This window comes from Mesorhizobium sp. M0060, from assembly GCF_040323155.1.
Classification (GTDB): Bacteria; Pseudomonadota; Alphaproteobacteria; order Rhizobiales; family Rhizobiaceae; genus Mesorhizobium.
The window spans coordinates 56273-113943 of sequence record NZ_JAMYUP010000017.1 but is presented as its reverse complement, the minus strand read 5'-3'; the positions used below and the strand labels follow the sequence as shown (position 1 = coordinate 113943).

The following is a 57671-nucleotide window of genomic DNA, read 5'->3' as shown; positions in this document are numbered from 1 at the left end:
CCGAGTTCGACCGCACTCATGGGCCTCAGCCTCCAGGCCGAACAACGCGATCGGCCGTCGACATCGGCGCGCCCCAGCCTCCGGTCGCGGATTTGCAAGGCCGGATTGACTTACTGGCTGCCATAGGTCGAAATCCTTGCGTTTGAGCGTGGAGCATCGCGCTCAGACCATGAAATGTCTTTCGAAAACGCCGCCCTAGTTCAAGCTTCGCCCGCTGCGCATATTGGTTTGCCATGTGGCGCGTCGCCGGTGACCCGCGTGCCGTGACCTGGCCGGGCGAAGGAGGAGGGCGCTGGCGGCGATGAGCCATTGTCTTCGTCGAGGATGATACCTCGTTTCGCGCGGCGCTGAGGAGGTTTTTCGCACGGTCGACTGACGCACCGAGGGGCGTGGCTGGCGGCGTTCTCAGAGTTGTGAGTGCGTCTACAACCTGCTAACCGGGGCACGGCGCCGAACAGTCTCATCGCACGCTCGCGCGCTCATCGCGTATTGCTGCGACGCGATCCAGCGCAGCATCCAGGCGCAAGAGCAAGTGAACGGCGTGAGAGATGGGATCGTCGGCCCCTGCCGGAACCACATTGTTGGCGGTATCGGCGCCTGCTACCGCTCCCGCCGTTTTGGACCCTGCGCCTGTCAGGTAACCCAGCGTGGCGTCTGTGCGCGCGAGCGCATCTGCGGCTATTTTCGTAAGCCCGGCGTCCTCGATGCGACCGCTTCTTAGGCAGATTGTTCCGAGTTCTCGCCCCCAATTCTCGCATGCGCCTAGCACCATGACGCGCCTGCGCAGCCTTTCGCGGCGTACCATCCCGAAGCTCGACTGCTCAGATGCAGCGACTGCTTCGAGTTCGCGGAAACGTTGCCCGGTCCCGAGGATGTGGCTGGCGAGGTTGCGCGTCGGCTTGCCTTCCAGCAGCACGGCGGCGGCGCCCCTCACCAAATTGCGCAAGGCATTCAAGAACGCGGTGTCCGCCTCTTCCGTCACATCCCGTTCGCGCCGCACCAGCACGAGGCACGCGACCAGCACGCCCGACGCGACGCCGATAGCCGACTCCTCCAGACGCGTCAGCAGGACATCGAAGGTGAAATACCCCATCATCCCGAACATCAGGCCGAGGATCACCGTAATCCAGAAGACCATGACGCTGTAGGCGATGACATTGGCCTGAAAGGCGAGAAACACGGCGATGACGATGGCAACGATGCTCGGCAGCTCGTGACCGGACAGCAGTGTCGCCAGCAACTGGCCCGCCACCAGTCCGGCCGTGGTGCCGATGACGAACGCGGTGCCTTTTGCCACGGACTCGCCACGCGAACGCGTTTCCCGGAACATGACGAAGGCTGCAAACGCCGCCCAGTACCAGCGATTGGGAAGGATCAATTCGCTGCACGCGATAGCGAGGGTCGAGGCGGTCGCCGTCTGCAGCGCCGGACGCCATCCAGGTGGAGATGCCGCCGGCGGAACGAAGGCCGGATAATCGGGCTCGCCCACCGGCATCTCGGATAGGACGTGGCCGAGCATATCGAGCGCTCCGCCGAGACGGCCTGGCGCAGGGGCAGCGGCGCTTGCTGGCCTGCAGCCCCGATCACCTCAATCCGCGACAGCAGGGCTACGCGCTCCTCCGGACCGCCGAGATCCTGCAGGGCAATCTGCTCGACACGTCGCGTCGCCAGCTGTATTTCGAACAGCTGCAGCCAGCCCCAGCCCGGGTAGGCCGGCTGCTGAGCCGACGACACGAGCCGTGCCTGGGCAAGCATGATGATTTCATCAAGGCGAGAGGCCTGGCGTCGGAGGCGGCGGCGGCTCGCAGCCGTCCACGAGCCCTTGCCTACCGCGGCTGCGACGAGCGCAAGCACCTTGCTGATGCAACTACGGACTTCGTGGCGCAGGCGCTCGATCTCGGACTCCGGCCGCTCCGGAATCAGGACGCAACGCACCAGCGCGGCAACGGTCGCGGCGACGACTATGACCAGTAGTCGCAGCGGCAGAGTTTCGGCCGGCTGCTTCGAGACGAGCGCGATCAGGTAGGCGATCAGCGAAACCAGCCCGATCGATCCATGACGTGGACTGCGAACCGAGAAGAATGCGATCACGAACATCATGGCAGGCAGCAACACTGCGTCCGCCATCGGCTGATCGATCAGCAGCGCGGCGACGATCGTGGATGCGCATGCCCCAACCCCGCCAATCGCAATGGTCGTGAGTTTCTGGTGGATGGTGCTGTCGCGAACCGTGGCGGCGATGAAGAGGGCGATGGCAAATCCAAGGACGCGGTCGATGACCGGCACACCGGCGATGGTACCCATCAGCGCGACGATGACGAAGGTTGTCAGTCCAGCGAGGGTTGCGCTGACGGCGGCGATCAGGCGCAGCCAGCCTGGGTCGGGCGGGAACAGCCGGTCGAGTGCCGCTCGCACCAGACTCATGCCGGGCGACCGGCGGCAGCAAACTCGTTGAGTTTCTCGTGACATATATTGTTTTTCGTCGGGCAATATCCCGAAGCATTGGAACGCACGGGTCATAGGGGACGAAAATCGAGGTTTTCATTTTCGTATGGCACAATCGGTAGTGCGGCGGCCCTCTAGCCCTCAAAGCCACCAATCTCATCGGTAACGTTCTTCATTCCCACGTGCTGCAAATTTGCCGCGCCGAGTTCGACTGGTTGCCCTGATTACGCAGAACGATGACGCGCTGGTCACAATCGCCAGGAACGATGCGTACGTTGTGCAGTGCGCACTCGGGTCGCACCGCAGCAGAAGCGCGGACTAGTGCTCGCCATAAGCCGAATGCTCGACCTTGCCGCGGAACACCCAGTAGGCATGGGCTTGGTAGGCCAGCACGATCGGAATGATAATGACGATCCCGACGCCCGCGAAGGCAAGCGCTTGAGGATCGGCGGCGCCGTCCCAGATCGAAATGTGCCTCGGTACGATATAAGGCCAGAGGCTGACCGCCAAACCTGCAAAGCCAAGAAGGAACAGCACAGCGGAGAGGATGAAAGGTAATGTCTCGCGCTTGCCCCAGAGGCTGCGCCAGATGAAGCAGGCGATGATGGCGGCCGACAACGGCAACGGCGCGAGATAGGCTATGTTGGGCCAGACAAACCATCGGCTTGCGACATTGGGGTCGGCCAACGCGGTCCAGCCACTGACGATAGCCATCATCGCGGCGGTCACAATAAGTGCTGCATGCGCAACCTCGCGGGCAAATATCTGGGTCGAGCCCTCCGTCTTCCAGATGAGCCAACCCGCGCCCAGAAGCGCGTAGCCGCCCAGGAGGCCGAGCCCGCAGAGCAGTCCCAGAATCGTGAAGCAACCGAAGGGCCCGCCGGAAAACATGCCGGCCTCCATCGGTATGCCGCCGATGAAACCGCCGAGGACGAACCCCTGACAGAGGCCAGCCAATATCGATCCACCCGCAAATGCGATATCCCATACCCAGCGATATGACGCAGCCCGCAGCCGGAAGCCGAACGCGATGCCTCGGAATATCAGTGCGAACAGCATGAACATGATGGGCAAATAGAAGGCCGGCAGCAGTACGTAGTAGCCGGCCGGAAACGCGGCAAAGAGCAGCGTGCCGCCCATGACGAGCCAGGTCTCGTTGCCGTCCCAGACGGGTTCTATACTGGCCATCATGACATCACGGTCCGCATCGCGGGGCGCGGCAAGGAAGAGGATCCCGACGCCGAGATCGAAGCCGTCCGCCAGCACATAGACGGCGACGGAAAAGGCGGCCACCGCAGCGAACAGCAGCGGAAGATCGAAAGGGAGCAAACTGTCCATCGCGTCATTCTCCCGGCGCGTGGGCGAGGCCGGCCACGGGCGGCGTGGCGGCATTTGCCCCGGCCAGGGTGGAGCCGGATCGGTCCAGTCCCGGCCTCGTCGATCCCGGGTCGGTGATCGAGGCGGAGGGTCCCTTGAGGGCGACACGCGCGGCAAACCAGAAGAAAGCAATCAGCAGCATGTTGTAGACGGCGAAAAAGATCAGCAGTGTTGTTGTGACAGCGCCCGCGCTCACCGGCGCGACGGCGTCTGCCGTGCGCAGATGCCCGTAGATGACGAACGGCTGACGGCCGGCTTCTGTCGTGGTCCAGCCGGCAAGCACGGCGAGAAAGCCGAGCGGTGTTACCGCCATCGCCAGGAGTTGGAACCAGCGTGTCTCAAAGAGGCGTCCGCGCCAGCGCAGCACCGCGCCGATGGTCGCGGTTGTGACCAGGACGATGCCGATGCCGACCATGATGCGGAAGGCGAAGAATACAATGGGGACATAGGGGCGGTCGTCACGCGGCACGGCCTTCAGCCCCGGGACCTCGCCGTTCCAGGAGTGCGTTAGATAAAGGCTGGCTATGTGCGGGATGTCGATCGCGAAGCGGTTCTCCTCGGCCTGCATGTCCGGCCATGCGAGCACCGTCATCGGCGCACCGCGCGTGGTGTCCCACAGGCCTTCCATCGCGGCGACCTTGGTCGGCTGATAGACGAGGGTGTTGCGGCCGTGGATGTCGCCCAACACGATCTGGAGCGGCGCCAGAACCAGAGCCATCCACATGGCCATGGAGAAGGCGATGGTCGAGGTTGTGCGATGCTGGCGGCGCCAAAGGTGGAAGGCTGAGACGCCGGCGACCACGAAAGAGCCGGTTAGGATGCTCGCGCAGACCATGTGCGCCAAGCGGTAGGGGAACGACGGGTTGAAGATCACCGTCCACCAGTCCACCACGTGATAGATACCATGTGCATCCGCGACCGCACCTGCCGGCGTCTGCATCCAGCTATTGGCGGCAATAATCCAAGTGGCGCTGAGCAGCGTGCCGACCGCGACCATGCAGCAGGAAAAAAAATGCATGCCCTTGCTGACACGGCCCTCGCCAAACAGAACGATGCCGATGAAGCCGGACTCGAGGAAGAAGGCCGTCAACGCCTCGTACATGAACAACGGTCCGAGCACATTGGCGACCGAGCGCGAGAAACCGGCCCAGTTGGTGCCGATCTCGTAGCTGAGCACTATGCCAGTGACCACACCCATGCCGAAGCCGAGGGCGAAGATGCGGCTCCAGAACCGCATCAGGTCGCGGTAGACGAGCTTGCCTGTCCACCACCACAGGCCGCTGAGCCAGGCAACGAAGCATGCGATGCCAATAGTGAAGGTTGGCCAGAGAATGTGGAATCCGATGGTGAAGGCGAATTGCAGGCGCGCGAGTCCGACGGCGTCCATCGGCATCATATTCCTAGCCGAACCACGTGCTCGGCCGTCATCTCATGACCGTGCGATCGGACCAAGCGGATCTGGATGGCCTTTGAAGATGGCGTGAAGCTGCTCGGATCACGCAAATACAGTGGCACCAGTGGATTCGTCTCAGGATAATAGGCCGCGCAGCAGCCGTCCGGAAATGCGTAGGGGACGATCCTGAACTCTCGCACGGCACGCTTGATGCCGTCGGTCGACTGTGTCACGAGATCGACGCGATCATCAGCTTTCAGTCCGCGTTTATCCATCTCCCTTTGGTTGATAAACAGCACGTCGCGCTGTCCAAAAACGCCGCGATACCGATCGGACAGCGAGTATATCGTGGTGTTGTACTGGTCATGGCTGCGGACCGTAGTCAGCCACAGCCCATCCGCGTCGCCCGGGTCCGGATCTTCCCCAAGACCTTCAAACACCAGAAAATTGGCCCGGCCCGACGGCGTCATCCAGATGCGCTCGCGCGCTGTCGAGGCAAGATGAAATCCTCCGGGAACTCTCACGCGAGCGTTGTAGGCCTGGAAAATCGGCAACACGTCCTCGATCGCGTCACGAATAAGATCATAGTCAGCGACTAACCCGTCCCAGTCCACGACCGACCGTGCCCCAAGTGTCGCTTTTGCCATTGCGGCGACAATGGCCGGTTCGCTCAACAGACGTTCGGATGCTGGCCGATTCTGGCCCGCCGACGCGTGCACCATCGACATGGAATCCTCGACGGTGATGGACTGGGGGCCTGTCGCCTGGTTGTCGACCTCGGTACGTCCCAGACAAGGAAGGATCAGCGCCTCGCGGCCGATAATCAAATGGCTGCGGTTGAGTTTGGTCGATATCTGGACCGTCAGATCAAGGCTGCGAATCGCGTTTTGTGTTTGCTGCCAATCCGGAACCGCGGCCGCGAAATTGCCTCCCATGGCGATGAAGACCTTCACTTCGCCGCGGACCATGGCTTCAAGGGCGGTGACGACATTGTGGCCGTGGGCACGGGGTGGTTTGAAGCCGAACCTGCGCTCCAATCGGTCAAGGAATTCATCCGAGGGAGTTTCCGTGATGCCAACCGTGCGGTCGCCCTGCACATTGGAGTGACCCCGCACGGGGCAGACGCCAGCGCCAGGCTTGCCGACATTGCCGCGCATGAGCGCCAGGTTGGCGATCTGCTGCACGTTCTGCGTGCCTCTGGAATGCTGGACAATGCCCATTCCATAGACGAGGATCGCCCTGTCGGCACGCATATAGACCTCGGCCGCCGCCGTAATATCGGCTTGGCTCAGTCCGGACATGCGTTCGATCGCGTCCCATGGCGTGGCACGAAGATCGGCAACAACTGCGTCAAGACCCTGGGTGTGGCCGTGGATGAAATCCCAGTCGAGCACGTGCGGCTTATCGGCGGCAACAGCGGATTCGTCCGCCTCGACAAGCACCTTCATCATTCCCTTCAGAACAGCGACATCTCCACCAACGCGGACCTGATAGAGCTTGGAGCTGATCGGTGTCGACGTCATTGTCACCATTTCGATCGGGTTTTGCGGTGCCTGAAAGCGCTCGAGAGCACGCTCGCGGAACGGGTTGAACGAGATGATCGCCGCACCGCGCCGTGATGCGTTATGAAGGCTGGTCATCATACGTGGACTATTGGTGCCTGGGTTCTGGCCAAATATGAAGATTGCATCCGCAAGGTCGAAATCCTCCAACAGGCACGTGCCTTTCCCAACGCCCAGAGATTTCGGCAAGCCTACGCTTGTCGATTCATGGCACATGTTGGAGCAGTCCGGAAAATTGTTGGTGCCAAACTCGCGCACAAAGAGCTGGTACAGGAATGCCGCCTCATTCGATGTCCTGCCCGATGTATAGAACTCGGCGGCGTTCGGGTCGGCAAGGCCGTTCAGATGGCGCCCAATCAAGGCAAAGGCATCATCCCAGTCGATCGGCAGGTAGCGATCGGAAGCGCGGTCATAAACCATCGGGTCGGTGATGCGGCCCTGCATTTCCAGGTCATAGTCGCTCCAGCCTTCGAGTTCGCTCACGGTGTGCGCTGCAAAGAATTCCGGCATGCAACGCCTCGCCGTAGCCTCCCAGGCGACTGCCTTCGCACCGTTTTCACAGAATTCAAAAGATGATGTGTGTTTGGGGTCGGGCCATGCGCAGCCTGGACAATCAAAGCCGGTCGGCTGGTTCATGCGCAGGAGCGTCGTCGAGCCACTGAGGGCGATGCCTTGCTCTGTCAGGGCTGTTCCGGTCGCTCGCAACGCGCCCCAGCCTCCGGCCGCGGATTTGTAGGGCCGAATCGACTTCCTGGGTGCCATGCGTTGAAATCCTCGAGATTGGGTGCGGAGTGTTGCGCTCGAGCGAAGAAATGTCTTTCGAAAACGCCGCCCCAATTCGAGTTTCGCCCGTTTCGCCGATGGCTTTGCTATTGGCTTCTCGGCGAAGTCAGTCACCAGCGTGTTAATCCTGGTCTCGCGAGCGGCGCCAGTTCGGTTAGCTGTTCTCGCCAAATCAAATAATGCGCCCAGCGGATAGCCTCCGGCAAAAATCCTCAACTATGGCTCTGCCCAAATAGGTTACCCAGCCATACCTACGGATGATTCATGCCAATAGAAAAATCTATGTATGCTTTTGTGAATTTCAGTGCGGCGGGTTTTGCTGGGGCGCTGATTTGTACAGCACTTAAGCTCAATACATGCCGAAAACCTCTGGTCGCGAAATTCGCAAGGCCTATCGAGAAAATCATGAAGAAATCGTCAAATTACTGTTACTGTTGCGGAGGCCTAAACCCTCCGAAAACACATTACTATCTCGACAACTTCAAAAAACGCTTTTCTGCGATGCGTTGCAGGGATGGAGCAAGAGAATGGAATGCCTGAACTGCGCTTGTGAGGTGAAGATACCTCGCCAGTACTACTTCTGCTCCCTGGAATGTTTCGGCGAGACGACCCGCAATACCGACTGGAGGATGTTGAGCGATGGACTTCCGCCTAGTGGCCGTCCTGTTGGCAGCCAGTCCCGCACTGGCCGAGGTCCAAACGTCCCACGTCCCAGTTCGCCCTTCCGAGGGAACTACGGACAGGGGCACGAGAAGTGGCACAACATCTAGCTGGGCTTGCATAAAGAGTGCCGGAACACCCCTGCTCGCCGAACGAAGCCGCCCCACATTTGCGCGGCTGGGAACAACGTCCACGGTTCATACTTCCTGACAACGGAACTGATCTCGCTGTCGGAAGGATGGAAAGGGATGACGCAATGTTGCGTTGTAAACAGGAGCTACGACATGGATACACTTCAACGGTCGACATCAGTCGCAAAGGCCCTCGCAACCCGCCGCTTGGGCCGCACCGACATGCAGATCACGCGTGTCGGGTTCGGCGCCTGGGCGATCGGCGGAGCCGATTGGGCCGTTGGTTGGGGTGCACAGGACGATGGCGACTCGATCACTGCAATACGGCATGCGGTGGAACGCGGTATCAATTGGATCGACACGGCGGCTATTTACGGCCTCGGCCACTCGGAAGAGGTCGTGCGTCAAGCGCTCGCTGAGATCCCGGCCAATGAGCGGCCTTACGTTTTCACCAAGTGCGGCCTCATCTGGGACGAAAACGATCGCCAAGCGCTCCCCAGCAAAGTCGGCGCGCCCGCAAGCATCCGCCGCGAGGTGGAAGCCTCGTTGAAGCGCCTCGGCGTTGAGCGCATCGATCTCTACCAAATGCACTGGCCGGCCGAGGATGGCACGCCGCTCGAAGTGTACTGGCAAACGCTCCTCGACCTGAAGAAGGAGGGCAAGGTATGTGCCGTCGGCCTTTCCAATCATAGTACCGCGCAGTTGGAAACGGCCGAAAGCCTGGGCCATGTCGACACGCTGCAGCCGCCGTTCTCCGCGATCCGCCGCGATGTCGCCAAGGCCGAACTGCCCTGGTGCCACGCTCATGAGACCGGCGTCATTGTCTATAGCCCCATGCAATCCGGCCTCCTCACCGGCCGCTTCACGACCGCACGCGCCCGGGCCCTGCCGAAAGACGACTGGCGATCCCGCAATGCGGAATTCTCCGGCGAAAAGCTCACCCGCAACCTGGAGTTCGCCGATGCCTTAAAACCGATCGCGGAGCGTCACAGCGCCAGCGTTGCCGCGGTTGCGATCGCCTGGACGCTGGCCTGGCCGGGGGTGACGGGTGCGATCGTCGGCGCCCGCAGCCCGGCTCAGGTGGACGGCTGGCTCGACGCCGCAAGCCTCGAATTGACCGGGCGGGATTTGGCCGAGATCGCTGCCGCCATCGAAGCGACCGGCGCCGGTTCGGGCCCGTTGCAGCCCGGAAAGTGATCGCACCGATGACGATCATCGAGGCACGTAGTCAGGCGCGGCTCCTCGGCTTGCCGGGGAGCCTGCGCCGAGGCTCTTACTCCCTTGCCGTCCTGCGAGGCCTCCAGCTCGCGTTGGGTCCGGCGGTTGATCTCCAGATCGGCGACCTGCGGCTGCCTCTTTACGACCAGGACGAAGATGGAGCATCGACACCGCAGACGGTGCAGGCGTTCAGGCAAGCTGTCGCGGAAAGCGACGGGGTCGTGATCGCGACGCCGGAGTACAATCACGGCATTCCCGGCGTCCTCAAGAACGCGCTTGACTGGGCGTCGAGGCCTCTCGGTCGATCGGCGTTGACCGGCAAAGCGGTGCTCGTCATCTCCGTGTCGCCGGCCTTTACCGGCGGCGTTCGTGCTCAGGCACAGGCCAACGAGACGCTGCTCGCCATCCAGTCACGTCCCGTTCTCGGTCCGCAGGTCGTCATCGGTAACGTTGCCGACAAGATCAGAGATGGACGATTGGTCGATGAGCCCAGCCTGCGCTTCGCCTTGTCGGCGATTGATCGCCTGATCGCCCTTTGTCCAGCTGTTCGTCAGGCCGAGTATGCGCACCCGTCGTCGAGCTGAGGTCGGGATATTATCCAAAGACACTGCGGTCAAAGGAGCCGTAGACTAACGCGCCGGATGGCGGCGACCTTATCAGGGCTCGTTTCGGCCATTGTCCGGATGCCGTAGGCAAGCACGTGATCTGCGTCCTCATAGAGGCGCGCATCGCAGCGGCGAAGGGGCTCCTTGTCCTCACCCGGCGACTCGTTCTGCACGTAGAACGTCATGCGGCCTGCTCCAGACGCGAGGGCAAGGCAAACTGAAACGTGGCGCCCGGCCCCTCATTGGGCGACGCCCAGATCGTTCCGCCGTGGCTCTCGACTATAGAGCGGCAGATCGACAGCCCCATGCCCATGCCGCTAGGCTTGGTGCTGTAGAACGCCTCGAAGATCCCCCTGACGCTTTGCGGATCAATGCCGACGCCCGTGTCCCGGATGGCTATCAGCACCTGCCCGGGGCCATGCCTTTGCGACCGTATGGCCAGCTCGCGCGGCCGGCTGTCGACCGAGGCCATGGCGTCCACTCCATTGACCAGCAGGTTGATGATCACCTGCTGCAGCTGGACCCTGTCACCGAGCACGGCTGGCAGCGTCGGAGCCAGTTCCAGGCGCAGCGACACCTGGTGTTTGAGCACCTCGTGCTGCACCAGCGGGATCACCTCGCTGATCGCGTCGTTGATGTTCAGCGCCGCCTTCTGTGTCTCGGTCTTCCTCGAAAGCGCGCGAAGTCGCTGGATGATCTCGCTTGCCCGCCTGCCATTGTTGATCATGGCATCAAGAGCCTCACGCACCTCGGCGAGGTCCGGCACCTCGCGGTCGAGCCACTGCAGGCAAACCTCACCGTTGGTGACGATGGCGGCGAGCGGCTGGTTGACTTCATGGGCGATCGAGGCGGTCAGCTCGCCCAGCGTTGTCACGCGCGCGACATGCACGAGATTTGCCTGCGTCTGACGCAGCGCTTCTTCGGCGCGCTTCTGCTCTGACAGAGAGGCGATCAACGCGCAGGCCAGAACAACGAACGTAACGCTGGCAACCGCCAGCGCTAGATTGGTTTGATCGAGATTTGCGTTTCCTTGGGCGTCGTGAACGGAGCCGTGAGCGGTAAAAATGGCCGCTTCCATAGCCGTGTAGTGCATGCCGGAAATGGCCAGGCCCATGACGATGGCGGCAACGAGTTTTTGTTCAGGAGCCGTGGTTCGGAATGCCAGCCATAGTGACACCGTCGCCGCGCCAATCGCTATGGCCAGGGAGAGCGCAACGAATAAGCGGTCGTAGCTGAGCTGGGCGGGCCCCCGCATCGCCGCCATGCCGACGTAATGCATAGCCGCAATGCCAAGTCCCATGCAGATGCCGCTGAGCATGAGGCGAAACGGCGATGCCCTTCGGCGACTGATGACGTAAAAACCGCCGCCGGTTACGCAGATCGCAACCGCGAGCGAAAGGGTGGTCAATCCGATGTCGTAGGACATCGGAGACGGCATGATGAAGGCGAGCATGGCGACGAAGTGCATCGACCATATTCCGCCCCCCATTGTGATCGCGGCCGCCACCAGCCACAGGTGACGCGCAAGTCCTCGCGTGGCCACCACGTGCCCACCGAGATCGAGGGCAGTGTAAGACGCGAAGACGGCGACCAGAATCGAAAAAGCGACGAGATACGGATTGTGTGTTCCGGTAACGATCATCGGGATCAGCCCAATTTTCAGATCCGAGTCCGGTGGGCGACCTATCCGCCAATGTGCCGGTTGGGCCTACCACAATCCGATCCCAGAAGCCATCGGCTCGACCCAGGATACGAGCTGCGGTACGCACCGAGGTCAGCTGCGATTCCACGAAGGCTCGTATGCAGTGATGCCGATCCTGTGGAAGTATTTCCAGTATCTGTTTACGGAAATCTATCTCGACCACTAGGCGCGTTTGGCAGGCCGGGTTGTGGCGGGGCTATGCGGCGATACACGAAGCTTTCAGCGGCTTTGTCGCTTTGGCTTCCCACCGAAACCGCAGTTGTGAGGGCATCGTCGATAAACTTTCCCATGCGAGCGTGGATCGGCGACTTGATGCAGGCCGGGTCTGTCGCGGCGGGATCGCCGGCAATCGCCATCGCCTGACATCGGCAACCACCCCAGTCGATCTCGCGCCGTTCGCAGCCACGACACGGCTCCTGCATCCAATCCGTTCCACGGAAAGCGTTGAACGACGGTGAATCGGCCCAGATCTCGGCCAGCGTGCGTGGCCCGAAACGCTCGAAGCGTAATGAGGGGATCGTCTGCGCGGCGTGGCAAGGCAACACAGTGCCGTCGGGTGCGACCATGAAAGCGTCATGCGCCCAACCGCCCATGCAGGGCTTGGGATAGATCGCGAAATAATCCGGCGTGACGAAATCGATGTTCATGATCCCACGCAGCCGCTCCTGGGCGGCTTCGACAATTTCCACTTGCCGCTCGACGGAAGCGCGTCTCGGCATCAACGCATCGCGATTGACGAGCGCCCAGCCTGCATACTGTACGTTGGCTATCTCCAGCCGCTCGGCGCCAAGCGAGAGCGCAAGCTCGATGAATTCCGGCACTTCCTCGATATTGTGGCGGTGGATCGGCGCGTTAATGGTGAGCGGCAAGCCAGCCGCCCGCACGCGCCTCGCCGTCTCCCGCTTCTTCTCAAAGCCGCCGCGATAGTGTCCGATCAGCTCGGCCGTCGCCGATCGTGCGCCCTGGAAACTCACCTGGATATGATCGAGACCGGCCTCGGCCAAGGCTTCGATGCGGCCTTCGGCGATGCCGACGCCGGCGGTGATGAGATTGGTATAGACGCCGCGTTCGGAAAGGCCGGCAACCAATTGCTCGAGGTCGCGGCGGAGCGTCGGCTCGCCGCCCGAAAGATGGACCTGGAGAACGCCGAGGTCCGCGGCTTGCCGGAACAGATCGAGCCAGGTTTGCATATCGAGTTCGCGATTGGCCTTTAGGAGTTCGGTTGGATTGGAACAATAAGGACATTGCAGCGGGCAGCGGTGGGTCAGTTCCGCCAGCATGGCGATAGGTGGGATATGGGACCCGTTCATAGCGACACCAACAATTTGTCGCTCCACTCCTGGAGGAAAGCGGTGACGTCGCCGGCCACTTCTCCCTCCGGTGCGTCATATGCCACTGCGAGATCGGCGATGATCTGGCCAACGGGGGAGCGTCCGTCGCAACGGCGCAGGATGTCGAGGCTGATGTCGTTCGGCCAGAAAATTTGCTCCGGTGAAAGTACGGCAATAGCCTGTCGGACGGGATCGAGCCGGATGCGCACATGTTTTGGCAGCGACGGCACCGACCGCAGCGAGACCATTGCTCTTTCGCGCGGCGCCGTCATTATGCTTCCTGCGGCCGGAAAGCGCCGGGCGGGATGTTCTTCTCCTCGCCATAGGCATGCTGAAGCGCCGGTACGCGCTCGCCTATAATCGCTGGTGAGATCAGTTCCGTCAGGGACGAGGCGACCGCCAGCCTCCCGCTTTCCACGGCATCCGCATCAAGACCGAGCGAGGCTGCGAGATGCAGCCAGCGTGCCACGCCGCCGCTCCGGCCATCCTCGCCGTCATGGTCCTCTATGCGCTTGCGCCACGCCGCCCGAAAGGTCGGATCCTTGGCGCGCGCGAGGATCGTGGCGTCCTTGCGGGGAATGACCGCCTGGTAGCAGTAACGGTTCAACGCCCAGGCCTGCATCTCGATCTTCGATAGGGAGCCCGCGGTCATCCTGTGGTGGAAGAGGTGGCGATTGTGACAGCGCTCGGCGCCTACCTGCCGGAGCACCGCTTCCAGTCCCGTTGCGGACAATCCGCTTCTGGCCGCGTCATCGAAACCGCTCACAATTCTATCTCCATGCCGTCATCTGCGACTTCCCAGCCCGACGCCCTGACTACCGCATGTTCGGACGAGTTTTCGTCGAGAACCGGATTGGTGTTGTTGATGTGGACAAAGATGCGGCGTCCGATCTCCGCGCCGGCCAGCCTGGCGATCGACCCTGTCTCTCCCGACATTGCGAGATGTCCCATGCGCGCGCCGGTCTTCTCTCCGACGCCGGCTGCGATCATCTCGTCGTCGGTGTAGACCGTGCCATCGAACAACAGGCAGGCCGCGCCGTCCAGACGCGAGCGCAAAACCGCATCGATGCGCGCGCAGCCGGGAATATAGAAGACCGAGCCGCCGCCATTGTCGCTGGTGATGCGCACCCCGATCGTATCGCCCTTGTCGGAACTGAAATCGGCTTCGGGCAGGGCGGAATCCTCCAGATAGAGCGCCACCTTTCCAGGAACTGCGAAGCTCTCGATCGTCACGCCAGTTTTCCGGCCGTTCGCATCGCAAATCTTCAGTTCACCTTCCGGCGGGAGCACGCGCCGCGGCACGATTGCCGGATCGAGCACGTTGAAAATTGAATTCGCCTCGAGTACTGCCAGAACCTGCGTCGCTGCATAGATGGCGAAAGGCTGGCGCTCGCGCAGGGTGAGCAGGCCGGCGACGTGATCGACATCGCCATTGGTAAGCACCACCGCTCGGATCGGCGTCGAGCGCGGCGGCGCGGCGGCGCTGGGCTCCAATTCGGACGTTTGCGCGATCTGTTGGCGGATGTCGGGGGAGGCGTTGAAGAGAACCCAGTCGCGACCGTCGGCGGATGCAGCGAGGCTCGATTGCGTCCGCTGGGAGATGCCCGCTGCCCCGGCACGGGCCGCACGGCTCAGCCGGTAATTGCAGTTCCACTGCGGAAAACCGCCGCCTGCGGCCGATCCGACGATCTTCAGGCCCACGGTGGTTTCCACTTCGCGGCGTTCTCCATCGCCCCCAGAAATCGCAACCGTGGAAGCGTCACGGCCGACATCGTACGCGTCCAGGCTTGTCATGGGTTTACCCGATGGGAAGGTGCGTGCCCCTGACCCGGGGACACGCACCTCTGCTGCCTATTTCTTGGGAGTCATTCTTGCAGGCAGATACCGCGATATTTCCAGGCTTGCGGGGACCTGGCACATGCTCGGTTTGGTCCAGCTCTTCTTCATTTGTTTTCTCCTGTTGCGCCGGTCCGAAAGGACCGATCCGGTCGCTGATCAGCCATTGCGAGGCATCGGTGTGCAATGGCTCGTCCATCACTTTGAAAATGGACAAATGAAACAAAACGTCCTGAAAAACTCGAAACCGAATCCGGCAGCATCGTCCGATGCTGCTATTGCGGATCGTTGCAGCCGGATTCTTGTTCGATCGCCTGTTGCGTCAGTTGTTGGACGCGGTCGGGGAACCGTTCGACGACACCCGCCATACGGTGTCTCCCAGGTCGTCTGCTACCAACAGTGCGCCGGATCGATCGACCGCCAAACCAACAGGCCGTCCGCGCGCCTGATTGCTCGCATCGAGGAAGCCGGTGACGACGTCCTGCGCCGGGCCGCTGGGCCGTCCGCCGCTAAACGGCACGAAAACCACCTTGTAGCCATTGAGGGGGGTTCGATCCCAGCTTCCATGTTCGCTTACGAAGGCACCGCCGTGGTAGCTTGGGGGAAGGTTGGTGCCTGCATACATCGCCACACCCAATGGCGCCACGTGAGAGCTCAAGGCGTAGTCCGGCGGGATCGCCGTGGCCACCAGGTCCGGTCGCTGCGGTTGGACCCGCGGGTCGAGGTGCTGGCCGTAATAGCTATAGGGCCAGCCGTAGAAAGCTCCGTCCCGAACCGAGGTCAGATAATCCGGAACCAGGTCGGGACCGATCTCGTCGCGCTCGTTGACGACGGCCCAGAGCTTGCCGGTCACAGGCTCCCAGGCAAGCCCTGTCGGATTGCGCAGGCCGCTGGCGAAGATACGATGGGCGCCCGATGCCCGGTCGACCTCCCAGATCGCAGCTCGTTCATATTCGGCCCCAATTCCGTTCTCGGTGATGTTGCTGTTTGATCCGACCCCCACATAGAGCTTGGAGCCATCCGGGCTGGCCACCATACTTTTTGTCCAATGATGATCGATGGGTCCACCTGGCAGGTCGGTTAGCTTGGTGCCGGGGGCACTGATGCTGGTTTGCCCGTCCTGATAGGGATAGCGGACGATTCCATCGGTGTTGGCAACGTAGAGATCATGGCCAACCAATGCGACGCCAAAGGGTGAATTGAGGCGGTCTAGGAAAACGGTTCGCAGCTCGGGAACGCCGTCGCCATTGGTATCGCGGAGCAGCGTGATGCGATTTCCGCCCTCGGCGGTTGCGCCAGCGTACCAGGTGACCCAGCTTTGAACTATGTCCTTGGGGCGGTAGATCGGCGCTTTCGGACCATTGCTTTCAACCACCAACACGTCCCCGTTGGGAAGGGTGTAGAGGGATCTTGGATGCTCAAAGCCGGTGGCGAAAGCATGGACCTGCAATCCCGCCGGCACCGTCGGAGTTTCCTGTCCCCATGCGACGACTTTCGCGACCTTTATCGGCGGTACCAAAAACTGCTGCAGCGCGGGCAGCGGGGGATTGGCACCGACCTGTTTGCTGGGGTCGCCGCCACCATTGTCACAGCCGGCGAGACCCAGCCCGGCAACAGCGACAACGAGAGAGGCCAGACGAGGCCGCTTCATCGAATGTGCAATTTTGACAGCGTGCATTATATGCTTGCTCCAATGCGATAGCGATATACCGAGCCGACCCAGGCACCGATCAACAGGATGATTATGGTGAGGGCGGAAAGCGTCAGGCCCGTTGGCACAACTGCCGTGTAGCCGTCGCGGCTGTGGACGAAGGCATTTATCAGCGAGAGCAGAACGGCGAGCGCGTAGCCAACCGCGTAAGGCAAGGCAAGCGTACGGCCTCGCTTGCCGCGGACAAAGTCGATTACGAAAGCTATGACCGCAAAGCCTGCCAGGATGAGGCCGGCCGTTATCAGCCAGATGGAGAACGTCTCCCACGTCACGGCTACGGTCTGCCAATAGACGATATCGGTGACCAAAGCGCCCGCGAAGCAAGCGATGGAAAACGCCACCAATAGCGGAAGAATTGCTTGTCTTCCGACGGTCAAGTCCATCCGGTCGGGTGAAGTGCTGGTGCTATCGGTTGTCATTGTAGTGCCATCCGGTTACCCAAGTTACACCCCGAACGTAACCGCAGGTCGATGAGCCGGACTATTAAACGAAGGCTTATCTATCTGTTACGTCCGGTTGAGAAGGGAATACTTAGGTTTAGGGTCGGTCGCCTAACGGCAAGAATGACGCAAGAGCAGCAATCCTCGGCAAGCGGTGCCTTGCCTTGATGAATTACAATTCATCGACGCGCGGTCGCCATAGCTCCACACAATAACGGCTGGTCAACGTCTTGCTGACCGATGATGTCCCGTTCCGATGTCCCGTTTGCGGTGCTTTATCGTCGCTGTGTTCGAATGGAGGAGACGCGATGACCGTGCCAACCGACGTCGACAATGATCTTGGCCTGACATCACGCCGGCGGTTTCTGCGCGAAGGTGGTGCGTTGCTGGGCGGAGCCGTCGTCGCGGGCAGCCTCGCGGGCAACGAAGCGCTGGCCGCAAGCGATAGTGCTGACAATCTGCCGCCCAACATTCCGGAATGGATGAAGACGCCCGGCGACCCGATGGGAAGCCAGCCCTATGGAACGCCTTCGCCGTTCGAGAAGGGCGTTATCAAGAATATCCCGAAGAATCTGCCGCAATATCTGTCCGCATCGGGACGGACGCCGCTGCAGGATCTCGATGGCATCATCACGCCAAACGGACTGTTCTACGAACGCCATCATAGCGGGGTGCCCACGATTGATCCGGCGCAGCATCGACTGATGCTGCATGGCTTGGTGGACAAGCCTCTGATCTTCACCATGGATGACATCCGGCGCTTCCCTTCGGAATCGCATATCTATTTTCTCGAATGCTCCGGCAATCCCTCCTACAAGAAACCCTACGGCAAGACGGCATCCGACCTTGTCGGTCTCGTGAGTTGCGCCGAATGGACCGGAGTCAGCCTGAAGGTCGTTCTGCAGGAAGCAGGACTGCAGCCAGGCGCGAAATGGGTCGTTGCTGAAGGCGCGGATGCAGCAGCGATGACACGCAGCATTCCGATCGAAAAATGTCTCGGCGACGCGATGCTGATCTACAGCCAGAACGGCGAGCGCCTACGCCCGCAGCAAGGCTATCCGCTGCGGCTTCTGCTGCCGGGTTTTGAGGGCAACATGAGCATAAAGTGGCTGCGCCGTCTGCACGTCACTGCGGAACCGACTTACTCACGCGAAGAAACATCCAAATACACCGACCTGATGCCAGACGGATCGGCACGTGACTTCACGTTCTACATGGAAGCCAAGTCCATCATCACGCGGCCCTCGGGTGGCCAACGGCTGAGCGCACCGGGTTTTCACGAGATCAGCGGTATCGCCTGGAGCGGACATGGCAAGGTCAAGCGGGTAGAGGTTTCGGTCGATGACGGCAAGAGCTGGCAAGACGCCCAGCTGCAGGAGCCGGTGCTGACGCGGGCGCTGACGCGCTTCAGGCTTCCCTGGCAATGGGGCGGTGGACCGGCCGTGATTCAAAGCCGAGCAACAGACGAGACGGGTTACGTCCAGCCGACATTGGCCGAGCTTCTCGCCGTGCGTGGCGACAATTATTATTACCACAACAACGCCATTTGGCCGTGGCGCATCGCAGCGGATGGCGAGGTGTCCAATGGCAACGCGTGAGTTTTGTATCGCGGTGCTCGCCGTGCTTGGGCTGGCATTCGTTGTGCGCGCTCAGGCGCAAGGCCCCTACGGCATCGGTCGATCAGCAACGTCGGCTGAGATTGCGGGCTGGAACATCGATATCGATCGCGACGGCAAAAACCTTCCGCCGGGAAGTGGCAGTGTCAGTCAAGGCCGTATGGTGTTCGATCAGCAATGCGCGTCCTGTCATGGCGCGAAGGGCGAGGGCGGGCTTGGCGACAAATTGGTCGGCGGGAAAGGCACGCTGGCGACGCCAAATCCGGTCAAAACCGTTGGCAGCTATTGGCCGTACGCCCCGACATTGTTCGACTACATCCGCCGCGCGATGCCGCTGACGGCGCCGCAATCGCTGAGCGACGAGGATGTCTACGCGGTCTCCGCCTACATCCTCAATCTGAACGGACTGCTTCCGGCGGATGCAACGCTCGACGCCAAGACACTGAGCGCGATCGAGATGCCGAACCGGAGCATGTTCGTCGGCGATCCCCGTCCCGACGTGCCGTGACGTGTCTCGCACGAAGCGTAACCGTCATGGCCACGTATGATTAGGGAGGTTCACCACGATTGGCGTTGGGGTGCTCCTGACGACCACCCAGTGAAAAGGCTCCGAATCCGATGGATTGATCTCCATGTGTGGCAGGAATGCAGGCACATGAATGAAATCGCCGGCTTTCGCGCTCGCGGCGTATTCTCCCCTCACGCCCCAGCGGACTTTGCAGGTGCCCGATAAGACATAGGCAATCGTCTGCTGCTCTCCATGATGGTGGATGCCTGTACTGGCTCCAGGCATGACCTCGAACAGCCCGCCCCATATCGCCGATTCGATGCCGAGCTGCGGCGCGACCGCGGCCAGGCGAACGGAGCCAGGCGTCTGTGCCGTGCCCGCGTCGAAAGTGGTCGGGCTGATAATACGAATTGAGGGATATTCCGTCACCATGTCTATGGATGGCTCCTTGTCGGTGGTGAAAGGCGGCCTCAGTTCGAGGCATGGTTGCCGCTGGATTCAGCAGCGGGCCTCGCGGCGCGCTGCCATCCATCAATCGCGTTGAGCGCAGGCATACAGCTTTGCTCGCAGCCATCTTCCTGTGATCCTATCAAAGCTGTTTTGCTTGTCCGAAATTGCTGGCTCTGCTTTTCGCTTGCGCCTTTTGCGATAGCAGCGTGCAGCGGCGCGTTCGAAGCGATATCGCAGCGCGGCTGCGGTACCTTCCTCGGCGCTTGTGAAGAGCGCGCTCTCATCGTTCCTCAAAGGCCTCACCGACGGATACGCAAAGCTCCAGTCCGACGAAAGTTTCCTGAAATCAACGCAAGACCGGGCCATATCGCGCAAAAATGCGCGATTTCATTTTCGGTCAAACGGGTACGTCCTCATCCGCATCCAGTCGGAGACACTGCCATGGAAAGAGAACTCACTCCTCGCTCATCCATATCCCGGCGGCGGTTTCTTGGGACAGCCGGGGTTACGACCATGGTGCTGGCTTCGCCGCCAGCATTTGCCGAGGCGACCGCAGAACCCTCATCGTTGCCGAAAGAGAATGTCAGATTGAGCGTCAACGGGCGGCAGCACGCCCTCGATCTCGACCCCCGCACGACGTTGCTCGATACGCTGCGCGAGCACCTCGCCTTGACCGGCACGAAGAAAGGCTGCGACCAAGGACAGTGCGGCGCCTGCACGATAATCGTCAACGGACAGCGCATCAACAGCTGCCTGACGCTTGCGGTTATGCACGACGGCGATGAGATCACCACCATCGAGGGTCTGGTAGAGGACGGCGATCTCCATCCGATGCAGGCCGCCTTTGTGCGCCATGATGGATTGCAATGCGGATACTGTACGCCCGGTCAGATTTGCTCGGCCGTCGCGTTGCTGGCCGAACACAGGGCGGGCTGGCCAAGCCATGTGACAGCGGATGTCGCGACCCGGCCAGCGCTGTCGGATGCCGAGATCGCCGAGCGGATGAGCGGCAATATCTGCCGGTGCTCAGCCTATCCCAACATTGTTGCAGCAATCCGCGACGTGAACGAGGGAGGCCGCGGATGAAGCCGTTCCGCTACGAACGGGCAAGCGGGGTCGCTTCCGCCTGTGCCACTGCAGCCGCACCGGGAGCCAAGTTTATCGCCGGTGGCACCAACCTCATCGATCTCATGAAGCTGCAGATTGAGACGCCTGAACTGCTGGTCGACATCGGTCTGCTGCCGCTCGCCGACATCATCGAAAGCACGGGGGAGGGTGGCCTGCGCATCGGCGCGGGGGTCACGAACAGCGCGCTTGCCGCCGACATGCGCGTCCGCCGCCTCTATCCGCTGCTGTCGCAGGCGATCCTGGCGGGCGCCTCGACGCAGCTTCGCAACAAGGCCACGACCGGTGGGAATCTGCTCCAGCGTACGCGATGCCCCTACTTCTATGACACCACTAAACCGTGCAACAAACGTGTGCCGGGGTCCGGATGTGCGGCGCTGCACGGCATCAACCGGATGAACGCCGTGATGGGCGTGAGCGACGACTGCATCGCCGCGCATCCGTCAGATATGGCGGTCGCCATGACGGCACTCGATGCGCGGGTGGAGACCGTCGCTGCTGATTGCGCAATTCGGACCATCCCGATCGACGCGCTCTATCGAGCGCCCGGCAGCACGCCCCATATTGAAACGGTTCTGGCACCGGGTGAGATGATCCGGTCGGTGCTCCTGCCGCCGCCGCCGAAGGGTCGTCAAGTCTATCGCAAGGTCCGCGATCGCGCCTCCTTCGCGTTCGCGCTCGTTTCGGTCGCTGTCGTCGTAGAGCGCGAGGGTGACAGGGTGCGCGCCGCGCGCGTCGCGTTCGGCGGCCTGTCCTACAAGCCATGGCGATCGGCGGAAGCCGAAGCCTCGCTGGACGGCGCCTCGGCGACTCGAGCGTCTTTTGATGCCGCCGGCATAGCCGCGCTCAAAAATGCGCGTGGCTATGGCCACAACGACTTCAAGATCCCGCTCGCACGCCGAACGCTGCGGGCCACACTGGCCGACGCTGTCGGCGCCTGAGGAGAAGCGAGCATGGCCGAAAGCAAGCACGCCGACGTAATCGGGCTTCCTCTCGATCGCATCGATGGGCGACTGAAGGTAACTGGCCGGGCCACCTATGCCTTTGAGTACGCGGCGCAAGGAAGCGCCGCCCACGGCGTGATCGTGAGCGCATCGATCGGCAAGGGCCGCATCGCGGGAATCGATGCGCGCGATGCACAACGCTTGCCGGGCGTGCTGCTCGTGCTCACCAAGGACAATGCGCCGGCCCAGGCGCCCTGGGGTCCGGTCGATCTGCCGGACCGCTTTGCGCGGGCAGAGCCCGCGCTCAACACCGACGAGGTGCTCTATTTCGGCTTTCCTGTCGCCTTCGTGGTCGCCGAAACGTTCGAGCAGGCCAGCGCGGCCGCCGCGATGGTCCGCATCCGGTACAATCCAATACCGGGTGACTATGACCTGCATGCCGCGGGTCCTGCCGCCGAAAACCCCGGCCGGATCGACGGCAATGCTCCCGCCGACAGTGCCACGGGTGATTTCGAATCCGCCTTTGCCAACGCACAGGTGCGGATCGACGCAAAGTACACAACGCCCTATCAGCATCAGGCTCCGATGGAGCCACATGCGACAATGGCGGCATGGGAGGGCGAGATGTTGACGGTGCACACCTCCGCGCAGTTGACGGCGAGTCCGCAGGAAGGTCTCGCCCGAACGTTCAAAATCCCCAAGGAGGATGTCCGTATCATCACCCGTTATGTCGGCGGCGGTTTCGGCAGCAAGTTACCGTACTATGTGGACGCGACCCTCGCCGCGATCGGCGCCCGCACGCTTGGTCGACCGGTGAAGGTGGCAATGACACGCCCGCAGCTCTTCCATACCACGACACACCGCACGGCATCCGAGCAGCACATACGACTGGGCGCGGACCGCGATGGCCGGCTGACCGCGTACGGCCAGGAAGCACTGGTACATTGCGCGCGCTTCGACCAGTTCACCGAGCCGGTCGTCGACGCGGCCCGCAGGCTTTATGCCGCGCCCAACCGGCTGACCCGGCATCGCCGCGCAAAGCTCGATCTGCCGCGTTCGGATTCGATGCGCGCCCCGGGCGAGGCGATCGGCCTGCTGGGGCTCGAATGCGCGATGGACGAGCTGGCGGACGCCCTCGGCCTCGATCCGGTCGAGTTGCGCTTGCGCAATGACACACAGAGCGATCCTGAGCAGGATCGGCCGTTCGCCTCGCGTCATCTCGCAGAGGCGTTGCGTGAGGGCGCTGCCCGCTTCGGCTGGGACAAGCGCGTCGCAAAGCCGGCCAGCGTTCGCGACGGGCCCTGGTTTGTCGGCCTCGGCGTCGCCTCGGCGATCCGCGGCGACGTGCTGCAGAGCGCGACGGCGCGGGCGCGGCTGGAGAGCGACGGCCGGCTGACCATCGAGCTGGCGATGACTGACATCGGCACCGGCTCCTACACGATCCTGACGCAGATTGCCGCCGACACGATGGATATGCCGGTCGACCGTGTTGCGGTTCGCCTTGGTGACACTCGCTTTCCGCCCACCGCCGGCTCGGGCGGCTCTTTTGGGGCGGCGACGTCCGGTTCCGCGGTTCTTGCGGCCTGCCGCAAACTCAAGGCCGGGCGCGCCTCCGGAACGACGGAAGCCTTGGGGTCGGTCACGCCCGCCGATCTCGACGAGGCGTATTCGCACGCCGGCTTCGGCGCGCATTTCGCGGAAGTCGGCGTCGATCGGGACACCGGTGAGGTGCGCGTCCGACGCATGCTCGGCGTGTTCGCGGCCGGCCGCATCCTCAATGCAAAGACCGCCCGCTCGCAGATGATCGGCGGCATGACCTGGGGCATCGGCTCGGCGCTGCTCGAGGAAAACCATGTCGACTTGCGCTTCGGCTCCTTCATCAACCAAGACCTGGCCAACTACCATGTCGCGGTAAACGCCGATGTCGGCGCGATGGACGTGGTGTTTCTGGATGAGGCCGATCCGCACGGCAGTCCCCTCGGCAGCAAGGGCGTCGGCGAACTGGGCATTTGCGGCGCCGGAGCCGCGATCATGAACGCCATTCATAACGCTACCGGCGCACGTATCCGCGACTTTCCCGCCACCTCGGACAAGTTGCTGGCCACACTCGAAAAGCTTGACCCCTAGCTCTACAAGGCAAAGTCCTCTTCAAACGTCTGGTCTCGGCTGCTTGCGCAGTTGCCGGGTGGCGGCACGGCAGTGAGCGCCGGCCTGGATGTGGCGCTGGAACCGTTACCTTTCTGTGTTGATCGCTGGTGCCGGCCGCTTTCGGGTGGTGTCGCGATGCGACACGTCTCACCCCGCTCTCATTCCAACATGTCGATCGAGTCACACCCGGTCGATACCACAGGGATCCGGTCCCCACTGGTCTGTGGAGCCCGGATCCGAAAGGCTCAGTGTCGCGAGCAGTAGTGACGATGTCCGTCATATCCAAGATATGTCCCGGTGGCGGGATTGTACGAATGGTACCGCGCCTCGCAGGAAGTGACATTAGCGTCGTCATTTGCGGCATAGTTCCCATAGTAAGGATAGTAGTCAGGACCCCAATCGTCCCACCACCCCCCAACGCCGCCATAACCGCGACCGAAGCCACGATCGCCGAAGCCATGATCGCCACCGCCGAAGCCGCCGCCGTGGCCACCACCACCGCCGCGGGCCATCGATTCTGACACCGAACCAATCGCCAGCACTGCGCCCAAAGCGATCGTCGTTAAGATTAATGTTGATTTTCGCATAATAAACTCCATCAAGGATGGCTTTTTCAAAGTGTATGAAAAGCGCGCCTTTGATATATTTCGAGCAAATCTATTCAGCGATGGAACGAAAGTATTTAATCGGCATAAATTTTGATACTTTAAGTTATACCTCCGTCTTAATGGGCGCGTAATCTTACGGAGATGGAAAGGATGGGCAAGAATCATTCTTGGGGTAGCCGCGGCAACGACACTTGGCAGATACCGATATTCCGCCGCGGCGGGCGCCGATGTAGAGGACCGAAGCCGAAGTTGCCACGAATAGGTTGGCTTTCGCGACGCCGAGGACGACGAACGCTCCTCAATCGCCGCGAATTTCCTGAAGTGCCATGCCGAGCGCGGGCCGGCCTGTTACATTTGCCACGCTGCTGCTCCTCAATCCAAAACTGGCGTCGTCAGGCTGAGGGGCAGAATGCGCCGATGGCCCTGGCTGGTGTTTCGCTTCCGTCGCGGACGGACGCCGGTTAGTGTGCCCCTTCTCCGGGCTTTACCTCTGCCGTGCTCAGCGCGTCGAATGCGTCCGCCGAGATGCCCCGAGAATGGTGAAGGAACGCCGCGAGCGCCCAGATGCTTTGATCCGGAATCTGATCGCCCCAAGCAGGCATTGCTGTTCCGGGAATGCCATTCTTGATCTTCGGGAAGACCTCGGCGGGATCGTTCCGCCGGCCGGCGAGCAACAAGTTCGGAGGCGCCGGGGTCATCCCCTGGACGGTCGCGGCAAGGCCTGGAGCTCCATGGCATTGGACGCAGTTCTCCCGAAACAGGTGCGCTCCAGCCTGCTCCGCCGCCGGCGTCTCGATATTTGCAGGGACCTCCACCCGTGCGGCGGCTGTAGCAGCGACGGTGCATGGCATTGCCGTTTGCGGGGCGCAGGCGGCGCTCATGGCGATCGGCACCAGCGGGGAAGCGTCAGACCCGCTCATGTAAAGGAAAAGCAGGCTTCCAGCAGGAATCGCAACGACAGCGATGCCGAGCGCCTGGGTCAAACGAGCCAACATCTGGAACTCCTCAACTTGATGTCTTGTGGCGGCATCTGTCGGCCTCGGCACCGGCAGTCATGAGCGAGACGGCATTCATTCGCCGGGGGTTTCAATGGGCATCACCCGCCTACCGCGCATGCCGCCCAGGAACCTGCCCAGCCGATCAAGATAGAGGTAGACCACCGGCGTCGTATAAAGCGTCAGCACTTGCGAGAGCACCAACCCCCCCACGATGGTGTAGCCGAGCGGCTGGCGGATTTCCGATCCGGCGCCGGTGCCCAGCATCATCGGCACGCCGCCTAGAATCGCCGCCATGGTGGTCATCAGGATCGGCCTGAAACGTATGGTGCAAGCCCGGTAGATCGACTCCTGTGGACTCAGATCTTCGTTCCTCTCGACCTCGAGCGCAAAGTCGACGAGCATGATGCCGTTCTTCTTGACGATGCCGATCAGCAGGATAACGCCGATCATCGCTATCACGCTGAAGTCCATATGGACCGCCATCAGCAACAACAAGGCGCCGATGGCGGCCGAAGGCAGCGTCGAAAGAATGGTAATCGGATGGATTATACTCTCGTACAACACTCCGAGGATGATGTAGATTACCACCAGCGCCACCCCGATCAGGATTGGTGTGCCTGACAGCGCCGACTGAAAGGCCTGCGCGTTGCCCTGGAAGCTGGTTGCAAGCGAAGCGGGCTTTCCGGCATCGCGTTCGAACTGCTGGATAGCGGCGACCGCATTTCCGAGCGCCACGCCCGGTTTCAGATTGAAGGAGATCGTGACCGCCGGGAACATGCCTTGATGATTGATCACGATCGGCGCAGCCTTGGTCACGCTGGTCACCAGGGCGCTTAACGGCACCTGCTGCCCTGACGAGGAATTCAGATAGATATCCTTCAGCGCTTCGGGACCGTACTGGAATTCCGGGCTGACCTCGAGAACGACGTGATACTGGTTGAGCTGAGTGAACATTGTGGAGACGATGCGCTGGCCGAAGGCATCGTCGAGCGTGTTGTCGATCGTCGACGGGAGGATTCCGAAACTCGACGCGACTTCGCGATTGACGGTCACATCGAGCAGTGGTCCTGCATTCTCCTGGTCGGTGGCCACGTCGATGATTCCCGGCAGACCTTTAAGCTTATCGAGGAAGATCGGCGCCCAATGGTTGAGCTCGTTGGAATCGGCATCGGCCAGAGTGTATTGATACTGCGTCTTCGAAACTCGACCGCCGACGGTGATGTCCTGCGCCGCCTGCATGTAAAGCGCTATGCCTTGGGTCTTGGAGAGTTGGGAAGATAGCCGGTTGATCACCTGATCGGCGCTGACGTCACGTTGGTTGTTGGGCTTCAAGGCAATGTACATCGTCCCTTGATTGAGCGTACTTCCGCCGACTGCTCCTATCGAGGCTCCGACCGAGGCTACCGCCGGATCCTTCAGCACGGTGTCGATTATCGCCTGCTGGCGCTGGGCCATAGCCGGGAACGAGATATCCTGATCGGCCTCGGTGACGCCGATAATCAGACCGGTGTCTTGTTGCGGGAAAAAGCCCTTCGGGATGACAACGTAGAGATAGCCGGTGACGGCAATCGTTCCGAGCATGACGAGCAGCGTAACGAAAGTGTGCCGCAGGACGATCTTCAAGCCCCGTTCATACAATCCAAGCAGCGCGTCGAAGCCGCTTTCGCAAATATAATACAGCCGCCCGTGCCTGACGTTGGCCTCATTCTTGAGCAGACGCGCGCACATCATTGGCGTCAGCGTGAGCGAGATCACCAGCGATAGGATCAGTGAAACGCTCACCGTCACGGCGAATTCCTGGAAGAGTTCGCCGACATAGCCACCCATCAGGAACAGTGGAATGAATACAGCGATCAGCGAAAGCGTAATCGAAACGATGGTGAAGCCGATTTCGCTCGAGCCCTTTAGTGCAGCCTCCATCGGGGTGAGGCCCTCTTCGACGTGGCGGACGATGTTCTCGATCACGACGACTGCATCGTCGACGACGAAGCCGACCGCGATCGACAAGGCCATGAGCGACAGATTGTCGAGGCTGTAACCAAACACATAGAGCACTGCAAAGGTGCCGACGAGCGAAAGGGGCACGGTTATTGCGGGAATGACTGTTGCCCAGAAATTACGCAGAAACAGGAATATCACCATCACCACCAGGGCAACGGTCAGCATCAAGGTGAACTGCACGTCCGAGACCGAGGCACGGATGGTTTGTGTGCGGTCTGAAACGACCGAGACCTTGATGCCGGGCGGGATCGACGCCTGGAGTTGGGGCAACAGAGCCTGAATGCGGCCGACCGTCTCGATCACATTGGCACCGGGCAGGCGCCGGATAGCCATCAAGATGGCGGGTTTCTTGCCGAACCAACCTGCCACAAAGTGGTTCTCCGGCCCGTCGATCGCGGTGCCGATGTCACGGATGCGCACAGGGGAGCCATTGCGATAGGCAATTATGATATCATTGTAAGGGCCAGGTTTGAGCAACTGGTCGTTGGTGTTGAGCGTGAAGGTTTGACGCGGGCTGTTGAGCGTTCCCTTTGCAATATCGACATTGGCCTCGCCGAGCACGTTGCGGACATCTTCAAGCCCGATGCCGCGGGCGGCGGCCGCTTGCGGATTGATCTGCACGCGGATCGCCGGCTTCTGCTGGCCGCCAAGGCCGACAAGACCCACGCCGGAGATTTGCGAGATCTTCGGCAGCAGGATGTTTTCCGCATAGGCATCGACCGTCGTCAGGGGCAGGGTATCGGAGGTCAATGCGAGCACCAGGATCGGTGTGTCCGCCGGATTAACCTTTCGGATGGTCGGCGGATAGGGGATGCCCAGCGGCAAATAGGGGCTGGCGGCATTGATCGCCGACAGCACGTCGACTTCTGCACTGTCGACGCTACGGCTGAGGTCGAACTGAACGGTGAGCTGCGTGCTGCCAAGCGCGCTGGCCGAAGTCAGCTGGGTCACGCCGGGGAGTTGGCTGATCTGTTGCTCGAGCGGGGTGGCTACCGACGACGCCATGGTTTCGGGATCGGCGCCGGGCAGCTGCGCTGATACCTGAATGGTGGGAAAGTTGACGTTCGGCAAGGATGCGACTGGCAGAAGCTGGTAGGTAGCGAGCCCGCACAGCAGCAGGCCCACCATCAGCAGGCCTGTCGCAATCGGCCGGTGAATAAAAGGGGCGGAGATGTTCACGGGATCGCCTGCTGCACTGCGCTTTGCAGGTCGGCTTGTTGAGCGGCTTTGCCGTGCAGCACTTGGACGGGGGTGCCCTGCGCGAGCCTGTACTGTCCGTCGACCACGACGGTTTCGTTCGCCTTGAGACCCGAATCGATGAGAGCTTCTCCCCCGGTCATCTGTGCGACGGTGACGGGCCGCATCTGTGCGGTTCCATCAGGCGCAATGACATAGACGTAGGAGCCGTTCGGACCCTGCTGCACTGCCGACTCGGCGATGGTCAGCCCGCCATTGCGGGTATTGAGAAGCAACCGTGCATTGACGAGCGCACCCGGCCAGAGTTGGTTCCGTGCGTTCGGAAACGTGGCCCGGAGACGGATCGTGCCCGTCGTCTGGACGATCTGGTTGTCGACAAGCAGGAGCTTGCCTTCGTCGAGCTGGGTCTTGTCGTCCTGGCTGTACGCAAGGACCGTAAGCTCCCCCTTGGCCATCTGCTGCTGGATTTGCAGAAGAGTGTCCTCGGGCAGCGTGAAGATCAACGAGATCGGTTGGATCTGCGCAACGTCGACCAGGCCAAAAGTATCGGTCGGGTGGATGATGTTGCCTTCGTCAATCTGCCGGATACCCGTTACGCCGTCGATCGGCGAGGTCAGGCGGGTGTAGCTGAGATTGATCTGTGCGGCCTGTAGCAGAGCCTCGTCTGCCTTGATTGTCGCCTGGAGCTGGATCACTTGTGCCTTCTGCGTGGCTACCAGTTGGGAAGTGGCAAAACCCTTCGCCAGCAGTGGCGTGTAGCGGTCCAGGTTTGCCTGTGCATTGACGAGCTGCGCCTGGTCGCGATCGCGGGTAGCAGTAATCTGATCGATTTGTGCCTGATAGGGATTTGGATCGATCTGTGCCAGCAGATCGCCCTTTTTTACTGTCTGGCCTTGTTTGAATGTGATTTTCGTAATCGGTCCTGAGATCAGGCTGTGCACCACCACGTTGTTGTAGGCGATTACCGTTCCTACCCCACGAAGGTAAATAGGCACATCCTGACTGGCTACTTTTCCGGCAACGACAGGGACCGCCGAGGGAGGAGCGGAGGCCGCCGCAGGCTCGGAAGGATCGTAGATGTGCTTTGCTGCAAGACCAACGCCACCGACTATGATCAGCAGCGCGGCAATAATAAAGGGTCGCTTGCGCATCGAGGGCTCCTACGAGAGACGGCTCTTAAGGGATCGCTTTTTTCAGCAGCCAGATGTCGACAACGTGCTGCTTGTGCCTGTCACACCCGTGCTGACGCAGGACGTGCCTAGTGTACCGACTGTTGGAACGGTCACGCTCGGGCTTGTTACCGGATCGGATATATTGGGTGTTGGAATGCCCGTTATCGAGCTCACTCCCAAATTGCCGAGTTCTGAAGACCCGAGCGGAATCCCAACCGGAGTCCCAACACTCGTGGACGATGTCCCGGACGATGTCCCGGTGGTAGTTGATAGTGTCGCTGTGGTGCTGGAAGCCGACGTGCTCGAGCTTGTCGAGTTGCAGGTGCCCGATGCTGTGGAACCCGTCAAGCTCGCAGACGACATCCCGCTCGTGGACGTGGTTCCGCTCATGCCGCCGCCGTCGAAAGTGGAAGGGGTGGAAGTGCTTCCGGCAACCCCGGAACTTGACGCCAGAACACCTGGTGCCACGACATTGGTACACCCGGAGTTGCTCATGGAACTATTCGCGATTCCCATGGAGCTACCCGCGCTGCCCATGGAGCCAGACGTCGTTGCCGAGCTGAACGTCGTCAAGCCACCAGGATCGAGCTCGACAGCGCCCAAGGGAATACCAACCGGATTAGTACCAACCGGATTGAGGGGCGAACCAACTGCAGAGAGGGGCGAAGTCATTCCTATTGCGGGCGTGGTCGTGCTGACTTGCGCGAAGCTCGGCCCGCTGGACAATAGTGCGATCGCCACGGTGATCAGCAAGCTTGGCATCGCAACATTATGCTCATTTCGCATTGGAACTACCGTCGTCTCGTGTGTCTAGATGTTGGCATAGGTGAAACAACGTCGTAGTATTGCCGCCGCTCCGATCTTATACGCCGCGCGGCCAAGGGTTTTGGGCGCGGACGCAGCACCTAACGGATTTCATCCCTGGATTGGTATCGGGTTCGTCCGAGCAGATAGGGGGATGATGCCAGATGGAGGGGAAGCGCTCTTCCCTAAAGGCGGCTGGATTTCCCTATTCGCACGCCAATCCGAGCATGTGACGGTGGTGTAGCAGCAGTGTCTAATGGAGAACTTCGTTGTTCGCTATGGATTATTCTGGCGCGTCCGAGCAAACGCATCGGCAAGATGAAGTCTCCGCTACAAACCAACGTATGAGCCTTTCAGACTTCTACTTCATTCTCCTATACCTTTGTGGGATGGATCGCATGGTCTCCGGCTCTTTAACGTAAGTAGAAAGAGAGACAGCCAAATTGCCCGAATAACGGATTGATCCTCAGCCCTAGCTCGTGACCGCTGATTCAAGAATGGCAATCCGGCTTCTGCCGAGAGCCTGTCTGCGGTCGCCAGGCGAAAGCGACGACATCGGGAAAACGTCTCAAGGCAGTTCGCATGAAAGAGGCGCCCGATGTCCCAAACGGCCAGGATCAGTCCACTCCCCCAGGCCAATGACGAGTCCAAGGTGCTGACGGCAAGCGCGCCTATCCGCGAGAGCGCGGCAGGCACAAAATCGCTTGTCACCGATGCTCGCGTTCCGAATCGCACTATCTCCATAACCGCCGATAGCCGCCCTGGTGAAGGCGAATCCGACCAGCAAGTGCCTGGTGGCCTGCTGCCCGCTGAGGAGAAGCCTGAGGCGGCTGTCGAAAGTGAGCAGGACACGCGCGGACCAGGCGGTTCAGACACAGGACACCGAGGGCGCAAGCCTGCCGTCTTCATCATCGGTTTCGTTGTCCTGGCTGTTCTTGTCCTCGGCGGGTTCTACTACTGGTATACGAACCTCAACTTGGTGAGCACGGATGACGCCTATACCGATGGGCGGGCTGTCTCCATCGCGCCGCAGGTTTCGGGCCTCGTCGTGTCGCTGGACGTGACCGACAACCAATATGTCCACAAAGGTGATCCGCTGATCCATATCGATCCGCGCTCCTACACGAGCGAGCGGAATCGGGCACTGGGAGCCCTCGACAGCGCCAAGGCGCAAGCTGCGGGGCAGCGGCTTATGGCCGAAATCGCCCGCAAGAATTTCCCCGCTCTGTTCCAACAGGCCCAGGCTCAATTGCTGACGGCACAGGCCAATCTGACCAAGGCCCAGGCCGACTATGACCGACAGAGCACTCTGCCGAAAGCCGCGACAACGCAACAGGAGGTCGACGCCGCGTTGGCCGCGCTGCGCCAAAGCAAAGCGCAAGCTATGCAGGCCGAAGCCCAGGTTCAGCTGAGTTCACCGGTCGAGCAGCACATCGGCCAGAGCGATGCGCAGGTCGAACAACTGAACGGGCAAGTCGAGCAGGCTCAAGCGCAGCTTGATCAAGCAGCGCTCAACCTCTCCTGGACGGTCGTGACGGCGCCGCACGATGGCTGGATAACCCGGCGCAACGTGGAGATGGGCAACTACGTCACGCCCGGGCAGCAGATTTTCTCAATCGTTTCACCGGACGTGTGGATCACAGCCAACTTCAAGGAAAACCAGCTTGATGGTCTGCGGCCCGGCCAGAGCGTGAAGATCGACGTGGATGGCTACCCTCACCTCGACCTGCATGGCCATGTCGACAGTATCCAGATGGGGTCCGGGTCGAAGTTCACCGCCTTCCCACCCGAAAACGCCACCGGCAATTTCGTAAAGATCGTTCAACGCGTGCCGGTCAAGATCGTGATCGACAGCGGGCTCGATCTCAAGGTCCCGCTACCGCTCGGGATATCGGTGGTTCCGATGGTAACGGTTCGATGAGCAACCCTACAGTCGACGACGGCGCGACCTGGAAGCCCCGTTACAATCCCTGGCTCATTGCGGTTTCGGTTACTCTTGCCGCCTTCATGGAAGTCCTCGATACCACGATCGTCAATGTTGCCTTGCCGCACATCGCGGGCAGTCTGTCGGCGAGCAATGACGAGGCGACCTGGGCGCTCACCTCCTACCTGGTAGCAAACGGGATCGTGCTGACCATTTCTGGCTGGCTGAGCAATTTTTTCGGGCGCAAACGTTACTTTCTGATCTGCATCACCATGTTCACGGTCTTCTCGTTCTTGTGCGGAACGTCGACCAGCCTGGGCGAACTGATCGTTTTCCGGTTGCTGCAGGGTTTCTTCGGCGGCGGCCTGCAACCAAACCAGCAGTCGATCATCCTGGATACGTTTCCGCCGGCCAGGCGTGCGGCCGCATTCGGCGTCACGGCGATCGCCACCGTCGTCGCCCCGGTCCTTGGTCCGACACTGGGCGGCATCATCACCGATCAGTCGACCTGGCGCTGGATTTTCTTCATCAATGTACCCGTCGGCATCCTCGCGGTTGTTTTGAATTCGATACTCGTCGAGGATCCGCCGTGGGTGAAAAACAGGAAGAGCCGGGGGCTCGACTATGTTGGCCTGTCACTCATCACGCTTGGTCTCGGATCCCTGCAGATCATGATGGATCGCGGCACAGACGACGACTGGTTCGGTTCGTCCTTCATCGTGTTCATGGCGCTTCTCGCCTTCCTGGGGATCGCGGGCGCGATCGGCTGGCTGCTGATTGCCAGGAAACCGATCGTCAATCTCGACGTGTTCAAGGATAGGAATTTCGCCGCCGGCTGCGCGATGATCGCGGCGATGGGCAGCATACTCTATGCCAGCGCCGTCGTGATTCCGCAGCTCGCGCAACAGGTTCTCGACTATACCGCAACCTGGGCGGGGCTCATTCTTTCTCCGGGCGGCATTATCGTCATCGTCCTCATTCCATTGGTTGGCCGTCTCATGACAATCGTCCAGACGCGGTTCGTCGTGGCAGCCGGTTTTTTTGTGATGGGATGCGCGCTCTTCTTCTCGAGCCATCTGGCACCAAACATCGATTTCCCGACGTTCGTGTTGATGCGTAGCTGGCAGGCTGCCGCGCTCGCGTTTCTGTTCGTACCGATCAGCACGACCACCTATCTCACTTTGCCGCGCGAACTGAGCGGCGATGCGGCGGCCCTCTTTTCGATGGTCCGCAACGTATCCGGGTCGATAGGGATTTCTGTCGCAACTTCGATGGTCACAGAGCGGAGTCAGATCCGGCAGTCCTATCTGTCGGAATGGGCCTCATCCTTTCACCAACCCTACAATGCGCTGGTGGATCAATACGAACGTGCGTTGATCGCGACCGGGCATGCCGCAGCATCGGTGCATGGCGTCGCGGTAGGAAAGGTCTACCAGACATTTCGGACGCAAGTTGCCGTTCTCGCCTATTCGGACGTCTTTCTGTTCTTCTCCTTCGTCGCGTTCCTCACCGTTCCCTTCTGCTTCCTTCTATCGGGGAAGAGGGCCGCCGGTGGCGTGGGCGCCAGCCACGTGGATTGATCATGGGTCATAAATTAAGCACCCTGGCACTGATTTCCAGCACGTTCGCGTTGACAGCTTGTACTGTCGGACCCGACTTTGTCCGGCCGGATTCGGCGCTGCCGAAACACTGGTTTACCAACAGTGCTGCAGCGGCGAATTCTGCGGGATCGGGCACGGCGATTCTCGAGCCCGTCGACCCCGCCTGGTGGCAGGCCTTTCACGACGCGACCCTTACCTCGCTGGTGCAGCGCCTTGCGGACGCCAACCTTGATGTGCAAACTGCGACCGTCCGGCTCGCGGAAAGCCGTTTTCAGCGCGGTGCCGTGGCCTCCGCCCAACTGCCCAGCCTGAATGGCAGCGCTAGGTACCAACATCAAAATCTTAGCGATGTGAGTGCCAAAGGCACCTTGATCGACAGTCTGCTTGGTTCGCCGAACAGCACTATTTCTTCCGCAAAGCCGGACGACCTGTTTACCAGTGGCTTCGATGCATCATGGGAGCTCGATCTTTGGGGGCATGTCCGCCGTCAGGTCGAAGCGGCGGATGCGCAAGTTCAGTCTTCGGAGGAACAGCGGCGCAACGCGCTGCTCTCGAGCCTCGCCGAAACCGCACGCGACTATATCCAGCTGCGTGGGACGCAGACCTTGATCAGGATTACCAATGACAATCTGAAAATCGAGCGGGACATTTTGCAGCTGACGCAAACGCGTCAGCAGAGGGGCTTGACGACCAGTCTCGACGTCGAGAACGCCGCGGCGCAGGTCGAAGCCGTTCGTGCCCAGTTGCCCAGCCTGGAACAGCAGGAAGCGCAGCAGATCAACGCGTTGAGCTTTCTGCTCGACCTGCCTCCGGATGCGCTGCGCGGCGAACTCGCCACCGGGAAACAAGTGGTGCCGAGGCCTGCCCGGGTTCCGATCGGCATTCCCTCCGAGCTGGCGCGGCGGCGCCCGGACATCCGCGCCGCGGAAGCCCAGCTTCACGCAGCCACCGCCGACATCGGAGTGGCGGTCGCCGAGTTCTATCCATCCCTCCAATTGAATGGGTCGGTGGGCTTCGACGCCCTCAAGGTCGCGAGCCAATTGACGGCCCACGCAATCCCAACCAGTGTCGGGCCGAGCATTTCGATACCAATCTTCGAGGGCGGCCGGCTGAAGGCGACGTTGCAGCTTCGCAAGGCGCAACAGGTGGAGGCGGCGATCGCCTATCACAGGACGGTGCTGGAAGCCTGGCACGAGGTTGTAAATGCCCTCGTCGCCTACCGGACAGAACGGCAGCGTAGCGCCCGGTTGGCCATGCAGGTTCAGCATCTGCGGCAAGCCTTGTCGCTGGCCCGTGACCGCTACAATGACGGCGTCACCGAGTTCACCACCGTGCTCGACACCGCACGTATACTGCTTCAGGCCGAACAGGATCATGCGCAGAGCACGACCAACATCTCGATCAATCTCGTCCAACTGTACAAAGCGCTCGGTGGCGGGTGGGAATTGACATACCCGAGCGCGCCGCCCGGACCATCGGTCAGCGCTCAAGAACGTTCGAGAGCAACAAAGCCGACATGACCATGTCGATCCTTGTTGCGACGCGCAGGTGCTGGAAGCCGGCGAAATGTCACTTCATATATCTCATCACGAGTTGATAGCGATAAAATCTCGACGCCGATCTTTGGTGAATTTAGCTTGGAATCGACGATCATCCGGTGAAACAAAGACTTAAAGCGCGGCGTATGATTCCCTTGCGGTACACAACAGTCGTGGTGAGAACAGGATGATGTGTTTGGCTAAAGGTCCCTCAGAGCTGCCCCGCGGGATCCCTTGGCCGAGCTTTTGCCCCGGCCGGCCGAGTTGCGCAATCGACGTCGGGACGTCACTGATCCGTTGGCCGAGCTCACCAGGTCTGTCCTTTCTCGACGTGCTGTTTTAGGTCACGGAATTTGCCATGTCAGCGTAGCGCAAGACGCCGATAACAAGGTCGCTCGCTGCGAGAGCCTCAGCGCCATGCATTGGCATTCGCGAGTACAAAGGTCCAGCCAAACCACTCTAATCGGATTGGATCATGGGCAAGAGTGCCACATTCCGTTGGCTCCGTAGTAGCTTGAGTTTACAGCATCAAACGAGCAGTAAGCAGCATCGGTATCGTAGTTCCACCAAGACTGGTAGTTATATGCCGGATCACTAAAAAAGACCTTGCGGTGCGGGTGTTTCGGCTGGCGGTTGCCAATGCCGATATCGCTAAAGTCCTTCGCATGGCCATCACCACCGCCGCGTGCCGCCATGGAGACCGTAGCCGAGCCGGTCGCCAGCATTGCACCCAAAATGAACGTCGCCAGAATTGTTGCTGATTTTTTCACAATACACTCCCAGAGGTTGATACTTCCGAAATTGTTGAAAGCTATATTTATATAGAGAAAAATATCTGTATCTGAATAGTACGTTTGGTTGATACATATATGTCTCTAACTATACATATGCTTTGTTGAGTGCTTCGCGGCGCCGATGATGCGTTCTAAATCCAGGTCAAAGTCACAGTTCGGCAGGCGTGCAAGCAAGACCTTTTCGAGACTCGGATCCGGCCTCCACCCGCTGTGGAGGCCAGATTCGATGAGGCTGCGGTAATCACGGGCAGTATGGGAAAAGCCCTTGATATTCATGATACGGGTAGGGGTAACCGCAGTAGCCGTCGCCATAGAAGTCACTGCCGTAACCGCGGCCCCTTCTGAACCCATGACCGCCGACATGACTGCCGCTGACATGGATGTCCCTGCCGATGCTTGCGCTATGGCCGCCAAAGCCTCCGCCGCGGTTACCGCCAAAGCCACCGCCGCGGTTACCGCCAAAGTCGCCACCGCCCATGCTTGCGGCATGGCCGCCCCCGCCAAAGCCACCGCCGTGGCCTCCGCCGCCATGACCGCCGCCACCGCCGCCGCCGCGTGCCATCGAGACGGTCGCTGTGCCTGTTGCCAGCATTGCGCCCAGGGCGATCGTCGCCAATATTGTCGTTGATCTTTTCATAATACACTCCTATGGTTTCGGCTTTCTTGGGTGTTGAAAGCTACACTGATGTAGATACAGGAGGTATTTCTCGGTATAATACACTTATTTGATATACGTATATCTTGTAATTACATTTGTTTCTTGTTGATTGCATGGCGCACCGGCAGATGCGCCCTACGGCATGCTGCGATCATAGATCTCGGCCGCAAGGGATTTTGCTCCAGAGCAGGAGCCGACGTCTCGCAACGGATCACCCGACACGAACGCAGTAGCTTATGAGCGGCCCAAGACGTTCCGTGATTGCAGTGTGTGACGGACGGCCATGCCTCTGCAGCGCCGCGTTCGGGCATCCGGCGAGCCAGCGCGGCATTCATCATTCAGATTTCGATGAGTGGATGCATGGCGGCGCTGGCTGCTGGGCATCTCGGCGGCTATGCCCTTCTAGGCGCCGAGCATCACGTGGGACGGCAGCACGCCTCGATGCAAGCGTCCACGTAGCTTCATTCGCCGATGTTGCACGACCGGTGCACCAGGAGGTTGGAAACATAAGCGCTTGCGGCGAGGAACACTGCGGCTTGGCGGTGGATCGCAGGTCAGGTCTCACAAAATCGCCACTCGTCGGGTGCGGCGCTCAGCTTCTCTCAGTCAATACTCGTGGGCATTGTGCGTTGGCGCGAGCGGTATGCGGGCCATCGCATTGGCTCGTTGCGAGCTTGTCGATCATCGACGCGGTTTCCGTGCTCAAGCTACCTTTGCGATTTCTCCGTGCGGGTCGATGACAAACTTGTTCGCGATGCCGGCGTCGAAGGACTTATAGCCCTCCGGCGCCTGGTCGAGGGTAATCACCTTGACATTGACGATGTCGGCGATCGGCAGCCTGTCCCACAAGATCGCCTGCATGAGCTGCCGATTGTACTTGATGACCGGAGTCTGTCCGGTGTGGAGGCTGTGGGATTTTGCCCAGCCGAGACCCAGGCGAAGGCTGAGATTGCCAAGCTTGGCTGCCTTCTCCTTTGCTCCAGGATCTTCAGTCACATACAGTCCGGGGATGCCGATGGCGCCGGCCGGGCGGGTGACCTCCATGAGGCTATTCAGCACGACAGCAGGCGCTTCGACGACATGGCCATCGCCGCTGTACCCCTTGGCCTCGAACCCGACGCAGTCGATGGCGCTATCGACCTCCGGGAAGCCGAGGACATCAGCGACGAGTTCGCCCAGCCGATCGTGTCTGGAGAGGTCGATCGGCTCGAAGCCGACCTTCTTGGCGTGCGCGAGCCGCTCCTGGTTCATGTCACCGATCAGCACGACAGCGGCGCCGAGGATGCGCGCGGCTGCGGCGGCCGCCAGCCCGACCGGCCCCGCCCCAGCGACGTACACGGTCGACCCGACACCGACCTTGGCGGTGATTGCACCGTGGAAACCCGTGGGCAGAATATCGGACAGGCAGGTTAGGTCGCGGATCTTTTCCATCGCCTGTGCCTTGTCCGGAAACTTCAGCAGGTTGAAATCGGCATAGGGCACCATGACGTACTCGGCCTGCCCACCGATCCATCCGCCCATGTCGACATATCCGTATGCGCCGCCGGCGCGATCGGAATTGACGTGAAGGCAGACCCCGGTGTCGCCCTCGCGGCAGGTGCGGCAGCGTCCGCACGCCACGTTGAACGGGACCGACACTAGATCGCCGACCTCGAGATACTCGACGTCGCGGCCTTTCTCGATCACCATGCCGGTGATCTCATGGCCCAGCACCATGCCGGCCGGCGCGGTGGTGCGGCCGCGGACCATGTGCTGGTCGGAGCCACAGATGTTGGTCGAAACGACCTTGAGAATGACACCGTGATCGATCTCCTTCCCTGCTGGATTGCGGAAAGTTGGAAAATCGATCTTCCGGACTTCGACCCTGCTGGGTTCGAGATACGCGACTCCGCGATTGGTGGCCATGTCGAACTCCTGCGCACTCAGATTGTCGTGGCAGGGTCACACACAGGGGACGGAATTGCTGTGCAGAAATTGCCCGGTGTTGCTTGCCCTTGCGGCTTTCTCGGATTCGCGGGCTAGGGAACCACAGCATCGAGCCGACGCCTCTTTCGTAAGCCGAGAGCAGGAAATACAGGCGCCTCTCCCTTTGGCACGAGAGGGTACGCAGCCGACCCGCTCCCCCCTCCTGTCATTGGTACTATCGTCCACCTATTTCATGCTGACAGCGCCTGGGTTTCGGCACGCTTCGCATAGACGACCTTCACTGCATTTTGCAATTTTTCGAAGGCGCGCATCTCAATCTGGCGCACCCGCTCGCGCGAAATGCCGAATTCGCTGGAGAGATCTGCCAAACTCCTCGGGTTATCTGCAAGCCGACGCGCCTCAAGGATGCGCCGCTCGCGTGCGTTGAGCACGCCAAGCGAGTCGATCAGCGCCCTATGCCGGCTGGAGTCCTCCTCGACCTGAACGAGCTTGTACTCCTGGTTGTCCTCGCCCTCGATCAGCGAAATCCTGCCATTCGCCTTCGGCCTGACCTCGCAGGGGGGAGTTGAGCGACGCGTCCCCGCCCATGCGGCTGTTCATGTAGACAACTTCCTGCTCGGTCACGCCAAGACTGGATGCGATCAGTTCCACCTGATCTGGATGCAGGTCACCATCGTTAAGCGCCGAGATGCGAGCCTTGAGACGCCGCAAATTGAAGAACAGCTTCTTTTGATTGGGTGTCGTGCCCATCTTCACCAATGACCAGGAGCGCAGGACATATTCCCGAATAGACGCCTTGATCCACCACATCGCATAGGTCGCTAGACGAAGGCCGCGCTCCGGTTCGAAGCGATCGACCGCCTTGATCAGGCCGATGCTGCCCTCTGATATTACCTCCGAGATCGGCAATCCATACCCGCGGTAACGCATCGCAACCTTGGCAACGAGGCGAAGATGCGACACCACCAGTTGGTGAGCGGCCTCCGGGTCGTTGTGCTCGCGCCAGCGTTTCGCCAGTGCTTGTTCCTGCTCTGGCGTCAGCATCGGGAGATGTTTGATCTTTTCGAGATAGCGGCTAAGCCCGCCTTCGCCTGTCAAGATTGTTGTTGCTGCGCGTTGCATGAAGTACTCCTTGCTTATTCCGCACGAGATCCGTTATCTATTGACACCATAGGTGCTTTATATTCGTCTCACTGCTTGATGCGGCAGTTGTTTGGAGTTCTGTTCGCTCGACGACCGAACGCGTACTTTGGCATCACGATTGATTGGATAGTATTGATGAGGCGCATTTGTTCGCTGCGCACGCGGTCTCTGCTTTTAGCGCGAACTAGGTTTTCCAAGTGCCGAATCGATACACCTGATCAAGGCCTGGCTATCGAACGGCTTGCCAAAGAAGCCGATGGCGCCCGTTTCCTGAGCACGCTTCCGGACACGTTCTTCGGGGAAGGCGGTGATCAAAATGATCGGTATCTGATAGCCATGTGCGATCAAATGGTCTTGCAATTCTATTCCCGTCATTCCGGGCATCTGGATATCGCAGATCAAGCATGACGTATCTTCCAGGATGGATGATCTCAGAAAATCCTCCGCCGACTCGAATGCAGTTGCGATGAGGCCTAGCGATCTAGCGAGGCCCGCAGTTGCAAATCGAACGGATTCGTCGTCATCGATGATCGAGATCATCGTATTTCGGATCAATGGACTGTTCCTTAGTACTCGCCGATGATCCGAGCATTGCTGTTTCAACGACTGTTTCTAGGCGATATATTGCGCCTTTGGCCGTGAAAGAGAAAGTTATACAGAAGTGTGACAAACCTATTTCTTGGGAGCAGTTATCCTAAGGGCGGCCGCCATTCTCACCAAGTCGGCTAACGTTCTGGCGCCCATTTTTTTCATCAGACGACCCCGGTGGATTTTCACGGTGATTTCGCTGAGCTGCAGCTCGCCAGCGATTTGCTTGTTCATCAATCCAGTCGCGACAAACGCCATCACCTCGCGCTCCCGGGGAGTGAGGGTGCGCAAAAGGGTCTGGAGCTCCGACAGCGCCCGGTCTCTCTCTCGTCGTTGCCTGTCGCGATCGAGAGCGCCGTTGACGGCATCCAGAATATCCTGATCTCGGAAGGGCTTGGTGAGGAAATCGACCGCGCCGGCTTTCATGGCTCTCACAGACATAGGAATGTCGCCATGACCAGTCATGAAAATAATCGGAAGGTGAATGCCTGCCTTGCCCAACTGCGTTTGAAAGTCGAGCCCGCTCACCTCCGGCAGCCGGATATCGAGCACAAGGCAGCTTGGACCATCGGGAAGCTGGCTGTTCAGCAACTCGGGAGCAGAACCGAAAAGCTGGCAACGCATACCAACAGATCGGAAGAGGCTGCTTAAGGCTTCGCGCAACAACGCATCGTCTTCCACAACCAGGACAGTCGGAGGCACGATGCCGTTGTTGCCCTGTTGCTGGGAGGCAAGGCCGGGGCCTCGGGTCATGACTCGGCATCCTTTTCGACGCGTGGCAGGGAAAATTGGAGTATCGCGCCGCGGCCCGGATTGGGGACGACCCATACACGGCCTCCATGTGCCTCGACGATTGACCGGCAGATCGATAGCCCCATACCTATTCCGTTCGCCTTGGTGGTAAAGAAGGCCTTGAACAACTGCTGCGCACTGCCGGGATCAATTCCCGGTCCCGAATCCTGGACCCTGACATTCGCTTGGTTCGATTCATCGATCGATGTCGTAACGATAATCTCGCGTAAGTCGTTGTCGCTGGAGGTCATTGCCTGAATCCCGTTGATCAGGAGATTGATCAGGAGTTGTTGAAGCTGAATTCGGTCGCCAAGTGCAGGCATCGGCCGATTGGCCAGGTTTAGTTTCAGGGCGATGCGATTTGTAATGAGCTCACGCCGCACCAGCACGAGGGATTCGTTGACGATGTCGTTCAGGTCGACAAGAGACATTTCGATGTCGCCCTTCTTGGCCAGCGACCGAATTCGACGGACGATATCGCTGGCGCGCTGAGCGTCGGCGATACTCCGCCTGACCGCGCTGCGGACCTCATCCAAATCGGGCTTGTCCCGATCGACCCACCGCAGGCACGCCTCGCCGTTCAAAACGATGCCAGCAAGCGGCTGGTTCACCTCGTGCGCGATCGAGGCCGTCAGTTCACCCAATGTGGTGAGGCGTGTCACATGGGCGAGGTCGGCCTGTGCCTTCAGGACTTCGACTTCGGCCTGCCTGCGCTGTGATATGTCCGTATTCGTTTCGAGAACCGCCAGCGGTTTGCCATCGGCATCCTTCTTCAGCGACCAGCGGCTGGAAACGACAATGGCGGATCCATCCTGCTTCGTGTGCACGAGTTCGCCTTCCCATCGGTCGGACCTCAGCAACTCCTGATTGATTTCACACAGGCTAGCTGGAAAGACCGTCCGCAAGAGCTGGTGGGTGGACTTTCCGGCTGCGTATTCCGCAGACCAGCCATAAATGGCCTCGGCGCCACGATTCCAATAGGTGACCAGATCGTCCATGCCGCGTACGAAAATTGCGTCATGCGTCAAATCGAGCAGTTGGGCCTTTTCGGATAAATCCGTCGAGGTCGCCTGGTTTTTAAGGACAAGAAGGGTGGTAATGGCAATGGCCGCGATGCTCATGAGGCAGCGGCTGAGTGCGCCCCCACTGGCGTCGATCCCGTGAACGAGCCAGAAGCTCAATAAGGTGAGCGCTATACAGGCGAGTGAGGACAAGACAATGCCACGCCTGCGCAAGGCACCTGCTCCGAGCAGAGGAACGACCACATAGAGGACCGAGACATCCCCAGAAAATTGATCGATCGTATCGACAGCGAATATCCCGGCGGCCAGGAGGATGGCCAGGGGCGCCAGCAGCCGCGAATTGCCGGATGCTCGCGGAGATAGTCTATGCCGCATAAGGTCTCTGCTCAGTTTCTGGTCGACGCTTGCGCTGCTGATCGACTCTCCGTGTCACCCGGTCTCAAAGTTCAACGTAAGCAACGAGATCCTTTTTTGCTTGTTCGAAATTGCGGTCGTCGGCGTCCGATTGCACCATTGTCGCAGCAACACCTCGCCGAGAGCCATCTCGAGAGATTGAGCGACCCGCAAGCTTCCACGCGATCACCGACGTGATTGGTTTCGGTTTGCTCGGGCATGGCTTCGAGATGCGCCCGGCGCAAGCCATGCGCTTGACCTCACCGATAAGAAATGAACTCGGGGAGGATGCCGATCAGCCTTGCCAGTGCGATCCGCGGATCACGCTGCAGAAGTTCCCGCGCCGGAAATGCGGGTCCTTGTCCGCGAGAACGTCGGCCTTGACGTTGCCGAATGTGGTATCCGGCTTGTGCTTGATGCCGTCATAAAAGGCCTGGATGATGTCTTCCTTGAAATGCGGCGTGCGCGGGAACGCGTTCACGATCGCCTCGCGCTCGGCGTCGGAGTATTCTCGGTAGGACAGGCCAAGGACGTCCATCTCGACGCCCGCCGTCACCAGCGCGACGACCGGATGCATGTGTTTCGGAATGCCGGGCGTCGTGTGCAGCGCGATCGCTGTCCACACCGTCTCGATGTCGGTCTGTGTGATCCCGTGCCGCTTCAGGAAATCCCGCGCCGCATTGGCGCCGTCGACCTCGAAGCGTTCGTCGGCGCTGCTGTGGACTTTGGTCAGGCCCATGTCGTGGAACATCGCCCCCATATAGAGCAACTCCGGGTCGAATTTCAGGCCGCGATGTTCGCCCGCCAACGCGCCGAACAGGTAGACCCGGCTCGAGTGATTGAAGAGCAACTCGGACTCGGTGTCGCGGACGATCTCCGTAATCTCGCGCGCAAGCTTGCTGTCGGGAATTCTGACGGCGGCAATGTCATTCAGGTCCCGCTTGGGATGCAGTTGGGTCTTGGTCGGGCTCATGGGGTCTCCTAAGGCCGGTAAGGATCGGCGCGCGCTGTGCCGTCTGCTTTGTAGGCTTGGCGCACTGGAACGGCTCGTCGGCCATTGTCGGACTTGTTGCAAGATTGCGCTCGCGACATGCGGTTGACGCAAAACCGCGACAATCGCAGCAACAGGGCTAAAGTCATTTCCAACTCCATAGACTAGCCTTTTGGTCCCGGTGTTGTGGCCAATACACTTCGGTTGAGGACGATGCTGGGAGAACAAGGGTGACGCTGCCGCAGGCGGTCGCGTTGCTGGATTTCGATGTCTCACATCCGATGTCTCACAGGAGATTATTTATGACCGACCGCGTCCCGCCTATGACCCATGCCACTGGTTCGCCCGTGGTGGACAACACCAACATCCAGACGGCGGGACCGAGGGGGCCGGCGCTGCTCCAGGACATCTGGCTGATCGAGAAGCTGGCACATTTCGACCGTGAGGTGATTCCCGAACGCCGCATGCATGCAAAGGGTTGGGGCGCCCATGGCACCTTCACCGTCACCAAGGATATCTCCCGCTACACCAAGGCGAAGATATTCTCCGAGGTCGGCAAGCAGACGCCGATGCTGGTCCGCTTCTCGACGGTAGCGGGCGAGCGTGGCGCGGCGGATGCCGAGCGCGATATCCGCGGTACCGCCATGAAATTCTATACGGAGGAGGGCAATTGGGACATCGTCGGGAACAATACGCCCGTCTTCTTCTTTCGCGACCCGCTGCCCTTTTCGGACCTGAACCACGCGATCAAGCGCGATCCGCGCACCGGTCTGCGCTCGGCGGACAACAACTGGGATTTCTGGTCGCTCCTGCCGGAAGCGCTGCACCAGGTGACCGTTGTGATGTCCGACCGTGGCATTCCGCGAAGCTTCCGCCACATGCATCTCTTCGGCAGCCACACCTTCTCGATGATCAACGCCGCCAATGAACGCAGCTGGGTCAAATTCCACTTCCGCTCGCAGCAGGGCATCGAGAACCTCACCGACGAGGAGGCGGCCGCGCTGGTCGCGAACGATCGCGAGAGCCACGGACGCGATCTGCTCAACGCCATCGACAGCGGCAATTTTCCGCGATGGACGTTGTCGATCCAGGTGATGAGCGAGGAGCAGGCCCGGACCCACAAGCACAATCCGTTCGACTTGACCAAGGTTTGGCCGAAGGCCGACTATCCGCTGATGGAGGTCGGTGTGATGGAGCTCAACCGCTATCCCGATAATTTCTTCGCGGAAATAGAGCAGGCGGCATTCTCGCCGGCCAACATCGTTCCCGGCATCGGCTTCTCGCCGGACAAGATGCTCCAGGGCCGGCTCTTCTCCTACGGCGATACCCAGCGATACCGGCTGGGCGTCAATTTCAACCACATCCCTGTAAATGCACCGAAGTGTCCGTTCCAAAGCTATCACCGCGATGGCGCGATGCGGACTGACGGCAACCTTGGTGCGACACCGACATATTGGCCCAACAGCAAGAGCACCTGGATCGACCGCAACCGGGCGCTGATCGACCCACCGCTGCCGATCGAGGGTAGCGCGACCTATTGGGACCATCGTGTCGATGACGACCACTATGAGCAACCCGGCAACCTGTTCAGGAAGATGAGCCCCGAGCAGCAGCGGCTTCTGTTCGAGAACACCGCCCGCGCCATGGGCGACGCGCGCCTTGAGGTCAAACAGCGCCATATTGCCAACTGTGCCAAAGCCGATCCCGCATACGGCGCCGGCGTTGCGAAGGCGGTGGGCGTGCCTTTCAACCAGCAGACGATGGCCGCCGAGTAACGCCCGCTCGCTTTGCCGGCCGGCGCGCTCCTCCCGTGCCGCCGGCTCCCCCAGACAACTTAATGCGAGCGCCGCACGCCAATGCGAGCACTGCACGCTCGTCTCCGGAGATCAACCATGTCCAACCATGTTGCACCCAAGCTCCTTGCGGAGTTCATCGGCACCTTCTCGTTCGTCTTCATTGGAGCCGGCGCCGCGGCCGTGGTCGGCAGTGGTGTCGGCCTTCCCGGCATCGCCGCGATTGCCTTCGCCCACGGCCTGGCCATCATGGCCTTCGCTTTCGCCTACGGACCGGTGTCGGGGGGCCATTTTAACCCCGCCGTCACTGTAGGCGTGCTCCTCGCCGGAGCAATGCGCACCGGCGAGGCTGTCGGCTACATTGTCAGCCAGTTGGTTGGCGGTATCATCGGGGCGCTCCTGTTGCGGGCTGTGCTGGGCGGTGCGTCGACCGGCCTCGGCACACCTTCGCTCGCGCACGACCTCGCTCTGGGCGCCACGACCCTGACGGTCACGCCCTCCGCCGGCTTCGTGATCGAGGCGGTGCTCGCCTTTTTCCTGGTCACGGTCGTGTTAGCAACGGCGGTCGCGGGCCGCGCCGGCAACCTCGCGCCGCTGGCGATCGGCATGACCCTGACCCTCAACATCATCATGGGTGGGGCCCTCACGGGCGCCCCGTTCAACCCGGCACGGGCACTGGGCCCAATGGTCGCGACGGGCAATTTCAATGACGCCTGGCTTTATATGATAGCCCCGATCGTCGGCGCCATCATTGCCGCCATCGTGCATACCGGCTTGGCTCGGCTCGCACACGAGCCGGCGACGCCCGGGGCGCGGGCGCCGACGCCGGCCGAGTGACCGTGCCGGCACTCATCGCTAACCCATCGCTTCGGGGCGTGCGCTTGCAACTCCGGAACGTGCCACTTGCAGACATCTGGGGGGCGATTTGCAGGCTGCCTTCGATGCGTGCGCAAGAGAAGCGATAAGCAGATCGAAAGCCAGCCAGCCAAAGACGGAGGCACCCATGACCCCGAAGACTCTCGTTCCGGCCAACCGGCCGTCGTCCCCGCCTGAGCACGTCACCTGGGCCGTGCCGGGTCACGCAATCGACCCGTCGCACTGTCCGGTCAACCACGCGCTCGGCGGTTCACCACCCGACTATCTGAGTGCCAAACCGAACGTTCCGTCGCATCTCCCGGACGGAACAATGAACTACGAGGGCTTCTTCCGGCAGCAACTGCATGATCTCCATATGGAGGGCAACTACCGGGTGTTCTGCGATCTCGAACGCCACGCGGGGAATTTCCCGCGCGCGACCCGTTTCAACGGCCAGGTCCAGTCGACGGTGACGGTCTGGTGCTCAAACGACTATCTCGGGATGGGGCAGCATCCGTCCGTGCTGGCGGCGATGCACGAAGCGGTCGACCGGTGCGGCGCTGGCGCCGGCGGCACCCGCAACATCTCGGGAACCAGCCACTACCATGTGTTGCTGGAGCGGGAACTGGCTGATCTGCACGCCAAGGAAGCGGCCCTGCTGTTTACCTCCGGCTACGTGTCGAACTGGGCGGTGCTCAGTACGCTTTCGTCCCGACTGCCGGGCTGCGTCGTCCTCTCAGACGAGAGCAATCATGCCTCGATGATCGAGGGCATCCGGCACAGCCGGGTGGAAAAGCGGATCTGGCGCCACAACGATCCGGAGGATTTGAACCGCAAGCTGGCGGCGTTGGATCCCGGACGGCCGAAGCTGGTGGCGTTCGAGTCGGTCTATTCGATGGACGGCGATATCGCCCCGATCGCGGAACTCTGTGATGTCGCGGACGCGCACGGCGCCATGACCTATCTCGACGAGGTCCATGCCGTCGGGCTCTATGGTCCGCGCGGCGGCGGGATCGCCGAACGCGAAGGGCTCAGCCATCGTCTGACTGTGATCGAGGCGACGCTTGCCAAGGGTTTCGGTGTGGTGGGCGGCTATATCACCGGCAGCACAGCGCTGTGCGATTTCGTGCGGAGCTTCTCGTCGGGCTTTATCTTCACCAGCGCGCTGCCCCCGTCGGTCGCGGCGGCTGCGCTCGCGAGCATCCGGCATTTGAAGACGAGCGACAGCGAGCGCCAGCAACATCAGGCGGTGGTCGCTTCGCTTCGCAAGCGATTGGACGCGGCTGGATTGCCCCACATGACCAATCCCAGCCATATTGTCCCGCTGATGGTCGGCGACCCCGTGCTGTGCAAGCAAGTCAGCGACGTTCTGCTCAGCGACTACGGAATCTACGTGCAGCCGATCAACTATCCGACGGTGCCGCGCGGCACCGAGCGGCTGCGCATCACGCCGTCACCGCTGCATACCGCACAGGATATCGACCATCTGGTACAGGCGCTCTCGGCAATCTGGTCGGAGCTCCAGCTCAAACGCGCGGCATGAGCTCCGGAATCCGCCACTGGAGCGCGCAGTAGCTGGGGAACCAAAGTGCGAACTCGGCGCTGACGTCAACCCGTTCATGCCGCACCTTTATGCCGTCCTGGCCGAGAAGGAGCGCCATATGATCTCGGAACGCATCAAGGCGCCGGCTGATGTGGATCAGCGCGTCGCGAGATAACTAACAAATCCGGCCGCGGCCCTTGTCAGTGGCTGCGTCCAGCGCCGCTTGCGGCCAGTTCGTATGACACCAGGAGACTCCTGCAGCGAGAAGGCCGAAGGCTGTCCATACTTTTCGAAGCGCAGGGCTTCATGGCCATCATTGGCGTTCTCCATGCAATTTTCCGGACACTTCCTGCATGGCCGGAACGCCGGCCAACAGGACACTGAGGCCTTCGGCCATCGTCGGGTGAGTCAAAATTGCATCGCGTAGTCCAGTGTACGCAAGGCCGGCCAGCATGGCGCTCTGCACGGCTGCGATAACCTCTCCGGCGCCGGCGCCGAGCATCGTGAAGCCAAGAATGCGATCGCTATGCGCGTCGATGAGCGCCTTCATGAAACCACGCGTCTCGCCGGTGGTCCGGGCTCGAAGAACCGAGTTCATGGAGAGGCGCGCCACTCGGATTGCAATCCCGCGGCGCTTCGCCTCTGCCTCGCCGAACCCAACCCGCCCCAGTTCGGGATCGATGAACATGCAGTAGGGGATCAGTCGATCGCGAGTCGTCCGCGAACCTCCCGCCAGATTGCCGCGCACGACCCGGAAATCGTCGAATGCCACATGGGTGAATTGCGGGCTCCCGGCACACTCGCCCATCGCCCAAACCGCGGGCGCCGTAGTCTCCAGGCGTTCGTTCACCTTGACGTAGCCCCGCAGGTCCAATTCGACTCCAGCGCTCTCGAGACCGATGGCGCGCGTATTAGGCGTGCGTCCTGCGGCGACGAGCAGATCGCTTCCATCGATCTCTCGTTCGCCGGCCGGCGTGCGCAGCCGAACTTTTACTTGGACACCAGATCGACCGTTTACGGCCTCGATCGCAGCATTCAGCACCACGTCAATGCCGTCATCCGCAAAAATTCCGCGGACGGAATCGGCGACGTCGGGGTCCTCTCGGGCGATGAGCTGCGGGGCTTGTTCAATCACGGTTACTCGGCTGCCGAAGCGCCGAAAAGCCTGCGCCATCTCGAGGCCGACATAGCCGCCGCCGAGCACGATCAGATGCGCGGGAAGCCGATCGAGATCAAGCGCCTCGACGTGAGTCAGCGGAGCAGCGTCGGCCAGCCCGGGAATATCGGGGACGGCTGCGCGCGTGCCGAGATCAAGAAAGACGCGCTCGCCCTCAAGATGCCGTATCCCACCCTGCGTCTGCCGGACTTCGATAGTCCTGGGCGCAACGAAACGACCCTCGCCGAGAATGAATTCGAGGCCGTCAGCCGCAAACCGCGCCTTGTGGATCGCGATCAAGCCATCGACCAATTCACGCTTGCGTTGTTGCACGCCGGCCATGTCCAAGGTCCAGGGACCAATGTGCAATCCGAAAGTTTCGGCATGGCGAACGAGTTCCACAACCTTCGCGCTATGAATCACGTTCTTGCTGGGCAAGCAGGCAATGTTGGGACATGAACCACCGATCAGTCCCTTTTCGACCACGGCGACGCGTTGCCCCAATCGCGCCAACTCCCAAGCGATGTACTTGCCGGCCTCTCCACCGCCCAACACGACATTCTGGAAGCGCTCAAGACTGCTCATCAGAATCGTCCACGAATACTTCAATCGGGAGAGGGTGATTGATCACGTAGACACCGTAGTTCCGGTCGTGCTCGTTGGGTTGGAACACGCCGCTCGCGTCCCTGGCGCGGGCCAGCAGCGTATATTGCCCCGGTTTTTTCGGTGTAAGCCAATCGAATTTCCAACGTCGCCACGCATGCCGCCGCACAGGATCCACGAACTGCGCCTCGGCCCAGGTTCGGCCACCATCGGTGCTCACTGCGATGTCGGCCACATCGGTCTCGCCTGTCCATGCAGCACCGGAAATTGTGTAGATCCGGTTCGGGACCAGCGTTTCGTAAACACGCGGTCGTGCGATCTCGGACTTGAGCTGCATTTCGCCCAACGGCCGCCGCACGGGCTTCCCGTCCATCGAAGCCCAGTAGGCATAATCCGATGTCTGCCAGTAACCGTGAAACGGCTCACATACGGCCTGGATGCGCATCAGCCACTTGACGGAAGCCATTCCATAATGACCGGGTACAATTGCGCGCACCGGATACCCGTGGTCCGGCGGCAGATCACGACCGTTCATCTGGTAGGCAATCAGGACTTCCGGTTGAACTGCTTTGGCTCGTGGCAAGCTCCAGGCGTAGGAAATCGGATCCGGGGGCAGGGGCTCTTCCTTGGGTGTTCCGCAATCCGCCCCTTCGAACAGGATCTCGCAAACATCTTCCTCCATGCCGGCACGCTCCAGCAATGCTCGCAGGGGCACACCGGTCCATTCGGCATTGCTGACCGCACCGAGTTCCCATTGTGCTCCTTGCACCTGCGGGACGAGAAAGACCCGGCTATTGCCCGCGCATTCCAAAGTCGCGATCCGGGTCTCGCATGGCATGCTTCGCAACTCGTCGTAGCTCAATGTGAATGGATGCCTGACAGCACCATCGACGCGTAGTTGATAAGAGGCGCCGTCCAGGGCTGGTGTCGGAAAATGACTTCGTATGTAGAACAGCTCCGTCGGGGTGAGGTACGAGTCGATCCTATCGAAGGGAGCCTCCAGATTCTTTGGGTCCTTTTGTCGGATTGTGAGACCGGCCGAAAAGGACAGACCCGTATTGTCGACGTAATGCTTTTTTGAACCGTCCATTATCGTCACCTTATAGACTGCTGATCAGGCGTGCAGTGCTTCCGGCGGCAGCCCTGAGCCAAAGTCAGGTGAATCGTCATGGCCATGCCAAGCAACGCCAGGAACAGAGCCACAATCACGCCTTGCCTGGAGAGGGAGCGGTTCGCGAATTGACCGCTGCTCATTTCATCAACCAATCGAACATAACGCCATGCGAAGAGATTCACGACTGCGCCGATCGCGACAAGCGCCGTTCCGAACCAAAGTGAGGGCCCGTGCGGGGCCACGCCCGACGCGGATTGTGTGATGTGGGGCTGGTCGGCAAACAGCTCGAAATGCGCCACCACGAGCCCGAAACCCATCAAAGCGATGCCGGTGCGAATCCAGGCGAGAAACGTTCGCTCTTGCGCGAGATAAACCCGCAGGTCAGTCACAGGCTTCGACGTGATATCCATTTCGCCTCCAGACGATTCGCAGGCACGCGTCGCAGGTCATCGGGGCAGGACGCGCCGCTCCTGGCAATGTACTCCGCATACCGGAAATGACTTGGGCTCCATTGCTCTCATCGTGCCGATTTTGCGTCTTAAGCGGCCGCTTTAGATTCCCGACTCTCGAGAGATGGGTCGCCGTTTCGACCCGCGCGCCCAAGAGGCGGCGTGCACCAGCCTATTGCCGATGCCGATACGACCGCTTCGATTCCCAGGGGGCCGTGACAGGCGGGGATCCTGCCGACGATCGGGCAACACCCCGTCAATCGGTTGCCGTCCACCAACTGTGTGAAGACTGATGGCTGCGAAAGGCCTGGTGCTCGGCAAGGGAAGACGCCCCGAAGAGGTGAGCACCCTCTGCACTGACCGGGCACGGATCAGCCGGCATATCCGCATGCTCGTCCAGGCAGATCAACAAGCAGCTATCGCCTGGCTTGCTGATTGCCTGTCTCTATGAATGTGTTAGTTTTCCCGATGCACGGCGACAACGAGCCTGTCAGCGGAGCGCTGCAGTTGGAATCGCTTCGGTTAGGCGCTGAGGGAGGCGATATCCCCCAGGTATGGGAGGATGGCGAACGCCTCTTCCGCCGGCGTTGGCGCTTGGATGCTGACGGTAACCGCAGCGCAGTTCTGGTCGTGCAATTCGCCGCGGCGCACCCGCCACCGGCCAGTCTCGCTCGGCTCGTCCACGAATATGGGTTGAGGGACGAACTGGATAGCTCGTGGGCGGTGAAACCGCTGGGGCTTGGGTCCGAGCGCGGGCGCAGCATGCTGGTGCTCGAGGATCCCGGCGGCGAGCCGCTCGACCGCCTGCTCGGCATTCCAATGGAGGTGGGACGCTTCCTGGCCCTCGCCATCGGCATTGCCGTGGCGGTGGGCAAGCTCCACCAACGCGGCCTCATCCATAGGGATATCAAGCCGGCCAATATCGTGGTGAACTGCGCGGACGAACAGGTGCGGCTCACCGGATTCGGCCTCGCCTCGCGTCTGCAGCGCGAACGCCAATCGGTCCGGCCTCCGGAAACCATTGCCGGCACGCTTGCCTATATGGCGCCTGAGCAGACCGGTCGGATGAATCGCTCGGTCGATTCCCGCAGTGACCTCTACTCACTTGGCGCGACGCTTTACCAGATTCTGACCAGCCATCTCCTGTTTGACGCAGCCGATCCGATGGAGTGGGTCCACTGCCACATAGCAAGCAAGCCAGTGCCCCCCGGCAAGCGGCGCAAGGAGATCCCTGGCGCCATCTCCGCAGTCATTATGAAGCTGCTCGCCAAGACCCCCGAGGACCGCTATCAAAGCGCGGTTGGCCTGGAGATCGACCTCCGGCACTGCCTTGCTGCCTGGGAGGCCGAGCGCCGGATCGATGCCTTCCCGTTGGGGGAACACGACACGCCAGGCCGCCTTCTCATTCCCGAGAAACTCTATGGGAGAGTGGATGAGGTCGATGCCTTGCTCGCCGCCTTCGATCGCATCGTCAAGGGCGGCGCGCCTGAGTTGGTGCTGGTTTCCGGATATTCAGGCATCGGCAAATCCTCGCTCGTCAATGAACTGCACAGGGTATTGGTACAGCCGCGTGGGCTCTTCGCATCAGGGAAGTTCGATCAGTACAAACGCGACATCCCCTACTCGACGCTGGTGCAGGCTTTTCAGAACATTGTGCGACCTCTTCTCGCCAAGAGCGACACCGAGTTGGCGGGTTGGCGCGATGCCCTTCTGGAGGCGCTTGGGCCGAACGGACGGCTGATGGTCGATCTGATCCCCGAACTGAAGTTCATCATCGGCGAACAGCCGCCCGTCTCGGAGCTTGAGCCGCAACAGGCACAAAAACGCTTTCAGCTCGTGTTTCGGCGACTTATCGGTGTCTTCGCAAGACCTGAACATCCGCTGGCACTCTTTCTCGATGATTTGCAATGGCTCGATGCTGCGACGTTGGATTTGCTCGAGGATCTGCTGACCAGGCCGGATGTCCGGCACTTGATGCTGATCGGCGCCTACCGGGACAATGAAGTGGATTTCGCCCACCCGCTTATGCGGAGGCTCGAAGCCATCCGCAAAGCTGGCGCGATAGTGCAGGATATTGTTCTTGCACCGCTGGTGCGTGAAGACCTTGAGCAGTTGATTGCTGATTCAATCCGCTGCGAATTCGAACACTCCGCCCCATTGGCCCAACTGGTGCACGAGAAAACGAGTGGCAACCCGTTCTTTGCCATTCAGTTCTTGTCAACCTTGGCCGAAGATGGACTGCTCACGTTCGATCAGGGCGAGGCGCGGTGGTGTTGGGACCTCGATCGCATTCATGCCAGGGGTTACACCGACAATGTGGTTGATCTCATGGTCGGCAAGTTGCATCGGCTGCCCGTCGAAACCCGGAACGCTTTGCAACAGCTTGCCTGCATAGGAAACAGCGCGGAGTTCGGGTTGCTCGGGATGTTGTATCGGGGCTCGACGGAGAATATGCACGGCGACCTTTGGGAAGCGGTCCGGACGGACCTTGTGTTCCGCTCGGAGGCTGCCTACAGGTTCCTTCATGACCGCGTCCAGGAAGCCGCCTATTCATTGATTCCTGAAGACTCGCGCGCGGCTGCCCATCTGCGGATCGGCAGGCTGCTGGCGGCGAACACGCCGCCGGTAAAGCGAGAGGAGGCGATCTTCGAGATCGTCAATCAGCTGAATCGCGGTGCCGCACTGATCAACTCGAAGGACGAGCGCGAGCGGCTTGCCGAGCTCAATCTGATCGCGGGCAAGCGCGCGAAGGCGTCTACCGCGTATGCCTCGGCTCTCATTTATCTCGCCGGCGGCGCGGCGCTGCTGGCGGAAGACTCGTGGACGCGCCTGCCCGAACTCACCTTCGCGCTCGAGTTGAACCGGGCCGAATGCGAGTTCCAGACCGGAGCGCTGACGCAAGCCGAGCAGCGACTGACGGCTCTGTCGGCCCGCGCCGCGACGACGGTCGAACGCGCCAGCATCACTTGCCTGCTGGCTGATCTGTACACGAGCCTCGACCAGGGCAGCCGCGCGGCCGCTGTCAGTCTCGACTACCTGCGATATCTGGGTGGGGAGTGGCCGCGGCATCCCACAGCGGAGGACGTACACCGCGAGTACCAGCGGATCTGGTCGACGCTTGCAGACCGCCAGATCGAGGCGCTCGCGGATTTGCCTTTGATGAGCGACCCGGCATCTCTCGCTACGATCGATGTTCTGACCAGACTTTCGGCGCCCGCCTGGTACATGGATGCGAACCTGGCTTCCCTGATCATCTGTCGAATTGTCAATCTCAGCCTCGAGGGCGGCAACAGTGCGGGCTCGTGCTACGCTTACGTGGTGCTTGGCCTGGTCGCCGGATGGCGCTTCGGCGACTACAAGGCCGGGTTTCGATTCGGCCGGCTGGGCTGTGACCTTGTGGAACAGCACGGGCTGAAGGATTTTCAGGCCAGGGCCTACGTGATCTTCGGAAGCGTTGTCCTGCCGTGGACGAGACATGTCCGCACTGGCCGCGATCTGGTACGTCGCGCGTTCGACGCGGCCAGCAAGATCGGCGACCTCACTTTTGCCGGGTACTGCTGCAACCACCTGAACACGAACCTTCTGGCTGCAGGCGATCCGCTCGATGAGATCCAGGCGGAAGCCGAGCGTGGTCTCGCCTTTACACAGAAGATCCGGTTCGGTCTTGCCCTTGATGCCATCGTCGCGCAGCTCGGGCTTGTCCGGACCCTTCGTGGCTTGACGCCGAAGTTCGGCTGCTTTGACGAGGACCAGGTTTCCGAGCTTGAGATGGAGCGCCGCTTCTCCGCCAACCCGGATCTGAAGGGGCCTGAAAGCATGTACTGGCCCCGCAAGCTGCAAGCGCGCTTCTTTGCAGGCGACTATGCGGCCGGCCTCGAGGCGGCGGAGCGGATGCGACGGGTTATCTCGTCGACACCGTCGCACTTCGAAACGGCGGAGTGTGAGTTTTACGGTGCTCTCGTCCAGGCGGCATCCTGGGATTCCGCAGCGGCCAGCGAGCGCCGGCAGCATGCCGAAGCGCTCGGCGCGCACCACCGACAGCTTGAAATCTGGGCTGAGCACTGCCCGGAGAATTTCGAGAATCGCGCCGCGCTGGTCGGCGCCGAGATCGCTCGCATAGAGGGCCGCGATGCCGACGCGATGCGCCTCTATGAACAGGCCATCTCCTCGGCTCGCTCAAACGGCTTCGTTCACAACGAGGCGATCGCCTATGAGCGCGCTTCCGCCTTCTATCGGGCGCGTGGCTTTGACCAGTTCGCCGAACTCTACCTGCGCAACGCCCGCTACAGCTATCTGCGCTGGGGAGCCCATGGCAAGGTGCGGCAGCTCGATGAATTGTATCCGCGCCTCAGAACGGAAGAGCCGGCACCTGCTCCCACGAGCACGATCGGCGCGGCGCCGGTCGAACACCTCGACCTGGCGACCGTGATCAAGGTGTCGCAAACAGTGTCGGGCGAGATGGTTTTCGAGAAACTGCTCGACACGCTCATGCGCACCGCCATCGCGCATGCGGGTGCCGAGCGCGGCCTGCTCGTTGATGCGCGCGGGGCTGAACCAAGGACCGCAGCGGAAGCCACGACCAGCGGCAACACCGTTCTCGTGCAGCTGCGCGACGAGCCCGTAGCCGCGGACGTCCTCCCGGAATCGGTTCTGCACTATGTCCTTCGCACCGGGGAGAACGTAACTGTCGAGGATGCCATGGTTCACCCCGAGCTTGCGGCGGATCCCTATGTCCGTCAGCGCCACGCGCGGTCCATTCTCTGCCTCCCCTTGGTCACCCAGGCCAAGCTGATAGGCGTGCTCTACCTCGAGAACAACCTGGCTCCCCGCGTCTTCGCGCCAGGTCGCATTGCGGTGCTGAAGCTACTCGCCGCGCAGGCTGCAATCTCGCTTGAGAACAGCCGTTTGTACCGTGATCTGGCGGAGCGCGAGGCGAAGATCCGGCACCTTGTCGACGCCAACATCATCGGCATCTACGTCGCGGATTTCGAAGGTCAGATTCTTGAGGCCAATGGCGCATTTCTCCGCATCGTGGGATGCGATCGCGAGGATCTCGTCGCAGGTCGCCTGCACCGCGACGACCTGACGCCACCGGAATGGCGCGACCGTACTGCGCAGGCGCTGTCCGAGCTGAAGACGACCGGAACAATCCAACCCTACGAGAAGGAATACTTCCGTAAAGACGGCAGCCGCGTCCCAATCCTGCTCGGCGCGGCAGCCTTCGATGAAACCGAGTACCAGGGTGTCACATTCGTGCTCGACTTGACCGAGCGCAAGCGGGCGGAAGCCGAGGCACGCGAGAGCGAGCGCCGCTACCGCGAGGTGCAGATGGAGCTAGCGCACGCGAACCGCGTCGCAACCATGGGCGAGCTGACGGCCTCGATCGCCCATGATGTGAACCAGCCCATTGCCGCGACAGTCATCAACGCTCAGACGGGGCTGCGTATTCTCGCTGGCCAGACGCCGGATCTGGAGGAGGTGCGCCAGGTGCTCGCCAGCATCGTTAAGGATGGCAATCGAGCGGGCGAGGTCATCGGTCGGATCCGTGCCCTCATCAAGAGGGCGCCGGCACGGAACGATCGCCTGGAGATCAACGAAACGATCCTTGAGGTTGTCGCGCTGACCCATGCCGAAATTGTGAAGAATGGTGTTGCAGTGCAGACGGAACTCGCGGATGGCCTGCCGCCCATTCAAGGAGATCGGGTCGAACTGCAGCAGGTGATCTTGAACTTGATCATCAACGCCGTCGAGGCAATGAGCAACGCCGGCGAGGGGGCCCGGGAATTGCTGATCAGCACCGGGCAAGCCGAGTTGGGCGGTGTGCTCGTCTCAGTGCGCGATTCGGGTCCAGGGTTGGCTCCATCGAAGATCGAGCGCCTCTTCCAGGCCTTCTACACAACGAAGCCAAGCGGTTTGGGCCTGGGGCTGTCGATCTGCCGTTCTATCATCGAAGAGCGGGGCGGACGATTGTGGGCAAGCGCAAACGCGCCCCACGGCGCCATCTTTCAATTCACGTTGCCTGC

General features: G+C 60.9%; 45 protein-coding genes and 1 pseudogene (2 of these 46 running past the window's edge). 15 read left to right on the top strand and 31 right to left on the bottom strand.

What is annotated here, in order from left to right; genetic code table 11:
- The 6 genes from NKJ94_RS18325 to NKJ94_RS18300 all read right to left on the bottom strand — a co-directional run.
- A protein-coding gene (locus NKJ94_RS18325; protein WP_352526920.1) for a hypothetical protein crosses the window boundary here: on the bottom strand, window positions 1–20 show its start. Its footprint begins 340 nt before the window's first position; the window shows 20 of its 360 coding nt (coding positions 1–20); its start codon is at window positions 18–20; its stop codon lies off the left edge, out of view.
- A 440-nt stretch (window positions 21–460) separates the two neighbouring features.
- Window positions 461–1489, bottom strand: a complete 1029-nt coding sequence (locus NKJ94_RS18320; protein ID WP_352526952.1) for an FUSC family protein — start codon at window positions 1487–1489, stop codon at window positions 461–463.
- Window positions 1375–2424, bottom strand: coding sequence for a hypothetical protein (locus NKJ94_RS18315; protein WP_352526919.1), 1050 nt, complete (start codon window positions 2422–2424; stop codon window positions 1375–1377). The genes NKJ94_RS18320 and NKJ94_RS18315 overlap by 115 nt, the downstream gene beginning before the upstream one ends.
- A 339-nt stretch (window positions 2425–2763) precedes the next feature.
- Window positions 2764–3783, bottom strand: coding sequence for a cytochrome d ubiquinol oxidase subunit II (locus NKJ94_RS18310; RefSeq protein ID WP_352526918.1), 1020 nt, complete (start codon window positions 3781–3783; stop codon window positions 2764–2766).
- 4 nt (window positions 3784–3787) lie between these two features.
- Window positions 3788–5209, bottom strand: a complete 1422-nt coding sequence (locus tag NKJ94_RS18305) for a cytochrome ubiquinol oxidase subunit I (RefSeq protein WP_352526917.1) — start codon at window positions 5207–5209, stop codon at window positions 3788–3790.
- A gap of 5 nt (window positions 5210–5214) precedes the next feature.
- Window positions 5215–7539 (bottom strand): FdhF/YdeP family oxidoreductase, encoded by a 2325-nt coding sequence (locus NKJ94_RS18300; protein WP_352526951.1) that lies wholly within the window; start codon window positions 7537–7539, stop codon window positions 5215–5217.
- 1019 nt (window positions 7540–8558) lie between these two features.
- Between NKJ94_RS18300 and NKJ94_RS18295 the strand changes: the two genes are divergently transcribed.
- Both NKJ94_RS18295 and NKJ94_RS18290 read left to right on the top strand, forming a co-directional pair.
- Window positions 8559–9548 carry an aldo/keto reductase gene (locus tag NKJ94_RS18295; protein WP_352526916.1) on the top strand — a complete coding sequence of 330 codons (990 nt, stop codon included), beginning with the start codon at window positions 8559–8561 and terminating at the stop codon, window positions 9546–9548.
- Between the two features lie 8 nt (window positions 9549–9556).
- The gene (locus NKJ94_RS18290) at window positions 9557–10153 is read left to right on the top strand and encodes an NADPH-dependent FMN reductase (RefSeq protein ID WP_352526915.1); all 597 of its coding nucleotides are present in this window, start codon (window positions 9557–9559) and stop codon (window positions 10151–10153) included.
- Window positions 10154–10182: 29 nt separating this feature from the next.
- Here NKJ94_RS18290 and NKJ94_RS18285 read toward each other — a convergent pair whose 3' ends face one another.
- The 8 genes from NKJ94_RS18285 to NKJ94_RS18250 all read right to left on the bottom strand — a co-directional run bounded on the left by NKJ94_RS18285 (window position 10183) and on the right by NKJ94_RS18250 (window position 17173).
- Window positions 10183–10359 carry a hypothetical protein gene (locus tag NKJ94_RS18285; protein WP_352526914.1) on the bottom strand — a complete coding sequence of 59 codons (177 nt, stop codon included), beginning with the start codon at window positions 10357–10359 and terminating at the stop codon, window positions 10183–10185.
- Window positions 10356–11816, bottom strand: coding sequence for an MHYT domain-containing protein (locus NKJ94_RS18280; protein ID WP_352526913.1), 1461 nt, complete (start codon window positions 11814–11816; stop codon window positions 10356–10358). Before NKJ94_RS18280 ends, NKJ94_RS18285 begins: the two co-directional genes overlap by 4 nt.
- A 200-nt stretch (window positions 11817–12016) precedes the next feature.
- Window positions 12017–13186, bottom strand: a complete 1170-nt coding sequence (gene pqqE, locus NKJ94_RS18275; protein WP_352526912.1) for a pyrroloquinoline quinone biosynthesis protein PqqE — start codon at window positions 13184–13186, stop codon at window positions 12017–12019.
- Entirely contained in the window at window positions 13183–13479 is a 297-nt protein-coding gene (pqqD, locus tag NKJ94_RS18270) for a pyrroloquinoline quinone biosynthesis peptide chaperone PqqD (protein WP_352526911.1), read from the bottom strand. The genes pqqE and pqqD overlap by 4 nt, the downstream gene beginning before the upstream one ends.
- Entirely contained in the window at window positions 13479–13973 is a 495-nt protein-coding gene (locus tag NKJ94_RS18265) for a thiaminase II/PqqC family protein (RefSeq protein WP_352526910.1), read from the bottom strand. Before NKJ94_RS18265 ends, pqqD begins: the two co-directional genes overlap by 1 nt.
- Window positions 13970–14908: a pyrroloquinoline quinone biosynthesis protein PqqB gene (pqqB, locus tag NKJ94_RS18260; RefSeq protein WP_352526950.1), complete on the bottom strand. Its 939-nt coding sequence runs from the start codon at window positions 14906–14908 to the stop codon at window positions 13970–13972. Before pqqB ends, NKJ94_RS18265 begins: the two co-directional genes overlap by 4 nt.
- A 457-nt stretch (window positions 14909–15365) precedes the next feature.
- Window positions 15366–16694: a PQQ-dependent sugar dehydrogenase gene (locus NKJ94_RS18255; RefSeq protein ID WP_352526949.1), complete on the bottom strand. Its 1329-nt coding sequence runs from the start codon at window positions 16692–16694 to the stop codon at window positions 15366–15368.
- Between the two features lie 26 nt (window positions 16695–16720).
- Window positions 16721–17173: a DUF2231 domain-containing protein gene (locus NKJ94_RS18250; RefSeq protein WP_352526909.1), complete on the bottom strand. Its 453-nt coding sequence runs from the start codon at window positions 17171–17173 to the stop codon at window positions 16721–16723.
- Window positions 17174–17502: 329 nt separating this feature from the next.
- Between NKJ94_RS18250 and soxC the strand changes: the two genes are divergently transcribed.
- Window positions 17503–18792: a sulfite dehydrogenase gene (gene soxC / locus NKJ94_RS18245; protein WP_352526908.1), complete on the top strand. Its 1290-nt coding sequence runs from the start codon at window positions 17503–17505 to the stop codon at window positions 18790–18792.
- Window positions 18779–19318, top strand: a complete 540-nt coding sequence (locus NKJ94_RS18240) for a c-type cytochrome (protein WP_352526907.1) — start codon at window positions 18779–18781, stop codon at window positions 19316–19318. Before soxC ends, NKJ94_RS18240 begins: the two co-directional genes overlap by 14 nt.
- Before the next feature lie 24 nt (window positions 19319–19342).
- Here the strand turns inward: NKJ94_RS18240 and NKJ94_RS18235 are convergent, their stop codons facing one another.
- Window positions 19343–19750 carry a cupin domain-containing protein gene (locus tag NKJ94_RS18235; RefSeq protein WP_352526906.1) on the bottom strand — a complete coding sequence of 136 codons (408 nt, stop codon included), beginning with the start codon at window positions 19748–19750 and terminating at the stop codon, window positions 19343–19345.
- A 531-nt stretch (window positions 19751–20281) separates the two neighbouring features.
- On the opposite strand from NKJ94_RS18235, the gene NKJ94_RS18230 reads away from it, so the two are divergent.
- Genes NKJ94_RS18230 through NKJ94_RS18220 form a run of 3 tightly spaced genes read left to right on the top strand, consistent with a single transcriptional unit; the run spans window position 20282 to window position 23964 of the window.
- Window positions 20282–20854, top strand: coding sequence for a 2Fe-2S iron-sulfur cluster-binding protein (locus tag NKJ94_RS18230; RefSeq protein ID WP_352526905.1), 573 nt, complete (start codon window positions 20282–20284; stop codon window positions 20852–20854).
- Window positions 20851–21834 carry an FAD binding domain-containing protein gene (locus NKJ94_RS18225; protein ID WP_352526904.1) on the top strand — a complete coding sequence of 328 codons (984 nt, stop codon included), beginning with the start codon at window positions 20851–20853 and terminating at the stop codon, window positions 21832–21834. The genes NKJ94_RS18230 and NKJ94_RS18225 overlap by 4 nt, the downstream gene beginning before the upstream one ends.
- 12 nt (window positions 21835–21846) lie before the next feature.
- Complete coding sequence (locus NKJ94_RS18220) at window positions 21847–23964, top strand: xanthine dehydrogenase family protein molybdopterin-binding subunit (RefSeq protein ID WP_352526903.1); 2118 nt, start codon at window positions 21847–21849, stop codon at window positions 23962–23964.
- A gap of 266 nt (window positions 23965–24230) precedes the next feature.
- Here the strand turns inward: NKJ94_RS18220 and NKJ94_RS18215 are convergent, their stop codons facing one another.
- From NKJ94_RS18215 to NKJ94_RS18200, 4 genes are all read right to left on the bottom strand, one after another.
- Window positions 24231–24758, bottom strand: coding sequence for a BA14K family protein (locus tag NKJ94_RS18215; protein WP_352526902.1), 528 nt, complete (start codon window positions 24756–24758; stop codon window positions 24231–24233).
- A 296-nt stretch (window positions 24759–25054) separates the two neighbouring features.
- Window positions 25055–25576, bottom strand: a complete 522-nt coding sequence (locus NKJ94_RS18210; protein WP_352526901.1) for a c-type cytochrome — start codon at window positions 25574–25576, stop codon at window positions 25055–25057.
- A gap of 87 nt (window positions 25577–25663) precedes the next feature.
- A complete protein-coding gene (locus tag NKJ94_RS18205; protein ID WP_352526900.1) occupies window positions 25664–28771 on the bottom strand; it encodes an efflux RND transporter permease subunit in 3108 nt (1035 codons plus the stop codon).
- Window positions 28768–29940 (bottom strand): efflux RND transporter periplasmic adaptor subunit, encoded by a 1173-nt coding sequence (locus NKJ94_RS18200; protein WP_352526899.1) that lies wholly within the window; start codon window positions 29938–29940, stop codon window positions 28768–28770. Before NKJ94_RS18200 ends, NKJ94_RS18205 begins: the two co-directional genes overlap by 4 nt.
- Between NKJ94_RS18200 and NKJ94_RS18195 the strand changes: the two genes are divergently transcribed.
- From NKJ94_RS18195 to NKJ94_RS18180, 4 genes are all read left to right on the top strand, one after another.
- Window positions 29933–30775, top strand: a complete 843-nt coding sequence (locus tag NKJ94_RS18195) for a hypothetical protein (RefSeq protein WP_352526898.1) — start codon at window positions 29933–29935, stop codon at window positions 30773–30775. The two genes, NKJ94_RS18200 and NKJ94_RS18195, sit on opposite strands and share 8 nt — an antisense overlap.
- A 588-nt stretch (window positions 30776–31363) precedes the next feature.
- Window positions 31364–32686 (top strand): HlyD family secretion protein, encoded by a 1323-nt coding sequence (locus tag NKJ94_RS18190; protein WP_352526897.1) that lies wholly within the window; start codon window positions 31364–31366, stop codon window positions 32684–32686.
- Window positions 32683–34269, top strand: coding sequence for a DHA2 family efflux MFS transporter permease subunit (locus NKJ94_RS18185; RefSeq protein WP_352526896.1), 1587 nt, complete (start codon window positions 32683–32685; stop codon window positions 34267–34269). The genes NKJ94_RS18190 and NKJ94_RS18185 overlap by 4 nt, the downstream gene beginning before the upstream one ends.
- 2 nt (window positions 34270–34271) lie before the next feature.
- Complete coding sequence (locus tag NKJ94_RS18180) at window positions 34272–35810, top strand: efflux transporter outer membrane subunit (RefSeq protein WP_352526895.1); 1539 nt, start codon at window positions 34272–34274, stop codon at window positions 35808–35810.
- 491 nt (window positions 35811–36301) lie between these two features.
- Here the strand turns inward: NKJ94_RS18180 and NKJ94_RS18175 are convergent, their stop codons facing one another.
- From NKJ94_RS18175 to NKJ94_RS18140, 8 genes and pseudogenes are all read right to left on the bottom strand, one after another.
- A complete protein-coding gene (locus NKJ94_RS18175) occupies window positions 36302–36598 on the bottom strand; it encodes a hypothetical protein (RefSeq protein WP_352526894.1) in 297 nt (98 codons plus the stop codon).
- Between the two features lie 265 nt (window positions 36599–36863).
- Window positions 36864–37259 (bottom strand): hypothetical protein, encoded by a 396-nt coding sequence (locus NKJ94_RS18170; RefSeq protein WP_352526893.1) that lies wholly within the window; start codon window positions 37257–37259, stop codon window positions 36864–36866.
- Window positions 37260–37982: 723 nt separating this feature from the next.
- Window positions 37983–39185, bottom strand: a complete 1203-nt coding sequence (gene fdhA / locus NKJ94_RS18165; RefSeq protein ID WP_352526892.1) for a formaldehyde dehydrogenase, glutathione-independent — start codon at window positions 39183–39185, stop codon at window positions 37983–37985.
- Between the two features lie 251 nt (window positions 39186–39436).
- Window positions 39437–40328: pseudogene (gene rpoH, locus NKJ94_RS18160) on the bottom strand (RNA polymerase sigma factor RpoH).
- 195 nt (window positions 40329–40523) lie between these two features.
- On the bottom strand, window positions 40524–40889 hold the full coding sequence (locus tag NKJ94_RS18155) for a response regulator transcription factor (RefSeq protein ID WP_352526891.1): 366 nt from the start codon (window positions 40887–40889) through the stop codon (window positions 40524–40526).
- A gap of 132 nt (window positions 40890–41021) precedes the next feature.
- Window positions 41022–41690, bottom strand: a complete 669-nt coding sequence (locus NKJ94_RS18150; protein WP_352526890.1) for a response regulator transcription factor — start codon at window positions 41688–41690, stop codon at window positions 41022–41024.
- On the bottom strand, window positions 41687–43126 hold the full coding sequence (locus tag NKJ94_RS18145) for a PAS domain-containing sensor histidine kinase (RefSeq protein WP_352526889.1): 1440 nt from the start codon (window positions 43124–43126) through the stop codon (window positions 41687–41689). Before NKJ94_RS18145 ends, NKJ94_RS18150 begins: the two co-directional genes overlap by 4 nt.
- 313 nt (window positions 43127–43439) lie before the next feature.
- The gene (locus NKJ94_RS18140; protein ID WP_352526888.1) at window positions 43440–44117 is read right to left on the bottom strand and encodes an HD domain-containing protein; all 678 of its coding nucleotides are present in this window, start codon (window positions 44115–44117) and stop codon (window positions 43440–43442) included.
- A gap of 320 nt (window positions 44118–44437) precedes the next feature.
- Between NKJ94_RS18140 and NKJ94_RS18135 the strand changes: the two genes are divergently transcribed.
- The 3 genes from NKJ94_RS18135 (at window position 44438) to hemA (ending at window position 48326) form a co-directional block, all read left to right on the top strand.
- Window positions 44438–45910, top strand: coding sequence for a catalase (locus tag NKJ94_RS18135; protein WP_352526887.1), 1473 nt, complete (start codon window positions 44438–44440; stop codon window positions 45908–45910).
- A gap of 117 nt (window positions 45911–46027) precedes the next feature.
- A complete protein-coding gene (locus tag NKJ94_RS18130; protein WP_352526886.1) occupies window positions 46028–46765 on the top strand; it encodes an MIP/aquaporin family protein in 738 nt (245 codons plus the stop codon).
- A 349-nt stretch (window positions 46766–47114) separates the two neighbouring features.
- A complete protein-coding gene (gene hemA / locus NKJ94_RS18125; RefSeq protein WP_352526948.1) occupies window positions 47115–48326 on the top strand; it encodes a 5-aminolevulinate synthase in 1212 nt (403 codons plus the stop codon).
- A gap of 156 nt (window positions 48327–48482) precedes the next feature.
- Here the strand turns inward: hemA and NKJ94_RS18120 are convergent, their stop codons facing one another.
- The 4 genes from NKJ94_RS18120 to NKJ94_RS18105 are packed head-to-tail and all read right to left on the bottom strand — an operon-like array spanning window position 48483 to window position 51609.
- On the bottom strand, window positions 48483–48656 hold the full coding sequence (locus NKJ94_RS18120) for a hypothetical protein (protein ID WP_352526885.1): 174 nt from the start codon (window positions 48654–48656) through the stop codon (window positions 48483–48485).
- Entirely contained in the window at window positions 48640–50067 is a 1428-nt protein-coding gene (locus NKJ94_RS18115; protein ID WP_352526884.1) for a mercuric reductase, read from the bottom strand. Before NKJ94_RS18115 ends, NKJ94_RS18120 begins: the two co-directional genes overlap by 17 nt.
- Window positions 50054–51175 carry a sulfite oxidase gene (locus tag NKJ94_RS18110; RefSeq protein ID WP_352526883.1) on the bottom strand — a complete coding sequence of 374 codons (1122 nt, stop codon included), beginning with the start codon at window positions 51173–51175 and terminating at the stop codon, window positions 50054–50056. The genes NKJ94_RS18115 and NKJ94_RS18110 overlap by 14 nt, the downstream gene beginning before the upstream one ends.
- Before the next feature lie 5 nt (window positions 51176–51180).
- The gene (locus NKJ94_RS18105) at window positions 51181–51609 is read right to left on the bottom strand and encodes a YidH family protein (protein WP_352526882.1); all 429 of its coding nucleotides are present in this window, start codon (window positions 51607–51609) and stop codon (window positions 51181–51183) included.
- A gap of 582 nt (window positions 51610–52191) precedes the next feature.
- On the opposite strand from NKJ94_RS18105, the gene NKJ94_RS18100 reads away from it, so the two are divergent.
- Window positions 52192–57671 carry the 5' portion of a trifunctional serine/threonine-protein kinase/ATP-binding protein/sensor histidine kinase gene (locus NKJ94_RS18100; protein ID WP_352526947.1) on the top strand. The gene runs 22 nt beyond the window's last position, so 5480 of the gene's 5502 nt are visible here — the first part of the coding sequence; it begins with the start codon at window positions 52192–52194; its stop codon lies beyond the right edge, outside the window.

Excerpts from the sequence above, each read along its gene's own strand:
- NKJ94_RS18315 (WP_352526919.1), bottom strand. The coding sequence starts at position 2,424 with ATGAGTCTGGTGCGAGCGGCACTCGACCGGCTGTTCCCGCCCGACCCA.
- NKJ94_RS18310 (WP_352526918.1), bottom strand. The coding sequence starts at position 3,783 with ATGGACAGTTTGCTCCCTTTCGATCTTCCGCTGCTGTTCGCTGCGGTG.
- NKJ94_RS18305 (WP_352526917.1), bottom strand. The coding sequence starts at position 5,209 with ATGGACGCCGTCGGACTCGCGCGCCTGCAATTCGCCTTCACCATCGGA.
- NKJ94_RS18300 (WP_352526951.1), bottom strand. The coding sequence starts at position 7,539 with ATGGCACCCAGGAAGTCGATTCGGCCCTACAAATCCGCGGCCGGAGGC.
- NKJ94_RS18290 (WP_352526915.1), top strand. The coding sequence starts at position 9,557 with ATGACGATCATCGAGGCACGTAGTCAGGCGCGGCTCCTCGGCTTGCCG.
- NKJ94_RS18285 (WP_352526914.1), bottom strand. The coding sequence starts at position 10,359 with ATGACGTTCTACGTGCAGAACGAGTCGCCGGGTGAGGACAAGGAGCCC.
- NKJ94_RS18280 (WP_352526913.1), bottom strand. The coding sequence starts at position 11,816 with ATGATCGTTACCGGAACACACAATCCGTATCTCGTCGCTTTTTCGATT.
- pqqE (WP_352526912.1), bottom strand. The coding sequence starts at position 13,186 with ATGAACGGGTCCCATATCCCACCTATCGCCATGCTGGCGGAACTGACC.
- pqqD (WP_352526911.1), bottom strand. The coding sequence starts at position 13,479 with ATGACGGCGCCGCGCGAAAGAGCAATGGTCTCGCTGCGGTCGGTGCCG.
- NKJ94_RS18255 (WP_352526949.1), bottom strand. The coding sequence starts at position 16,694 with ATGAAGCGGCCTCGTCTGGCCTCTCTCGTTGTCGCTGTTGCCGGGCTG.
- NKJ94_RS18250 (WP_352526909.1), bottom strand. The coding sequence starts at position 17,173 with ATGACAACCGATAGCACCAGCACTTCACCCGACCGGATGGACTTGACC.
- soxC (WP_352526908.1), top strand. The coding sequence starts at position 17,503 with ATGACCGTGCCAACCGACGTCGACAATGATCTTGGCCTGACATCACGC.
- NKJ94_RS18240 (WP_352526907.1), top strand. The coding sequence starts at position 18,779 with ATGGCAACGCGTGAGTTTTGTATCGCGGTGCTCGCCGTGCTTGGGCTG.
- NKJ94_RS18235 (WP_352526906.1), bottom strand. The coding sequence starts at position 19,750 with ATGGTGACGGAATATCCCTCAATTCGTATTATCAGCCCGACCACTTTC.
- NKJ94_RS18230 (WP_352526905.1), top strand. The coding sequence starts at position 20,282 with ATGGTGCTGGCTTCGCCGCCAGCATTTGCCGAGGCGACCGCAGAACCC.
- NKJ94_RS18225 (WP_352526904.1), top strand. The coding sequence starts at position 20,851 with ATGAAGCCGTTCCGCTACGAACGGGCAAGCGGGGTCGCTTCCGCCTGT.
- NKJ94_RS18220 (WP_352526903.1), top strand. The coding sequence starts at position 21,847 with ATGGCCGAAAGCAAGCACGCCGACGTAATCGGGCTTCCTCTCGATCGC.
- NKJ94_RS18215 (WP_352526902.1), bottom strand. The coding sequence starts at position 24,758 with ATGATTCTTGCCCATCCTTTCCATCTCCGTAAGATTACGCGCCCATTA.
- NKJ94_RS18200 (WP_352526899.1), bottom strand. The coding sequence starts at position 29,940 with ATGCGCAAGCGACCCTTTATTATTGCCGCGCTGCTGATCATAGTCGGT.
- NKJ94_RS18190 (WP_352526897.1), top strand. The coding sequence starts at position 31,364 with ATGTCCCAAACGGCCAGGATCAGTCCACTCCCCCAGGCCAATGACGAG.
- NKJ94_RS18185 (WP_352526896.1), top strand. The coding sequence starts at position 32,683 with ATGAGCAACCCTACAGTCGACGACGGCGCGACCTGGAAGCCCCGTTAC.
- NKJ94_RS18180 (WP_352526895.1), top strand. The coding sequence starts at position 34,272 with ATGGGTCATAAATTAAGCACCCTGGCACTGATTTCCAGCACGTTCGCG.
- NKJ94_RS18170 (WP_352526893.1), bottom strand. The coding sequence starts at position 37,259 with ATGAAAAGATCAACGACAATATTGGCGACGATCGCCCTGGGCGCAATG.
- fdhA (WP_352526892.1), bottom strand. The coding sequence starts at position 39,185 with ATGGCCACCAATCGCGGAGTCGCGTATCTCGAACCCAGCAGGGTCGAA.
- NKJ94_RS18155 (WP_352526891.1), bottom strand. The coding sequence starts at position 40,889 with ATGATCTCGATCATCGATGACGACGAATCCGTTCGATTTGCAACTGCG.
- NKJ94_RS18150 (WP_352526890.1), bottom strand. The coding sequence starts at position 41,690 with ATGACCCGAGGCCCCGGCCTTGCCTCCCAGCAACAGGGCAACAACGGC.
- NKJ94_RS18145 (WP_352526889.1), bottom strand. The coding sequence starts at position 43,126 with ATGCGGCATAGACTATCTCCGCGAGCATCCGGCAATTCGCGGCTGCTG.
- NKJ94_RS18140 (WP_352526888.1), bottom strand. The coding sequence starts at position 44,117 with ATGAGCCCGACCAAGACCCAACTGCATCCCAAGCGGGACCTGAATGAC.
- NKJ94_RS18135 (WP_352526887.1), top strand. The coding sequence starts at position 44,438 with ATGACCGACCGCGTCCCGCCTATGACCCATGCCACTGGTTCGCCCGTG.
- NKJ94_RS18130 (WP_352526886.1), top strand. The coding sequence starts at position 46,028 with ATGTCCAACCATGTTGCACCCAAGCTCCTTGCGGAGTTCATCGGCACC.
- hemA (WP_352526948.1), top strand. The coding sequence starts at position 47,115 with ATGAACTACGAGGGCTTCTTCCGGCAGCAACTGCATGATCTCCATATG.
- NKJ94_RS18120 (WP_352526885.1), bottom strand. The coding sequence starts at position 48,656 with ATGGAGAACGCCAATGATGGCCATGAAGCCCTGCGCTTCGAAAAGTAT.
- NKJ94_RS18115 (WP_352526884.1), bottom strand. The coding sequence starts at position 50,067 with ATGAGCAGTCTTGAGCGCTTCCAGAATGTCGTGTTGGGCGGTGGAGAG.
- NKJ94_RS18110 (WP_352526883.1), bottom strand. The coding sequence starts at position 51,175 with ATGGACGGTTCAAAAAAGCATTACGTCGACAATACGGGTCTGTCCTTT.
- NKJ94_RS18105 (WP_352526882.1), bottom strand. The coding sequence starts at position 51,609 with ATGGATATCACGTCGAAGCCTGTGACTGACCTGCGGGTTTATCTCGCG.